This window comes from Eleftheria terrae (assembly GCF_030419005.1).
In the GTDB taxonomy this organism is placed as follows: Bacteria; Pseudomonadota; Gammaproteobacteria; order Burkholderiales; family Burkholderiaceae_C; genus Caldimonas; species Caldimonas terrae.
This window is the reverse complement of record NZ_CP106953.1, coordinates 115344-173014: the sequence shown is the minus strand read 5'-3', so window position 1 is coordinate 173014 and position 57671 is coordinate 115344. Positions and strand designations below refer to the sequence as shown.

Annotated in this window: 46 protein-coding genes and 1 pseudogene (2 of these 47 cut by a window edge); 31 read left to right on the top strand and 16 right to left on the bottom strand. The window is 69.8% G+C overall.

Annotated elements, in window-relative coordinates; translation table 11 throughout:
• The 4 genes from N7L95_RS27670 to N7L95_RS27655 all read left to right on the top strand — a co-directional run.
• On the top strand, positions 1–319 hold the 3' portion of the coding sequence (locus tag N7L95_RS27670; protein WP_301260857.1) for an ArsI/CadI family heavy metal resistance metalloenzyme. The gene continues 155 nt to the left of window position 1, outside the view; the window shows 319 of its 474 coding nt (coding positions 156–474); its start codon lies beyond the left edge, outside the window; its stop codon occupies positions 317–319.
• Positions 320–416: 97 nt separating this feature from the next.
• A complete protein-coding gene (gene arsC, locus N7L95_RS27665; protein ID WP_301260856.1) occupies positions 417–857 on the top strand; it encodes an arsenate reductase (glutaredoxin) in 441 nt (146 codons plus the stop codon).
• Positions 858–1236: 379 nt separating this feature from the next.
• A complete protein-coding gene (locus N7L95_RS27660; protein ID WP_301260855.1) occupies positions 1237–2238 on the top strand; it encodes a tyrosine-type recombinase/integrase in 1002 nt (333 codons plus the stop codon).
• Positions 2239–2458: 220 nt separating this feature from the next.
• Complete coding sequence (locus N7L95_RS27655; RefSeq protein WP_301260854.1) at positions 2459–2758, top strand: cupin domain-containing protein; 300 nt, start codon at positions 2459–2461, stop codon at positions 2756–2758.
• Between the two features lie 21 nt (positions 2759–2779).
• Here the strand turns inward: N7L95_RS27655 and N7L95_RS27650 are convergent, their stop codons facing one another.
• Together N7L95_RS27650 and N7L95_RS27645 are read right to left on the bottom strand one after the other, a co-directional pair.
• On the bottom strand, positions 2780–3571 hold the full coding sequence (locus N7L95_RS27650) for a hypothetical protein (RefSeq protein WP_301260853.1): 792 nt from the start codon (positions 3569–3571) through the stop codon (positions 2780–2782).
• Positions 3572–3687: 116 nt separating this feature from the next.
• Positions 3688–5430, bottom strand: coding sequence for a diguanylate cyclase (locus tag N7L95_RS27645; RefSeq protein ID WP_301260852.1), 1743 nt, complete (start codon positions 5428–5430; stop codon positions 3688–3690).
• 364 nt (positions 5431–5794) lie between these two features.
• Between N7L95_RS27645 and N7L95_RS27640 the strand changes: the two genes are divergently transcribed.
• The 4 genes from N7L95_RS27640 (at position 5795) to N7L95_RS27625 (ending at position 11624) form a co-directional block, all read left to right on the top strand.
• Positions 5795–6469 carry an ECF-type sigma factor gene (locus N7L95_RS27640; protein WP_301260851.1) on the top strand — a complete coding sequence of 225 codons (675 nt, stop codon included), beginning with the start codon at positions 5795–5797 and terminating at the stop codon, positions 6467–6469.
• Positions 6466–8865 carry a serine/threonine-protein kinase gene (locus tag N7L95_RS27635; RefSeq protein WP_301260850.1) on the top strand — a complete coding sequence of 800 codons (2400 nt, stop codon included), beginning with the start codon at positions 6466–6468 and terminating at the stop codon, positions 8863–8865. The genes N7L95_RS27640 and N7L95_RS27635 overlap by 4 nt, the downstream gene beginning before the upstream one ends.
• A gap of 8 nt (positions 8866–8873) precedes the next feature.
• Positions 8874–10580: a serine/threonine-protein kinase gene (locus tag N7L95_RS27630; RefSeq protein WP_301260849.1), complete on the top strand. Its 1707-nt coding sequence runs from the start codon at positions 8874–8876 to the stop codon at positions 10578–10580.
• 150 nt (positions 10581–10730) lie between these two features.
• Positions 10731–11624, top strand: coding sequence for a LuxR family transcriptional regulator (locus tag N7L95_RS27625; RefSeq protein WP_301260848.1), 894 nt, complete (start codon positions 10731–10733; stop codon positions 11622–11624).
• A gap of 58 nt (positions 11625–11682) precedes the next feature.
• On the opposite strand, the gene N7L95_RS27620 is transcribed toward N7L95_RS27625, so the two are convergent.
• Entirely contained in the window at positions 11683–14217 is a 2535-nt protein-coding gene (locus tag N7L95_RS27620; RefSeq protein WP_301260847.1) for a PEP-CTERM sorting domain-containing protein, read from the bottom strand.
• Between the two features lie 711 nt (positions 14218–14928).
• Here N7L95_RS27620 and N7L95_RS27615 point away from each other — a divergent pair.
• Complete coding sequence (locus N7L95_RS27615) at positions 14929–17160, top strand: DUF6351 family protein (protein ID WP_301260846.1); 2232 nt, start codon at positions 14929–14931, stop codon at positions 17158–17160.
• A 620-nt stretch (positions 17161–17780) separates the two neighbouring features.
• Here the strand turns inward: N7L95_RS27615 and N7L95_RS27610 are convergent.
• The 3 genes from N7L95_RS27610 to N7L95_RS27600 all read right to left on the bottom strand — a co-directional run bounded on the left by N7L95_RS27610 (position 17781) and on the right by N7L95_RS27600 (position 22533).
• A complete protein-coding gene (locus N7L95_RS27610) occupies positions 17781–18365 on the bottom strand; it encodes a hypothetical protein (RefSeq protein WP_301260845.1) in 585 nt (194 codons plus the stop codon).
• 109 nt (positions 18366–18474) lie between these two features.
• Positions 18475–19176: a helix-turn-helix domain-containing protein gene (locus tag N7L95_RS27605; protein WP_301260844.1), complete on the bottom strand. Its 702-nt coding sequence runs from the start codon at positions 19174–19176 to the stop codon at positions 18475–18477.
• Between the two features lie 1197 nt (positions 19177–20373).
• Positions 20374–22533, bottom strand: a complete 2160-nt coding sequence (locus N7L95_RS27600; RefSeq protein WP_301260843.1) for a di-heme oxidoreductase family protein — start codon at positions 22531–22533, stop codon at positions 20374–20376.
• A gap of 266 nt (positions 22534–22799) precedes the next feature.
• Between N7L95_RS27600 and N7L95_RS27595 the strand changes: the two genes are divergently transcribed.
• Positions 22800–24302, top strand: a complete 1503-nt coding sequence (locus N7L95_RS27595) for an MFS transporter (protein WP_301260842.1) — start codon at positions 22800–22802, stop codon at positions 24300–24302.
• On the opposite strand, the gene N7L95_RS27590 is transcribed toward N7L95_RS27595, so the two are convergent.
• Entirely contained in the window at positions 24303–24872 is a 570-nt protein-coding gene (locus tag N7L95_RS27590) for a hypothetical protein (protein ID WP_301260841.1), read from the bottom strand.
• Positions 24873–24989: 117 nt separating this feature from the next.
• Complete coding sequence (locus N7L95_RS27585; RefSeq protein ID WP_301260840.1) at positions 24990–26219, bottom strand: MFS transporter; 1230 nt, start codon at positions 26217–26219, stop codon at positions 24990–24992.
• Between the two features lie 490 nt (positions 26220–26709).
• On the opposite strand from N7L95_RS27585, the gene N7L95_RS27580 reads away from it, so the two are divergent.
• The 3 genes from N7L95_RS27580 to N7L95_RS27570 all read left to right on the top strand — a co-directional run bounded on the left by N7L95_RS27580 (position 26710) and on the right by N7L95_RS27570 (position 29838).
• The gene (locus tag N7L95_RS27580) at positions 26710–27510 is read left to right on the top strand and encodes a DNA/RNA non-specific endonuclease (RefSeq protein ID WP_301260839.1); all 801 of its coding nucleotides are present in this window, start codon (positions 26710–26712) and stop codon (positions 27508–27510) included.
• Positions 27511–27691: 181 nt separating this feature from the next.
• The gene (locus N7L95_RS27575) at positions 27692–28138 is read left to right on the top strand and encodes an SRPBCC family protein (protein ID WP_301261183.1); all 447 of its coding nucleotides are present in this window, start codon (positions 27692–27694) and stop codon (positions 28136–28138) included.
• A gap of 407 nt (positions 28139–28545) precedes the next feature.
• Positions 28546–29838: a calcium-binding protein gene (locus N7L95_RS27570; RefSeq protein WP_301260838.1), complete on the top strand. Its 1293-nt coding sequence runs from the start codon at positions 28546–28548 to the stop codon at positions 29836–29838.
• 539 nt (positions 29839–30377) lie between these two features.
• Here N7L95_RS27570 and N7L95_RS27565 read toward each other — a convergent pair.
• From N7L95_RS27565 to N7L95_RS27555, 3 genes are all read right to left on the bottom strand, one after another.
• Complete coding sequence (locus tag N7L95_RS27565) at positions 30378–31526, bottom strand: zinc-binding metallopeptidase family protein (RefSeq protein WP_301260837.1); 1149 nt, start codon at positions 31524–31526, stop codon at positions 30378–30380.
• 36 nt (positions 31527–31562) lie between these two features.
• On the bottom strand, positions 31563–32468 hold the full coding sequence (locus N7L95_RS27560) for a transglutaminase-like domain-containing protein (protein WP_301260836.1): 906 nt from the start codon (positions 32466–32468) through the stop codon (positions 31563–31565).
• A gap of 100 nt (positions 32469–32568) precedes the next feature.
• The gene (locus N7L95_RS27555) at positions 32569–33285 is read right to left on the bottom strand and encodes a Crp/Fnr family transcriptional regulator (protein ID WP_301260835.1); all 717 of its coding nucleotides are present in this window, start codon (positions 33283–33285) and stop codon (positions 32569–32571) included.
• Positions 33286–33850: 565 nt separating this feature from the next.
• Here N7L95_RS27555 and N7L95_RS27550 point away from each other — a divergent pair.
• From N7L95_RS27550 to N7L95_RS27535, 4 genes are all read left to right on the top strand, one after another.
• Entirely contained in the window at positions 33851–34525 is a 675-nt protein-coding gene (locus N7L95_RS27550) for a Crp/Fnr family transcriptional regulator (RefSeq protein WP_301260834.1), read from the top strand.
• Between the two features lie 145 nt (positions 34526–34670).
• Positions 34671–34841 carry a hypothetical protein gene (locus N7L95_RS27545; RefSeq protein ID WP_301260833.1) on the top strand — a complete coding sequence of 57 codons (171 nt, stop codon included), beginning with the start codon at positions 34671–34673 and terminating at the stop codon, positions 34839–34841.
• 56 nt (positions 34842–34897) lie between these two features.
• Positions 34898–35251: a hypothetical protein gene (locus tag N7L95_RS27540; RefSeq protein WP_301260832.1), complete on the top strand. Its 354-nt coding sequence runs from the start codon at positions 34898–34900 to the stop codon at positions 35249–35251.
• Positions 35252–35366: 115 nt separating this feature from the next.
• On the top strand, positions 35367–35861 hold the full coding sequence (locus N7L95_RS27535; RefSeq protein WP_301260831.1) for a hypothetical protein: 495 nt from the start codon (positions 35367–35369) through the stop codon (positions 35859–35861).
• Between the two features lie 9 nt (positions 35862–35870).
• Here the strand turns inward: N7L95_RS27535 and N7L95_RS27530 are convergent, their stop codons facing one another.
• Both N7L95_RS27530 and N7L95_RS27525 read right to left on the bottom strand, forming a co-directional pair.
• Entirely contained in the window at positions 35871–38390 is a 2520-nt protein-coding gene (locus N7L95_RS27530; RefSeq protein WP_301260830.1) for a beta-mannosidase, read from the bottom strand.
• Between the two features lie 6 nt (positions 38391–38396).
• Entirely contained in the window at positions 38397–39503 is a 1107-nt protein-coding gene (locus N7L95_RS27525) for an ABC transporter ATP-binding protein (RefSeq protein WP_301260829.1), read from the bottom strand.
• Positions 39504–39754: 251 nt separating this feature from the next.
• Between N7L95_RS27525 and N7L95_RS27520 the strand changes: the two genes are divergently transcribed.
• The 6 genes from N7L95_RS27520 to N7L95_RS27495 all read left to right on the top strand — a co-directional run bounded on the left by N7L95_RS27520 (position 39755) and on the right by N7L95_RS27495 (position 47272).
• Positions 39755–40972, top strand: a complete 1218-nt coding sequence (locus N7L95_RS27520; protein WP_301260828.1) for an extracellular solute-binding protein — start codon at positions 39755–39757, stop codon at positions 40970–40972.
• Between the two features lie 156 nt (positions 40973–41128).
• Complete coding sequence (locus N7L95_RS27515) at positions 41129–42442, top strand: carbohydrate porin (protein ID WP_301260827.1); 1314 nt, start codon at positions 41129–41131, stop codon at positions 42440–42442.
• Positions 42443–42582: 140 nt separating this feature from the next.
• Positions 42583–43905: a cellulase family glycosylhydrolase gene (locus tag N7L95_RS27510; RefSeq protein WP_301260826.1), complete on the top strand. Its 1323-nt coding sequence runs from the start codon at positions 42583–42585 to the stop codon at positions 43903–43905.
• A 124-nt stretch (positions 43906–44029) separates the two neighbouring features.
• Positions 44030–44992, top strand: coding sequence for a carbohydrate ABC transporter permease (locus N7L95_RS27505; RefSeq protein ID WP_301260825.1), 963 nt, complete (start codon positions 44030–44032; stop codon positions 44990–44992).
• A 38-nt stretch (positions 44993–45030) separates the two neighbouring features.
• Positions 45031–45936, top strand: coding sequence for a carbohydrate ABC transporter permease (locus N7L95_RS27500; protein WP_301260824.1), 906 nt, complete (start codon positions 45031–45033; stop codon positions 45934–45936).
• 97 nt (positions 45937–46033) lie between these two features.
• Positions 46034–47272: an AGE family epimerase/isomerase gene (locus N7L95_RS27495; RefSeq protein WP_301260823.1), complete on the top strand. Its 1239-nt coding sequence runs from the start codon at positions 46034–46036 to the stop codon at positions 47270–47272.
• A gap of 61 nt (positions 47273–47333) precedes the next feature.
• Here N7L95_RS27495 and N7L95_RS27490 read toward each other — a convergent pair whose 3' ends face one another.
• Together N7L95_RS27490 and N7L95_RS27485 are read right to left on the bottom strand one after the other, a co-directional pair.
• Complete coding sequence (locus N7L95_RS27490; RefSeq protein WP_301260822.1) at positions 47334–48323, bottom strand: LacI family DNA-binding transcriptional regulator; 990 nt, start codon at positions 48321–48323, stop codon at positions 47334–47336.
• A gap of 411 nt (positions 48324–48734) precedes the next feature.
• A complete protein-coding gene (locus tag N7L95_RS27485; RefSeq protein ID WP_301260821.1) occupies positions 48735–49217 on the bottom strand; it encodes a RidA family protein in 483 nt (160 codons plus the stop codon).
• Positions 49218–49541: 324 nt separating this feature from the next.
• Between N7L95_RS27485 and N7L95_RS27480 the strand changes: the two genes are divergently transcribed.
• Together N7L95_RS27480 and N7L95_RS27475 are read left to right on the top strand one after the other, a co-directional pair.
• Complete coding sequence (locus N7L95_RS27480) at positions 49542–50705, top strand: tetratricopeptide repeat protein (protein ID WP_301260820.1); 1164 nt, start codon at positions 49542–49544, stop codon at positions 50703–50705.
• 100 nt (positions 50706–50805) lie between these two features.
• Complete coding sequence (locus N7L95_RS27475) at positions 50806–51042, top strand: hypothetical protein (protein ID WP_301260819.1); 237 nt, start codon at positions 50806–50808, stop codon at positions 51040–51042.
• A gap of 1047 nt (positions 51043–52089) precedes the next feature.
• Here the strand turns inward: N7L95_RS27475 and N7L95_RS27470 are convergent.
• Positions 52090–52472, bottom strand: a pseudogene (locus N7L95_RS27470) (transposase domain-containing protein); the annotation flags it as partial.
• 68 nt (positions 52473–52540) lie between these two features.
• Here N7L95_RS27470 and N7L95_RS27465 point away from each other — a divergent pair.
• The 6 genes from N7L95_RS27465 to N7L95_RS27440 all read left to right on the top strand — a co-directional run.
• Positions 52541–52999, top strand: coding sequence for a hypothetical protein (locus N7L95_RS27465; RefSeq protein WP_301260818.1), 459 nt, complete (start codon positions 52541–52543; stop codon positions 52997–52999).
• 799 nt (positions 53000–53798) lie between these two features.
• Entirely contained in the window at positions 53799–54260 is a 462-nt protein-coding gene (locus N7L95_RS27460; protein ID WP_301260817.1) for a MarR family winged helix-turn-helix transcriptional regulator, read from the top strand.
• A 140-nt stretch (positions 54261–54400) separates the two neighbouring features.
• Positions 54401–55438: a thioredoxin family protein gene (locus N7L95_RS27455; RefSeq protein ID WP_363324893.1), complete on the top strand. Its 1038-nt coding sequence runs from the start codon at positions 54401–54403 to the stop codon at positions 55436–55438.
• Entirely contained in the window at positions 55419–56474 is a 1056-nt protein-coding gene (locus tag N7L95_RS27450) for an alpha/beta fold hydrolase (RefSeq protein WP_301260816.1), read from the top strand. Before N7L95_RS27455 ends, N7L95_RS27450 begins: the two co-directional genes overlap by 20 nt.
• A 192-nt stretch (positions 56475–56666) precedes the next feature.
• A complete protein-coding gene (gene imuA / locus N7L95_RS27445) occupies positions 56667–57476 on the top strand; it encodes a translesion DNA synthesis-associated protein ImuA (RefSeq protein ID WP_301260815.1) in 810 nt (269 codons plus the stop codon).
• A gap of 16 nt (positions 57477–57492) precedes the next feature.
• A protein-coding gene (locus N7L95_RS27440; RefSeq protein ID WP_301260814.1) for a DNA polymerase Y subunit UmuC family protein crosses the window boundary here: on the top strand, positions 57493–57671 show its beginning. Its footprint extends 1081 nt past the window's final position; the window shows 179 of its 1260 coding nt (coding positions 1–179); the start codon lies at positions 57493–57495; its stop codon lies beyond the right edge, outside the window.

Below are 57671 nucleotides of genomic sequence, written 5' to 3'. Positions count from 1 at the left end.
GGGCGAGCGCCCGGGCATCGACCACCTGGGCATCCAGGCGGAAGACGCGGCGGAACTCGCCGAGCTCAAGGCCAGGGCCGAAGCGGCCGACCTGGCGTTGCATGACGTCGGCGCCGCGACGTGCTGCTACGCTCGCAGCGAGAAGCACTGGGTGACCGACCCGCAAGGGCTGGCCTGGGAGCACTTCCACACCCTGGGCGACGTGCCGTTGTTCAGCGAGCCCAGGCCGCCTGCCGCTGACGGTTTGCATGCCGCTTGCTGCGTGCCCAAGGCGGCAAGCGCCAGCGTCGACGGGAAGCCTGCGTCATCCTGCTGCTGAGGCGGGCGCATCGAAGTGGCTGCTGTTGCCGCTCGCAGCACGAAGGCACCAGCGCGGCCAACAGCAGCCCGATCGTCATTCCTTGAACCCACCCACCATGCCTGACACCACCGTCACGATCTACCACAACCCCGCCTGCGGCACCTCCCGCAACACCCTCGCCATGATCCGCAACAGCGGCATCGAGCCCCGGGTGGTCGAATACCTGAAGACGCCGCCTGGCCGGGACGAGCTGCGGACGCTGATTCGCGCTACCGGTTTGCCGGTGCGCGAGGTCTTGCGCCGCAAGGGCACACCCTATGAAGAGCTGGGCCTGGACGACCCGAAGTGGAGCGAGGACGAGTTGATCGAGCAGATCCTCGCGCATCCGATCCTGCTGAACCGACCCATTGTGGTCACGCCTCTGGGCACCCGGCTGTGCCGGCCGTCGGAAGCTGTGTTGGACATCCTGCCTTCACCTCAGCAAGGCGCTTTCACAAAGGAAGACGGCGAGCAGGTGATTGACGCGCAGGGCCGACGGATCGACAAGCGCGCTTGAGTTCACCGCCGCGTTCGCACCGAACGCGGCCGCTGTAGCACGCCACGACAGCCGCCGCGGCAGCAAGCGTGGCCTGCCCCGGAGCGCCCCCGCCGTCTCATGCTGTGCAGGCCGAAGCCCCCCACGTCGCAAGCCGGTAGCGCGGCCTGCCCACCCTTGACTTTCGCTTCCGTCGCGTGCTTCACACAGCACCGCCGTGAGGCCCTGCTGTTCTCATCTGAACATTCTGAACTAACGCCATTTCGTTAATTTCGACACCCACGTCCTCGAAGACAAGTGGCAGCGGCTGCCCTAAACTAGCGTAATGGCGTTAGTTCAGAATAGTGGAAGCGATCGCTTCACCCTTGATCTGTTCGGTGATGGTCAGCCCTCGTCGGCCGTGGTCGAGTTCTCACAGGCCTTCGAGGGCTGGTTGCAGGACCTGCGGCTGCGCCACACGCTGCGACGGCATTCGTCTGCCTCGGTCTATGCCGACATGTGGGGCGCCTTCGTCGCTTGGTGCCTGGGGCAGCAGCCGCGTGTCACGCTGGGCGAGCTGACCGTCGCGGACCTCGACCGTTTTGTCGCTTCTCGCACCGGCGCCGGCCAGGCGGGCGCACTGTCACCCGGCCATGTATGGCGGATGCTGCGCTTGATCGACCGGGTGCTGGCCCACCGGGCCCTGCTGGCAGGGACACAGCAGAACACCGCGGCAGCCGAATTGATCGCCTCCCGTCCCGAGGTGCGGCAGGCCAACCTGGCCGAGTCCCCACTGCCCGACTACCTCACGGCAGACGACGCCAGCCGCCTTGTCGTGTTTCTTTCCAGCCTGCGGCCCCGTGGCAGCGGCCCCACCGTCGTCCACAGCTGGCAGGAGCTGCGTAACGGCACATCGGTCGCACTGCAACTCGGCGCCGGGCTGACGCCCGGCGAAGTAAGGGCGCTGACGGTGGACGCACCGGTCGTCGCGGGCGGGCGTCAACCCGGCCTGCCTTGGAAGGTGGTGGTGCCGGGCGACGGCAACCGGCCCCCGCGCGAATCACCGGTCGCTCCCTGGGCCGGACAACTGCTGAAGCACTGGCTGGCGGTACGCGCCCAGGTCGGCTTCGCCGCCGATGCCGCCCCTGCCGTGGACGGCCATCGTCCCTGGCTGTTTCCCGGCACCCGCAAGGGCCGGCAATGGAGCAAGGTGGCCCAGTACGATGCGGCGAAACAGGTGCTGGAGCAGGCCGGCATCCAGTCCAGCGACGGCGGCTCCTTCCGGCTTCGCCACACTTTTGCGCTGCGGCAGCTGCGGCGCGGCAAGGGCGCCGCGGAAGTGGCACGCTGGATGGGCATTGCCGATCCCATGGAGATGGAGCGCTACCAGCGCATCCTCCTGCATCCCGAAGACGTGGCCTGAGGAGCGGCGCTGGGACGCCCGTGCGTCATGCTGGGCTCCCCGCCTGCATTGCCCCGCCCCGGACGGCCGGCGGCGGCGGCGAGAAGTGCCCGGCCCGCCTGGGCAGAATCACCGGCGCTGTCCTCCCCCTCCTCCGAGCCGCCGTGGCGGGGGCGCGGAAAGAACGGCGCTCCCCGCCATTCAACCGCGGCGTACCACCCCGCCCTGCCCTGCCCGCACCATGAGCAAGACTTCGCTGAAAGACCTGGCCCTCGGCCTCGCCGCACCGTGGCGATCCACCATCGTCGGCAAGGCCGGCGGCGCAACCCTCAAGGTGCTGCGCATGGACGATGCGGCCTATTCGGAAGAAGTGCACGACTTCGACGAGGCACTGCTGGTCATCGACGGGCAGCTGCGGCTCGACATCGAGGGACGTTGCGTCGAGGTGGAGGCTGGCGAGCTCTACATCGTGCCCGCCGGGCAGCCGCATGCGGTGGCTCCCGGCAGCCGGGGCACACTCGTGATCATCGACCGCTGCTGAGCGGGCCCTGCCCGGAGCGGCTCAAGCCGCTGCAGGGCCCTGGCGCAGGCGCTCCAACAGCGCGAGCCAGACGTCGAAGGACAGCAGGGCGGTCAGGTGCATCGAGTGGAAGACCTGGCCCTCGACATCCACGATGCGGGTGCGTTCCTTCCAGCTGTGGGTGGTGATCTCGCCAATGCGCTGGATCGGCAAGGCCTTGCCACCGATCCTCAGCTCCGACCGCGTCAGCTCGATCTCGTAGGTGGGGTGCTGCATGTCGCGCGAGGCGAAGAAGCTCTTGGACAGCGCCACCTCGTCCGGCAGGCAGCGGAACTTCACCGTCTCGCCAGCCATCAGCGCCTGGTAGAGCCGCTCGCCCCGCTGCTCCGCATGCGCGGTGCGGAGCTGCCGCGTCAACTCGGCCAGCCGGCTGATGCGCCCACCGGCGAAGGTCCACGACCCCTGCGACGAGGCCCGCCAGCCGATGCCGCCGGCGTAGAAGGTGTAGACATCCTCGATGTCACGATAGAGGTCGCACCGCTCGCCACCGGGGCCCACGGTGCGCACGCCTTGCTCATGCAGGTAGAAGGTCGGCTGCGAGCGCGTCACCAGCCACGCGCCGAGCGCCGTCGCGACGCCAAGCGCCAGGCCGCCGATGCCCACCTGGTACAGCAAGGAGATGTCGCCGCTGAAACGCACATTCGAGCCTTCGCCCGGAATGAGCAGCAGCACCAGCACCCCGGCGCCGGCGAAGAGCGCCGCCAGGCACCACCACGCGAAAAGGAAGGAGCGGCTCTTGCCGTATTTGCCCGTGAGCGGACCGAGTTGACCCATGGAATGACCCCCTGTTTGCATTTTGTCGATGTATCGCGCCGGGCGGGTCCATGCACCATGGTCGCTCGCTCCGGGCTGGCGCCATTCTAGACAAGCCCCGTGTCGCGGCCGCCGCTTCAGGCCGGATCCGGGCCGGTGGGTCCCCGCTCAGGCGGGCCTTCGGCAAAGGGCGCTGGCGGCCCGCCGTCCCTGCCGGCCAGCACCACCCGGCTGCGTCCCTCGCGCTTGGCGCGGTAGAGGGCCTGGTCGGCGCGCTGCAGCAGGGGTTGCGCCTCGGTGGCGTCTTCCGGGCAGCTCGCCACGCCGAATGACGCGCTCACCAGCCCGAGCTGCCCGCCGTCCAGCCACACCTCCATGCTGCGAACCGCCTCCAACAAGGCGTGGGCGCGCTGAGCGGCGTCTTCCTTCTTGCAGTCCGGCAGCAGCAGCACGAACTCTTCCCCGCCGTACCGGCAGGCCACGTCGCTGCCCCTCACCATGCCCTTGAGCCGCTGCGCCAGCGCGCGCAGCACCGCGTCGCCGGCATCGTGGCCATGCCGGTCGTTCACCTGTTTGAAGTGGTCCACATCCAGCACGATGACCGACAGCGGCTGCTGCCGCCGTGCGGCCCGCGAGAACTCGCGCTTCAAGGTCTCGTCGAGGTAGCGGCGGTTGTACAGCCCGGTCAGGGGGTCGATGATGGATTGCTGCCGCAACGCTTCCCGCAGCCCCAGGTTGGACAGGCTGAGCGACACCTGTTCGGCGACCGTCATGGCCAAGGCCGTTTCGCTGACCTCGAACCGGTGCCCGGGCTGCGCGCCCACCAGCGACAACAGGCCCAGCACCTCGCCCTGGGCAATCAGCGGGATGCACAGCATGGTTTCCTCGGCCTCGCCGTCGCGGCTGCGATGATGCAGGCAAGGCAGCGAGCCGGGATCGTCGTTGCGGTGCGGCTGGCCGCGCCGCAGGGCCCAGCAATCATGCGGCTCCAGCGTCGGCGGCGCTTCAACGCAGTCGCCCCAGGTGGCCTGCCGCTCGAGGCGGTCGCGCGAATTCCTGAAGGCATACAGCCGGCCGCAGGATCTCGGCAACAGCCTGGCGCCGTACAGGCCGATCATCTCGAACATCTCCTCGCGTGAGACCGGTGCGTCCAGTGCGCGCGTCATCTGCCCCACCAGCGAGATCTCCGCATTGCGGCGCTGCAACTCCGCCAGGCCATCGCTCAGCTGTTCCTGCGAGGCCCGCAAGGCCTCGTTGGCGAGCCGGCGGTCGCGCAGCGCCCGCGACAGCATCACCATCAGGAACAGGAGCAAGGCCGCGTCCAGCAGCGCCACCACCAACACCGCGTAGGCGTTGACGTCGCTGCTGTGCTGCAGCTCGGCGAGCAGCACCCTGCGGCGCTCGGCCTCGCGCCCCGCCAGCTGGCCCAGCAGGGCGCGAATCTGGTCCATCGACTGCTTGCCGCGGCCGGCCGCGATCACTGGCTGCACCGCGTCGAAGCCACTGCGGCGGCGCAAGGCAATCGCATCGGCCATCAGCCGCAGCTTCAGGTCGATCCACTGCCCCAGCGCCTTGTTCTCGGGCGAAGCGCCCAGCTCGCGGGCGAGCGCGGGCCGCGCCTGCTGCAGGCGCACCAGGCCGCGATGGTAAGGCTCGAGGAAGTCCTCGTTGCCGGTGATCAGGAAGCCGCGCTGGCCGGTCTCGGCATCCTGCATCATCGACAAGACCCCGACGAACAGCTCCTCGCGCTCGTGCGATCGCTCGAGCAACCGTTCGCCTTCACGCGCCACGCGGGCGGTGTGAAAGGGCACGGCGGACGTCATGACCACCACGGCAGCCGCCGTCAGGAAACCCAGCTTGAGCCGCTTCTCCAACTCCATCGACACCTGTCTCCCGGTCTGGACCGACACCCGCCTTGCAAAGCGGGCCGGCCCGATTGCCGCCCAGGCAGGTCCAGCAAGCACTGCTCCCGTAGGCGTCCACCGAGGCTCGGCCGGTTCCCCACGGAGAGGCTCTGGGGTGGGGCGCCCCTGGCGCCGACATCGGTCCGGAAACCGCCATAAAGCTGCCCGCTATACGCACAAGCTTGATTTACAAGGGAAAAAACACCGCCCTCCCCCGCTTGTATCATCGCCCGCCCAAAGACCCGCCGCGGCAGCCGCACACTCACGACATCCAGACGCCGGCACCCGCGGCGCCCATGTGGCGGCGAGCCAGCGCCGCCCACACAGAGGAGACAGACCGATGACCGCCGCCACTGACGCCCCCTTGGCCGGCCTAGCCGCCGGCGCCGCGCCCGGCGCGCCGGGAGCCGTCACCCAGCTGCTGCACAGCTGGGCCAGCGGAGACGGCGCTGCACTGGAGCGCCTGCTGCCGCTCGTCTACGATGAACTGCGCCGCATGGCGCGCCGCCACTTGCGGCACGAGCGGGGCGAACACACGCTGGGCGGTACCGGCCTCGTGCACGAGGCCTACCTGCGCCTGGCCCACGCCGGCCCGACGCAATGGCAGTCGCGGGCGGAGTTCTTCGGATGGGCCTCGACCCTGATGCGCCGCATCCTGGTCGACCATGCGCGGGCCCGGCAGGCCGCCAAGCGCGGCGGTGGCACGCCGCTCTACAGCCTCGAAGCCCTGCAGGACGAGGCTACCGCCACCCCGGCCGCCCTGCGCCTGAGCGCCGCCTATAGCAGCGATGACATCCTGGACCTGCTCGCGCTGGACGACGCACTGCAGCGGCTGGAGGCACTCGATGCCCAGCAGGGCCGGGTGGTGGAGCTGCGCTTCTTCGGCGGCCTGAGCGTGCTGGAAACCGCCGAGGCGCTCGGCATCTCACCGGCCACCGTGAAGCGCGAATGGGCCACCGCCCGGCCGTGGCTGCTGCGCGAGCTGGGCCGGCCGCCGGCATCCGGCAAGGCATGACGGACAGGCCAGCCGCCAGCGCCTGGATCGGCCGCCAGCTGGGCGCCTGGCGCATCGACGCACTGATCGCCGAAGGCGGCATGGGTGTCGTCTACCGAGCCGAGCGGGCCGACGGCCACTACCGGCAGCGCGTCGCCCTCAAGCTGCTGCGCGAGGGGGTCGACCCTGCCCGGGGCGTGGAACGCTTCAGGGCCGAGCGACACATCCTGGCCAGCCTCGACCATCCCCACCTGGCCAAGCTGCTGGACGGCGGCGTCAGCCCCGAGGGCCGGCCCTACCTGGTGATGGAGCTGGTGGAGGGCGAGGCGATCGACCGCTACTGCGACCGCCTGGAATTGCCGCTGCGCCAGCGGCTGGCCCTGTTCCGCACGGTCTGCGAGGTGGTGCACTACGCGCATCGAAAAGAGGTGCTCCACCGCGACCTGAAGGCGACCAACATCCTGGTGACGCACGACGGCATCGTGAAGCTGGTGGACTTCGGCATCGCGGTGCGACTGGCACCGGCCCACGCCGGGACCGCTGTAGCAGACACCGCCACGGCCCAGGCACTGATGACGCCGGAATACGCCAGCCCCGAGCAGCTGCGCGGCGAGCCGCTGACGCCGGCCAGCGACATCTACTCGCTGGGGGTGGTGCTGTTCCGGCTGCTCACCGGCGCCAGCCCGTATCCGGTGGCTGCCGACCAGCCCTACGCGCTGGCGCAGGCCATCTGCGAAGGCCGGCCGCGCCGGCCCAGCGAAGCGGTTGCCGACCGGCCGCGGCAACGCCAGCTGCGCGGCGACCTGGATGCCGTGGTCGGCAAGGCCCTGCGCAAGGAAGCACAGGGCCGCTACGCCTCGGCCGAGGCCCTGGCGGACGACCTGTTCCGCCATCTCGAGGGCTTGCCGGTGCAGGCCCGCCGCGGTGCATGGAGCTACCGGGCGGGCCGCTTCGCGCTGCGCCACCGCCGCGCAGTGGCGGCCGGGCTGCTGGCCAACCTGGCGTTGCTGACCGCGATTGCGCTGGCCGGCTACCAGGTCTACCAGGCCAACCGCGAGCGAGCGCGGGCAGAGCGATATTTCGCGACGGTGCGGCGGCTCGCCGATGTGTTCATCTCGGACATCGATGGCGCCATCAGTCCCCTGCCGGGCTCGACGCCGGCCCGCAAGCTGGTGGTGGAGCAGGCCCTGGGCTACCTGCAGCAGCTCGGCGTCGCTCCGGGCGGCGACCTGTTGCTGCGGGTGGAACTGGCGTCCGGCTACCGCAAGGTCGGTGACATCCAGGGCCGGCCCAACGCCATCAGCCTGGCCGACCCGGGTGGCGCGATGGCCAGCTACCGTCGCGCCGAGGCCTTGTTGCGCGAACTGCCCGGGATCGAGGACCTGCAGGCGCCCGAGCTGCGGGCAGCGCGCCAGGAACTGGCCCAGGTGCTGCTGAGCCGGGGCACGCTGCACATCCTGCTGTCCGAGAACGACCAGGCCGACGTGGCCCTGACCAGCGCGGAGCGCCTGGCCGCCGGGCTGGCCGGCGAGGCGGCGGCGGACGACGTGTCCGCCTCGCTGCTGCTGGGGCAGGTGTACGCCCAGCAATGCCGCAACCGGCTCTACCGCGCCGACCATGCCGGCTACGCCAGGATCGCGCCTCTCGCCACCCGGCTGCTCGAAGGCGTGGCCAGTCGCCGCCCCAACGACCGCGAGGCGGCCGTGGCGCTCGCCTGGCACTACACGGTGCAGGGCGAGTACCTGATGGCGCAGACCGACCGGCTGGCGGCACACGGCCGCGAGGCACTGGCGGTGTTTCGCCATGCACTGACGGTGTCCGAACGGCTGCGCCGCCAGCACCCCGGCAACACCGCCCTGCAGCGGATGGCCGGCCTGGCACGCAACCGGGTCGCCTGGGCGCTGCTGCGCATCGGCGAGGCCCGGGCTGCAGCGGCCGAGTACCGCGAGGCGCTGGCCCGGTTCACGGAACTGTCGGCGCAAGCGCCGCGGGAGGTGCAGTTCCGCTCCGACATGGCGCGCGCCGGCAGCGACCTGGCGCGGGCACTGGTGCAGGCCGGCGAGACCGACACCGCGATCCAGGCGGGCCAGGCGGCGCTGGCGATCTTCGACGCGCTGCCCGCCGGCGCCACGGCCGAAAACTCCTCGCGCTTTCGCCGCGGCGCCGGCTACTACTGGACCGGCCAGGCACTGGCCGCACGGGCGGCCCGGCGCGATGCGGCGCCGGCCGCGGCCCGGCAGGACCTGCAGGCCGCTTGTCGGCACTGGCGCCAGGGGCTGCCCATCCTGCAGGCCATCCATGAGCAGTTCGGGCTGGGCGACCATCCCGATGACCTGCACCCCGACCGGCTGCGCGCCGCCCTGCAGCGCTGCCCGCCCCCCGCCGACCCAGGCGCCGCCGGCGCGGCACAGGAGTGAGGCCGCCGATGGATTCGCAACGCTGGCAACAGATCAAAAGCCTGCTGGCCGACTGCCTGGCCCTGCCGCCTGAAGACCAGGCGCCGGCCGCCCGGCGCCTGAGCAGCGGCGATGCCGAACTGCAGGAGGAACTGCTGTCGCTGCTGGCCGCCGAAGCCGAAGGCGGCCATGCCATCGACACCATGCCGGCGGCCCTGGCGCTCGATGCGCTGGCCGGCCTGGGCAGCCTCCGCTGGACCGGGCGCCGGCTCGGGCCCTATCGGATCGTGGCGCCACTCGGCCAGGGTGGCATGGGCCAGGTCTACCGGGCCGAACGGGTGGACGGCCAATACGAGCAGGCGGTGGCCGTCAAGGTGATGCGGCCGGACCTGCCGCCGCAGGCCTTGCTGGAGCGCTTTCGCGCCGAGCGACAGATCCTGGCCGGGCTGGACCATCCCAACCTCGCCAAGCTGCTGGACGGCGGCGTGAGCGACGACGGCCTGCCGTATTTCGTGATGGAGCTGGTCGAAGGCGAGCCGCTGCTTGCCTATTGCGAGCGGCTGGAGCTGGACATCGAGGCCCGCTTGCGACTCTTCCGCACCATCTGCAAGGTGGTGCACCACGCCCACCAGCGCGGGGTGGTGCACCGCGACCTGAAACCCGACAACCTGTTGGTCACCGGCGCCGGCCAGGTCAAGCTGGTGGACTTCGGCATCGCCAAGCAGCTGGCCACTGCCCCGGGCCCGGCCGCCCCGCGCACCGCCACCGTGCTGCGTGCGCTGACCCCGGAGTACGCCAGCCCGGAGCAGTTGCGCGGTGAACCGGTGACACCGGCCAGCGATGTGTACTCGCTGGGCGTCGTGCTCTATCGATTGCTGGTGTCGGCCAGCCCCTATGGCAGCGCGACTCGCGACCCCTACGCGCTGTCGCAGGCGATTTGCGAGAGCGAGCCGGTGCCGCCCAGCCGGGCCCTGCCCGCCACCGGGCCCCAGGCACGACAGCGGCGCCGCCGCCTCAGCGGCGACCTCGACGCGGTGGTGTTGATGGCGCTGCGCAAGCAGCCGGCCCACCGCTACGCGTCGGCCGAGGCGCTGGCCGACGACTTGTTCCGCCACCTGGAGGGCCTGCCGGTACAAGCGCGCCGCGGCGCCTGGAGCTACCGTGCCGGGCGTTTCGCACTGCGCCATCGCGCCATGCTGGGCGCCGCCGTGCTGGCCAACCTGGCCCTGGCGGCCGGTGCCGTCGTGGCCAGCTACGCCGCCTACGAGGCGCGGCAGCAGCAGCAGCGAGCGGAACGCCATTTCGCCAGCGTGCGGCAACTGGCGCGGGCACTGGTGCGCGAGGTGCATCCGGCCATTGCGCCGCTGCCGGGGTCCGGGCCGGCTCGACGCCTGATCGTGGAGCAGGCGCTCAACTACCTGGGCCAGTTGCAGGCCGAGGCGTCGGACGACCCGACCCTGCAGCTTGAGCTGGCCGCCGGCTACCGCCGTGTCGGCGACCTGCAGGCCGCCGAGCCGCCAGCCTCGCTGCCCGAGCTGCAGGCCGCCCTGGCCAGCTACCGCCGGGGCCTGGCGCTGCTGGCCCCGCTGGTGGACGGGCCCGTGGCGACGCAGGCGCCCGCCCGCCGTGAACAGGCTGCATTGGAGCAACGCCAGGCAGCACTGCTGGCGCGGCTTGCAGGCAGTGCTTCGCCGCTGCCCGACCTGGCAGCGAGCCCGGCGCCCGCGCCTCCCTGACCGTGCCGGCGCGGGCCGGGTGACTGCCGCCTCCGAGGGGCGGCGCAGCCGCGGCCCTTGGATGATTGGTATCGAAGTGCAACTCCGTGAGCCCTGGCCCGCCCCGTTCCCGCTTTACAGGTATCGAGGGGGGAAGCAACAGGAGTTTCGATGGACATCACCCGCTGGCTCGACACCACAGTGCGGGAACGGCCGGACACCCCGGCACCCGCCTCCCTGATCAACCGGCCGCCGCCGACGCTGCCGGTGCTGTTGCACGAAGAAGCACCGGGCAACCGCCTGCCGCCGGGCAGCGTGCCGCACCAGCCCTCGCTGCTGGGGGCCCTGCTCGGGGCGGCCTCTGCGGCGGAACGGCAGCGCATCGTGAGGGCGCAGCTGCGGCTGCTGGGCTTTGAACGGCTGGGCTACGGGCGCCTGATGCAACTGGGCGACTCGCTGACGCCACTGTCGTTTTGCCTGACATATGCAGACCGGCGCTGGGCCGAGCGCTATTTCGCCCAGGCCTACCACGAGATCGACCCGCGCCTGCCACCGGCCCTGCGCTCCAGCCTCCCGGTGGCATGGAGCCTGGACGCGCTCACCGCGCAGGTGAGCGCCGGGCGGCACGGCGTGCGGCAGCGGCGATTCTTCGCCGACCTGGCCGCCACCGGCATGCGCAGCGGCGTGGTGTTTGCACTGCCGGCCACGGCGGGCGGACAGCGCGAGCTGCTGAGCCTGCTGTCGCGCGCGCCGGACACGCGCTGGATGGGCGACGCGCTGATCGGCGAGGTGCTGACCCTCTCGCTGTGCCTGCACGAGGTGTACAGCCGGGAGCAGAGCCGGCCAGCCGCGCCCGAGCAGCCGCCGGCGCCCACGGCGCTGTCTGCGGTGCACCGCCATATCCTGAACTGCATTTCACAGGGCCTGGGCGACAAGGAGATCGCCGCCCGCCTGGGCTGCACCCTGCACAACGTTGACTACCACCTGCGCCAGCTGCGCCGCCGCTTCGGTGTGCGCAACCGGGTGCAGCTGATGCACGCCGCGCAGGAGTTGATGCAGGGCTGAGGCCGCCGGGCCGGCGGCCGGTCCCATCCGGTCGCCGGCCCGGCCCCCCGCCCTGCCGTCAGCCGGCTTGGCCCGGGCCTGGGTTTCGCGCCGCACGACGGCGCAGCCCCCCGGCCAGGACGGCCAGGCCCATGCCCATCAGCAGCCAGCTGCCCGGCTCCGGCACGCCGGACACCACCAGTTCCACATGGTCGGCGCCATAGCGCAGCGCCAGCTGGTAGTGCGCGCTGTCGAGGTTGCTGTCCACTCGCAAGAACTGGCCTCTCACGCCGCCCTCGGCCGTCAGGAAGCGGTAGCTGCCGGTCACCACCGACGCCGGATCGAACTGCGCCCACAACAAGCCTTCCAGCCGGGCCGTTCCCGACACCAGAAGCTGGTCGACATCGCCACCCGTTGCCACGTCCAGCCACAGGCGCCCGGCTCCCAACAGCATCAGCTCGCCCTGCACGCTGCCCCGGCCCACCTCGCCGGAGGCGCCAGCGCTCAGGTCGCCGCCGAGCAGCTCCACCACGGGAGCTTCCACAAGGCCGGCCAACCAGGTCACCGGCCGCGCCGCAGCGGCCGACTCTGCCCACTGGCTGTACCTGGTGGTGCGCAGCGCGCTGCCGGTGCCGATGTCCATCACTCCCAGGTTGTCCAGCTGGTGGATCTGCACGTCGGCCCCGCCCAGCAGGCGCACCGTCCCCGGGTTCAGCAGCGCGCCGCCGAGGGCGTTGTATTCGTTGCCCTGCCACAGGGTCACGATACGGGCCTGCGCGCCATCGAGCACCAGTTCACCGCGGTTGGTGTCGATGAGGGCCGGACGGCGCCCGTCCGGGCCATTGCCCAGGTTCAACGCCAGCGTGCCGTCTCGCGCCACCAGGCGGCCGCCGCTGAGCTCGCCATTGCGGTACTGCACCAGGGGGCCCCACAGCACCAGGCGGCCGCGCTCGACCTCGACGCTGCCAAGATTGTCAAAGCGGCCGGTGAAGGTCAGCGGCCCGGCAGCGACCGAACGGACCGTGCCCGCGTTCGTGAAGGCGGCGCTCACCGTGGTGGCGCCAGCCCCGGTCTTCAGGTAGCGGCCCTCGTTCAGGAAGGAGGACACCGCCACACGGGTGGGGCGCGGCACATCGAATTCGGAATCGCGGGTGCCCTGGCTGTTGCGGTCCTCGAATCGGCCGTCGGGCCCGATGCGGATGCTGCCGCTGCCATAGAGGTCGGCGTTGCCGTCCCAGCCGGCCGCGCCCAGGAAGGTGTAGGCGCTGCGAATCTCCTTGCCCGGGGGCAGGGAGAAGCCGGCCCAGTAGTCGCGCCGGTCGTACAGCTCCGCGCGTCCGCGCACGGTCACTGGCCCGGCCACCTGCAGCACAGCTTCGCCCCACTCCAGCTCGCCCAGGTTCATCTGGCCCTGCACCTGCAGCCGGCTGAACTGCGCACTGGCATACGGCGGGTCGCCATTGTTCAGGGGGTCGCCGACGCTCAGGGCGCCCATCTCGATGTCGCCGTCCACGCGCACGCGGGCGGCCCGCGCCACTTCCAGGCGACCGGTGCCTTGCAGGCGGACGTCCGAGCCGATGCTGGCCCGGCCTTCGGCAAAGCGCAGCACCCCATCGTTGTTCACCGCTCCCCGGTCGAAGCGGGCCTCGAACTCGTTGTAGAACTCGCTGTCGACCAGCTCCACCTGCCCACCCTTGGCGATGTTCCAGGTGCCGGTGCTTGCGAGCAGGCCCCGGTCGTAGCGCACGACGAGCTGGGCGTCGGACAGCACCTCGACCACGCCGTCCTGGGACACGCCGGCACGGAAGGTGTTGAGCCGCATCGTCGCGTCCTTCACCCGCACATGGCCGCTGTTGGACCAGCTGCCTCCCGGCTCCACGCGCTGTTCCCAGGTGCCACCCAGCACATCCAGGCGACCGCGATTGTCGAAGGAGTAGGACCTGGTCGCGACGCTGGTCGTCGCGGCGCCGGTCTTGACGTAGCGGCCCTCGATGCGCAGCGTCGTGCCGTAAGCGCCGAGCGCGTGGGCAGCCGTGCGGGCCGTGTCATGGAAGACACCCTCCGGTCCGATGACCAACTGCGGTGTGGCCAGCACCGATGCGCCGTCGCGCCATTCGGTACGGCCGTTCAACTGCAATGACCCGGCACCCGCCATCACCAGCGACGGCCCGTCCAGCACGGTGCGGCCGGTCACGGTGAGCGCCATGTCGGTGCCTTCGACCGAGGCGCGGTCGCCGATGCTGCCGCCACGCCATCGCAGCCGGCCCAGCTCCAGTGCGGTGCCGTGGCCCACCAGCGTGCCGCCAGTGAGCTCGAGTGCGCCGAGGCGGGAAGCGCCCGCATGCAGGTCCAGTTGTCCGCCCGTCATGCGCAGCGTGCCAGTGCCACGCAGGCCGCGGGCGACAAAGCGGCCGCGACGCAGCATGGTGTCGTGGTCGCCGAGCAATGCCTCGGTGTCGCTGGCAGCGGGCGGGCCGGCAGACCAGTTGGGGGCCAGGTCCCAGTCAGGCCGCCCAGGGCCGGCGCCACCGGTCCACACCGTGTCGACGGCCCACGCCGGCACTGCCGCCGCCAGCGACGGCAAGGCCGCCAGCGCAGCATGGAGGCGCCGCACAACAGGACGTCGGCGCGCAACCGAGGAAGCGGCAGTTGCCGCAGGCCCGGCAGACGGGCGCTTGAGAACAAACACAGCCATGATGAAGTGCTCCCGAGAACAAGCACCGGCGGGATGCCAGGAGCCGCCAGGCTCCGATGCGGGTCACCGACCCGCCGTCGTCCGGTCGCCCGCCGGTGCAGGCCCTCCTGCGGGAGCCTGCGGCCCGAGCCGGCAAGATAGCCCTGTCGCGCCGGGACGCACCTCCCCGGCTCGCGGGGGGCGCGGGCGCCAGCCCGCGGCCGCCCCGGGCATCGAATCGACGACACACCGGCACTTCCCCCCGGCCCTGGGAGACAGGCCACCGGCCGTGACGGCCCCATGCGCCGCAAGCCGGAGCCGCCACGACCCACCCGACCGTCGACACGGAGATGAAGCGGCCTGGCCCGGGCACGGCCCCACCCGGCCATCCGTGTCGGGCAGAGCCCGGCGGCGCAACGCCGATCACTGCCTGGCACGAGCGCCTGAGGCCTCGCGCCTCCGCAGCACTGATAGATCAGTCAGGTTCTGGCTGCATCGCGCGGCTTCGTCCTCCATCCATGCCGGGGCGGATGTACGCTGTGCGGCCGCGACGTGCCGTGCGTGATTCAGGAGCAGGTCTTCGGGGGACGCCCGTCCCCCGCGCGAGTGCCGGCGACACGTCCGTCCTTTTCGTCCTCACACGGAGATCGCATGGACCTCTTCAACCTCCGGAGCCGCGCCAGTCGCAAGGCGGGTGCGCAGCGGCGAACCTCCCTTTGGGCATCGGCCGTGCTGTGCGCCTCGCTGGGCGGCGGCCTTGCCACCACCGCCTGTGCCACCGCGTCAAAGGCCGACGCCGCCCTACTGACCGCCGAGGTGCTGTCCGGCCGGGCCGACATGGTCAGTGGCGGCAGTACCCTCCTCGGCGTGACGCTGCCGGCCGGCGTGCCGGTCGACTCGCTGCGTTTCACGGTGGACGGCGTTCCGGCCAAGGCACAGGTGCTGCGCAGCCGCGACCAGCGGGTGGAGGCGCTGGTCTCCGGGCTGCCGGTCGGCGAGCACCAGGTGCGTGTGGCCAGCACCAACCTGCCCGATACCGTCGCGCAAGTGGTGGTTCGCAACCATCCGCTGTGGGGGCCGATCTTCTCCGGCCCGCATCTGGCGCCATTCGAGTGCCGCACGCGCGAGGCCGGCCTTGGCGCGCCGCTGGACGCCAATTGCTCGGCGGCCACGCGCTACGACTGGTTCTATTTCACCGCTGGCGGCGAACGCAAGCGACTCGCGGCTCCGCTTGGTCCCCGGCCGGCCGACCTGGCCAGCACCACGACGCTCGACGGCCGCAGCGTGCCCTTCATTGTCCGGGTGGAGTCGGGCACCCTCAACCGTGCGATCTACCGCATCGCCGTGCTGGACGACCCCAAGGCCGCCGGCGCCTGGAACCCGGCCGGCTGGAACCAGCGCGTGGTGCTGCGCTTCGGCGAATCGACCGGGGTGCAGTACAACCAGGGCGTCAATTCGGTGGATGATGTCTTCAAGACCACCGACTTCGATCGCCAGAGCATCACCGCGCTGGCGCGCGGCTTTGCCTATGTCGGCGCCACGCTCAACATCAACAAGGTCAACGTCAACGACCCGCTGGCCGCCGAGACGGCCATGATGCTGCGGGAGCACGTGGCCAAGCACTATGGCGTGCCGCGCTGGATGGCCGGGCTCGGCGGCTCGGGCGGTGCCATCCAGCAGTTGCTCATCGCACAGAACTACCCGGGCATCCTGGACGGCTTGATGGCCGACGCCAGCTTTCCGGATGTCTTCAGCACCGCCATGGCGGTGTCCGACTGCCGGCTGCTGCAGCGCTACTTTGCACACTCGCCACCCACCGACGAGGTGCGGCGCGCTGTCGAGGGGCACTTCAAGGACACCTGCCGCAACTGGGATGCCGGCAATGCGGACGCCATCGTCGTCACCAGCGGCGCCGTGCAACCCGCCTGCGGCCTGAGCGACCCGCAGCGCATCTACCACCCCGTGCGCAACCCGCAGGGGGTGCGCTGCTCCATCTATGACGTCAATGCCGCCTCGCTCGGCCGCGACGCCGATACCGGCTTCGTGCGACGCACGCTGGACAATGTGGGGGTGCAGTACGGCCTGACCGGGCTGCGCTCGGGCGCCATCACGGTGGAACAGTTCCTCGACCTCAACGAAAAGATCGGCGGCTACGACCAGGACGGCGAGCCCGCCACGGCCCGCACCGTGTCCGACCTCACCGCGCTGCCGCGGGTGTACGAGCTTGGCCGGGTGGGCACCGGCAGCGGCGGCCTGTCCACCGTCCCCATCTTCCACCTGCGGCCGTATGCCGAGCCGGCCGGCGACATCCATACCGCCTACAACGACATCAAGCTGCGGGAGCAGTTGAAGCGGGCCAACGGCCGCTTCGACAACCAGGTCATCTGGACCCTGCCTCACCCGGCGCTTGGACCGCTGTTGGGGCTCGATCCCGCGCAGCAGCAGGCGCTGGTGGAGCTGGTTCGTCAGCAGGCGGTGGCCCGGCTCGACCTGATGACGGCCTGGCTGGACGCCCTGAGTGCCGACCCGGCCCCCCTGACGCCGGACAAGGTGGCACGGCTCAAGCCCCGGGACGCCGAGGACGCCTGCTGGAGCGCCACCGACCGCGTGCGGCACCGCGAGCCGGCGACCCTTGACGGACCGGGCGTGTGCAACACGCTCTATCCCAAGACACCGTCGCCGCGCATGGTGGCCGGCGCATCGGTGGCCGATGACATCCTGAAATGCCGCCTCAAGCGCATCGACCTGGCCGACTATGCGCCGGCCGTCTTCACGCCGGCCCAGGCGGCCCGGCTGGCCGCGGTGTTTCCGAACGGTGTCTGCGACTGGCGCCAGCCGGGCATCGGGCAGAGCCATGCAACCCGGACGTGGGTGAGGTATTGACGGTAGCGGGGGGCTCTGCCCGGCGCTCGTGACCGAAGACGATCGTGGAGAACACTCGGGCCATCGTGCAGGCCTGCGGGATCGTGACACCGTGGGGCCGACAACGGGGCCCGAACGGCGCAGGTCGCCCCGCGAAGCGGGGGCATGTCGCTGCATCGTCCGGGCCCGGTCTTTCGGTAGCGAGCACTCTCGCCCACCACAAGAACGGCTCGGCTGAGGCCGCCGAGCGCCGGGTTCCAGGCGCACCAGTGCGAGCCACCCGCCCGATCCTGTTCCCCGCATGGGGCACCTCGGCTGGCGGGGAGCGGGGCTCGCCCTCATCGGCGTGGGGCTGGCGTCAGCGCCGGGCCATCGCTCGCAGGCTCGCAACGGCAGCCGTCTTCGGCATGTGAGGCGTGCAGCCGGTGTTTGTCGGCGGCCTCACCTGCTCGGTGAGACCGGGATCGGGATCCGGAGGCACCAGCGGACTCCGCCCCATGGAGGCCCTGGCCACCCACTGGAGCGGCTCGCCAAGCACAAGAGCCGGCCCGCAGAAAATGGGGCATCGCCTGCTCCATCCGCACCCGCTGTGCACCGGGTCTGCACACCGATGAGCCGGGCCGGTGCAAGGCCATCCGCGATCAAGGACGCGCACGCCGTTGCAACAGACATCGCCCTGGACGGCGCACGCGCTTACTCGACGCGTGCATAAGCACATGATCAAATTTCAGAAACGCGTCAGGGGAAGCCCGATGGATGTCGCGCGTTCTGCTGATCTCAACATTCACTCCAGGAGCTGCCATGAAAGCGATGATGACGATGCCGATGACCGATACCCCGGCGATGGGCATGATGATGAGCCCGATGATGTGCCACATGAGCACCGAGATGACGGATGAGGGCCTGAGCTGCACCATGACCCCGACCGACGGCATGTCGATGGGCATGATGCGCGACTGCTGCGACATGCTGAACAACATGATGGCCAAGGGCATGCCCTGCATGATGACCTGCAACGGCATGCCGATGATGATGGTCTGTGGCATGCCGATGATGCCCAAGATGAACTGCGAGATGACCGCCGAGGGCATGCGCTGCACCATGATGGGCGGCGACATGATGCCGATGGAGATGATGTCGCTGTGCAACGACATGATGACCCGCATGATGGCCTGCGGCATGCCGATGACCATGATGTGCGGCTCTGCACCGCTGATGGTCTGCATGCATTGATCCGGGCGGCGGCGGCCTGCCCGCCACCGCAAGGCGACAGCCTGGCCTGGCAACGAACCGCCGGACTGGCGCCGGCCCGTCCAGCCGCCAGGGACGGGCGCCTCACACCTTCACCGTGGCACGCGGATGCAGCGGCTGGGACACCCAGACGGCCACGGTCTCGCCGTCGTCGGCGTTGTGGCACAGCACGCGGTCCTGCCCTTCGAACTGCACCACTTCGCGCCAGGACAGCCGGTGCCCCCATGAGCCAATGAGGATGTCGAGCGCCCCCTTCACCACCATCACGTTGACCAGCGCGCGCCGGTCCTCGGCGGGCAGTTCCGCGGTGGCCCCGCGGGCGAGCCGCAATTCATGCAGGTCGGCATAGCGCGGCCCCTGCTCGACGAACAGCGCCCGCCGATGCCCGGCGCCTGCAGGGAGCGGGACCAGCGCGAGCGGATCCACCGGCAGCACCACCGCAGAAGCGGTCTGCCGAGGCTCCAGGAACCACGAGACCGACACATCGAAAGCGTGGGCGATGAGCCACAAGGTCTTGATGCTCGGCACGCTGCGTCCCAGCTCGATCTGCCCCAGCATGGCCCGCGACACGCTGCTGGCCGATGCCAGCTGATCCAGCGACCAGCGGCGCTGCCGGCGCAGCAGCTTGACGTTGTCACCCACCAGCGCGGCAAGGCCGAGCGGTGAGGGATGGCGGGGGCCCGGCGAGGAGGCACGCGGCGTCTTGCCACCGGAGCGACGGCTTCGGCCTTCTGCGTCTTCCGGCCGCTGCAGCGGCGATGACCTGCCGTGGGGTCCGTCGTCCATGCGTCGATTCAGCGCTGGAGGCCCTGCCGCGCCGGTGCTGTCCACCAGACCGTGTCGTGCGGACCCCGACCGGCCAAATGGCCGCCTGGGCGACTGCCGGGGAGCCAGTGGCAGGCAAGCTGGGTCAGGGCCAGGTAGCGCGCGCGGAGGAGCGCGTGTTCCCGGCGGCGGCGCGCGGTCAAGACGCGCTGCCGCGCAGCGGTGAAGTCGATGATGTGGGCGGTGGAGTTCATGGTGGGCAGCGCGCTGCTGAAGCGCCTCGTTCCGGCTGGCTTGCGCACAACTTAGCGCGATCGTTCCCCACAGGGAAGGACGAATTCCGGATATGCATCCTCACTCGTCCATGGTGCGCCGGCAATGCCGCGCCGGTGGGCCGCTGCCTGCTCCGCCGTGTGACAGGCAAGCGCCGCGAAACCGGCGGGGCAGCGTGCCGCAGTCCGCCATGGCGAATCCGTCCGAGGCCCATGAGGTGGCCATTGCGGCTCACGCGCCCCGCATGCCGGTTCAACGCATTGCTGCCGCTGCGCTGCCGCCTTGGCAACGGCGCCCCTGTGCCCCCAGCCGAGCGCGCGGACCCGGCCGATGCGCCGTTGTCCCCGAACTGCGTGACGGCGCACGCCCCGGCCTTTCTTGCGCCGCTGCTGCTCTATCCGGCAGCTTCCATGTGAAAGAGGCGCCCGCTCATTCTTCGATGGCCTGAAGGACGATTTGCTGATTGCTGCTGTTCAGCAATGGATGTGGCGTCCCCAACCATCAGGGGGCCGTGGCCCATGGGGACAGCGAGCGTCTGCTGTCAGTGAGGCAGACACCGCAGGCCAGGGGCTCGCAGCAAAGCCTTGCGCATCGGGCGGACGCCAGACGCTCGTCGGGAGCGTCCGTCCTTGGCATGCCGCTGGCGTGCCGCGCCCTGCCGGCGCTCGATCCTGCTGTGGTGCCTCGTGCTTTCGGTGGTGGTGCCTGGTGCTTGTACCGCTACTCCTCACGCACCGCAGCCCTGCATCCCGTCTCCCGGGGCGGCCGCCCGGGTCGCCGCGGCGGAGCAGGCCCTTCCGTGGGCTGCGACTCCCTGGCCGCCCACGCCGAGGAGCGCGCCGACTGCCATCAGCCCGCGGCAGCGGCACGCGGACCTTCCCGCCGCGCCGCGGCGACGAGGAGGTGCCCGGCGCTATGCGGCCCCGGCACACCCCGCCGCGGTGCTCAGAGCGAACCGAGGAAGGCCAGCAAGGCGTCCCGCTCGTCCTTCGAGTAGGCCTCGAAGCGCATGCGGGCGCCCTCGGCTTCGCCGCCATGCCAGAGGATGGCTTCCAGCAGGTTGCGGGCACGGCCGTCATGCAGATAGCGCACGTTCTGCTCGCCGTTCTGCACATGGCGCAACAGGCCCAGGCCCCACAGCGGCGGGGTGCGCCACATCGCGCCGCTGGCCTGTCCCTGCGGCAGGCCGTCGGCCAGTCCCGGTCCCATGTCGTGCAGCAGCAGGTCGGTATAGGGGCGAATGACCTGCTCACGCAGTTCGGCCAGCGGGTGGTGCTTGCCGGTGCTCAGCTGCGGCCGGTGGCAAGCGGTGCAGCGGGCCTGCGCGAACAGTGCGCTGCCACGCGTGATGCGGGCCGGATCGACTTCGTGCTCCGGCGGCACGCGGATGCCCTCGGGATAGCCGCTGCGCAGGCTGCGCTGGGCCGGCACGCCAATCAAGGAGAGGTACTGCGACATGCGTTGCACCTCCTGCTCCGACACCGCCACCGGGCCCTGCGGCCGACGGCAATCGGCGCCGCCGCGCTGGCAGTCGCGCGACGGGAACACCGGCGAGGTGACGCCCATGTCCTGCACCAGCGCATCGCCCACTTGCTGGCGCAAGCTGGCCTTGGTCGCCTTCCAGCCGAAGCGGCCAAGCAGGCGCCGGCCGGTCTCGGGATCGCGCACCCACTGCGCGATGCCGCGCACCCCGTCGCCGTCGCGGTCCGCCGGGTCGGCCAGTGCGAGCACGGTGGTTTCGTCCACCGCCTCGAGCAGGCCCAAGCCGATGACCTGCGGTGCCTGCCGCACCGAGTAGGCGGCCGGCCGCGGCCCGCGGAAGTCGTAGACCGGCTTCAGCAACTCCACCTGCTCGCCGCCGCTGAGCGTGCGCCGGGTGCTTTCGAAGGACCTCAGCGTCACTCCATGGTCGGCTGCCGCCGGATCGGCCGCCTGCTGCTGGATGTTCCAGCCGTAGGTCGGGTCTGGCTTCACCTCCCCCCCGGCGCCCACCACGCCGGTGAAGACCGACAAGGTGTCGAGCCGCTCACCGGGCTGCATGGGCGCGCTGCGCCCGTTCGCGGTGTGGCATTCAATGCAGCGGGCCTGGTTGAAGCGCGGGCCCAGCTGGCCCACATGGGCGGTGAAGACCGGGTTGACCTTCGGGTGTTCGGAATGGGTGCCGTCCGCGAACGAGGTATGGAAGAGCCGCCGCCCTTCGACAAAGCGCTGGGTGTTGCCGATGCCGATGTTGTTCGCCATCTGCTGGAACAGGCGGTGCGGTTCCTCGGAATAGTTGTACGAGACGCTCGCTTGCCCGCCGAGCAGGGTGGCTTCGGGCAGCGGCTCGGAATCGAGGTTGGGCGCGATGCCATACCAGGGGCGCAGGCCGACGCCCACCACGTAGAGCTGCTCGAAGGAGTAGTAGCGCTCGCCGCCGCCATCGATGGCCGGGCTCTTCAGGCGCGGCGCCGGGGCCAGTTCGATCTTGTCGCCCACCTTCAGCGGGCTGTGCGGCGAGGTGCGCCAGTTCGAGGTGAACTGCATCCGGCACACGCGCTGGCCGGCGTGGCACAGCGGCTTGCCCTCGGGGTTGTTGAAGCCGTAGTTCAGCGACCAGCCGAAGTCGCGCACCTCGGGGTTGTTGATGTTGCGGAACAGGCTGAAGGTGGTGCCGTCGAAGCTGCCGTCGTTGACATGCAGGATCACTTCGATGCGCTGGCGCCCGGCCGGCACTTCGTCGCGAATCTCGAGGCCAAAGGTGCGGTGCTGGAAGTAGAAGCTGGGAAAGGTCAGGTAGCGGCCCGGCCCGCTGTCCGGCGCGTCCCAGGCTTCGCCCCGTTCGCGGGCGTGGCGCTCGGTCGGCCGGGCTCCCATGAAGGTCACCAGCGTGCCGTCGGCTTCGCGGTATTGCAGGGTCTCCAGCGGCGCGGTGCCGGCCGGATGCAGCGGGGTGTATTCCTGGGTGGCCGCGTTTTCGGTCGGTGTGCCGCCCGATCCGGAGGACCCGCCACCGCCGCAGGCGGCCAGCACCAGCGAACCGGCCACCGCCGCCGCCTGCCACAGCGTCCGGATCCCGGCGCGAGCCCGGGCGTCGCGCTGCATCGATTTCTTGTTCTGCTTCATCGTGTTGTGTGTTGGAGAGGACCGGCTAGCGCGATAACGTTTCGCAACATCCGCACCGCTGCAGGATGAATGCAGGCGCCATGCCACGCAGGGAACGACCAAACGCGTCATCAGGGGCGGTCATCGCACCACTGTCCGGTCCCGGCACGACCTTCCTCGGCAGCGGCGCTGCACCAGCCGCAAGGCAACGACATGGCGCGCAGGGCGGCGGCGCCATCGCGGCAACGCGGGGGGCTGGCCGGCATTCGCCTTGCCACCTCCGCCTCATGCGCCCTACGGCCGACACACCCCTCACCGCGGCGGAAGTCGCTCGGGGCCAGCAGCACCTGGTCCGCGATGCGGCCTGGGGCAGCCTGGCGGGCTCGCTGCATGGCGGGGTCATCCTGGTTGGCTTTGCCCTCGCCCTCGGGGCCCGGCCGGTGCATGTGGGGCTGCTCGCGGCCATTCCGCTGCTGATGCAGGCGGTGCAGCTGCCCGCCATCGTGCTGGTCGAGCGCGTCGGGCAGCGCCGCCGCATCGCGGTATCCACGCTGGCCGCTGCGCGCGCCCTGGTGCTCCTGCTCGCCTTGCTGCCCTTCCTGTCCGATGCGTCGACCCAGCTGGGCCTGCTGATCCTGGCCCATACCGCCATCTCGGCACTCGGCTCCACCTGCGCCTGCTCGCTCAACTCCTGGCTACACCAGCTGCTGCCGCGCGACGGCCTGGGCGCCTTCTTCTCGAGGCGGCTGTTCTGGGGCACGGCCGCCGCCTGCATCGGCACGCTGGCCGGCGGCCTGTTCATCGACCACGCGCCCGTCGAAGACAAGACGTGGGCCTATGCCGCCTGCCTGGCACTCGGCGCGGCCGCCGGCTTCATCAGCTGCAGCTACCTGGCCCGCACGCCGGAGCCCCGCATGCCGCCCGCCTGGGCCCACGGCAGCGTGTGGTCGCGTCTGAAGCTGCCGTTCTCGGACCACAATTTCCGCCACTTCCTGGTGTTCACCGCGGGCTGGAACGCGGCCTCCAGCTTCGCCGCGCCTTTCCTGACGGTGTATTTGATGGAGCAGCTGGGCCTGCCACTCGGCACGGTCACCACCCTGTGGGTGGTCAGCCAGGTGGCGAACGCGCTCACGCTGTATGCCTGGGGCCGGATTTCGGACCGGCTATCCAACAAGGGCATCCTGTCCGTCGCGCTGCCGGCCTGGTTCGCCTGCCTGCTGGCACTGGCCTTCGCCGCCGAGCCAAGCCGGCACGCCTTCACGCTGCCGCTGCTGTACCTGCTGCACATCGTGATGGGGGCTGCCGCGGGCGGCATCGGGCTGGCCAACGGCAACATTGGGCTGAAGCTCGCGCCGCATGGCCAGGCTACGGCCTACCTGGCCGCCATCAGCCTGACCGGGGCGCTGTTCGGCGGCCTGGCGCCGCTGGCCGGGGGCGCCGCCGCACAATGGCTGGAAGACGCCGGCCTCAAGCTCTCGCTGGTGCTCGACTGGAGTGGCAACGGCCTCAACGACTGGGCAGTGATCGCCTTCACCCACTGGGAGTTTCTTTTGGTCGCCTCGGGCCTGGCCGGACTCTATGTCCTGCATCGCCTGTCCAAGGTCAGCGAAGGCGTGGAAGTGAGCGAGCGCGAGGTGGTGCAGCAGTTCGCACTGGAGGCGGTGCGCACGGTGAACCAGCTCTCCAGCGTCGGCGGCATGCTGGGCAGCTTGTTCACCTTCGGTCGCCTGTTCGACCGACGCCTCTACCTGCGTGCCGGCAGCCGGCCCGCCGGGCGCTCGCCGGCCTGATCAAAGGTTCGTAAAGTGCTTGCGCAGCGTGTGCAGCGTGTACTTCACCTCGAGATCAGCCGGATAGACCCGGGCCTCCTCCAGCGTGGCCGCGGGACGGTGGCGGGCCTCGGTCACGCTGCCCTGCCGCTTGAACTCGATGATGGGCCGCGAGTGCGCGTCGATGAAGGTGGCGAAGACGGTCATTTCGCTCGGCTTCTTGCGGGCCAGGTCATACGCTTCGACCACCGTTTCCCCCCGCGCATCCCGCCCGCAGCCAAGGGCCGCGCAGATCTGGGCAGGCTGGTGGTTCTGGTTGAAGCCGACGATCAGCAGGCGACGGATCGGAGCGGCGCCGATCATCTCCTGCATGCGGCCGATGTTGTCCAGCACGTGGCGCGGTGGCGTGTCGCCCGGCGCAAGGTCGGCGGTGAAGTGGCCGCCGACCAGATCGGTGTCCAGCACCGCGATGACGGCGGCGCAGCTCGACATCTGCGGAAATGCCAGACACTGGCCTCGCCCGGCACGGTCCTCGCGAATGACCTGGGCAGTACGTTGAACAGGGGTTGGGGGCATGGTTGCGGCCTGCATGGCAAGAGTGGGGTCCACCCGAAGCCCCGCACGATAGGCAGCCGGGCCCGCTTTGGCTGCCCCTACCCTTAGGGAGGGCGCTCGGCACCCCGTCTGTGTTGCCGAGCGCTCAGTGTTCTACCGCCGCCGGCCGGCGCGCCGGTCCTGCCACAGCGAAGCGCCGAACACCACCATGCCGCCCAAGGCCAGCAGGCTGCCGACCCAGCCGGTCGAAGTCCAGCCCAACCCCGCCGCGACGGCCGCGCCGCCCAGCCAGGCACCCAGGGCATTGGCGATATTGAACGCCGAGTGGTTCAACGCGGCGGCCAGCGTCTGTGCCTCGCCCGCCACGTCCATGAGCCGGATCTGCAGGGCCGGCCCGATGGCCACCACGGTGCCCACCAGGAACACGTTCACCGACGCCGCCAGCGCATGGGGCGCGGTGAACACCACAGCGCCCAGCACCACGGCGCTCCACACGAGCAAGCCGGCGATGGTGCCCATCAGCGACTTGTCGGCCAGCCGTGCGCCGAACAGGTTGCCCAGCACCATGCCGACGCCGAACAGGGCCAGCACCAGCGGCACCGCGTCGACCGGCAGGCCGGCCACCTCGGTGAGCGTCGGCTTGATGTAGCTGAACACCGAGAACATGCCGCCGAAACCGATCGCGCCGATGCCCAGCGTCAGCCAGACCTGTGGCTGCCGGAGCGCTCCCAGCTCACGCAGGGGGCTGGCACCCCGGTCCGCCGGCAGGTTCGGCACGCCCAGTCGGATCAGCCCGCAGGCGAGTGCGGCAATCGCGCCGACGAGGACAAAGGCCGCCCGCCAGCCCAGGTGCTGCCCCAGCCAGGCCGCAATCGGCACGCCAACCAGCGTCGCGCTGGTCAGCCCGCACATGACCAGCCCGACGGCGCTCGCCCGCCGGTCGGGCGGCGCCAGCGACGCCGCCACCAGTGCCGCGACACCGAAGTAGGTGCCATGCGGCAAGCCAGCCACGAAGCGCAGCAGGTTCAGCGAGCCCTCCCCCGGCGCCAGCGCGCTCGCGAGGTTGCCGGCCGCGAACATCGCCATCAAGGCCATCAGCAGCGCCCGCCGGGGCCAGCCGGCGGCCAGCACCGCCAACAGTGGCGCGCCGACCACGACCCCCAGCGCGTACGCGCTGATGACGTGGCCAGCCCGGGGGATGGAGATGTGCAGGTCGCGAGCGACCTCGGGCAGCAAGCCCATGATGACGAACTCGCCGGTGCCGATGGCAAAACCCCCGACGCCCAGCGCCAGGACGGCAGACCAGAAGGCACGGTCGCGATCGGAAGGAGACAGGCCGGTGACGGCGGCCGCGGGCGTCGAGGCGGTAACGATGGAATCCATGTGAGAGCAGGAAGACGACGGCGCCGCCCCGCAGCGAGCGAGGTGAGGGCACCGGAAAGGCTGTGGCAGGCGGGGATTGTGCTGCGGCGCAGCAGAAGCTGCTGGCGGTGGGTCTCTCGGCCGGTGCAGCACCGGCGCGGGGCGCGCCGTGGCACGGGGCGGCCCTGGACCGGCGGCTCGGGCGCAGGGCGGTCGCCCAGCTTGCAGCCAGCACGGCGCCGGGCGGTACCTCCTTGGTTGCGACTGGAGCCGCCCGACGCGCCCGTGCCCGGCCGGACCTGGCAGGGCACGGTGCAGCGCCGGTCGGGCGGACCGTCCCGCGCCATGTCGCCAGCCCGCCTCGGTCCAAGCGCTGTCTCAGTTCGAGGCAAATCCTGAAGCTCCTAACAGGTACTGAGGTAAGCTTCGCGCCCTTTCAACCGAGTGCGCGCACCTGCTTGTCGTGGAGTTCCGATCGTCCCCGGCCACCGCCTGGCCATTTGCTGCCCGCATGGCGCGGGCCCTCCGGCTGCCTCCCCACCCTCTGATCGCTGGCCTGCGTGCTGCGGCGCTGGCAGTGCTGCTGGTGCTGGGCGTGACGCCGCGCACGGCGCAAGCCGGCTTCGAGCAGTGCCGGCGCTTTTTCGTCAGCGGCCACCTGCCCAGTGTGCCGGCCAGCGCGCCGGGGCAACGGCGGGAGCTGTGTTTCGACGGTTTTGCAGTGCTGCACTCCGGTGTGGCAAAGACGCCGCTCTATGCAGTGGAGCGGCTGAGCCGCGCCCAGTTGCTGGACGCGCGCGGCGAGGCGCGCACCGACCGCTTCTATGAAGAAGCCCGCCTGCCCAGGGCGGAGCGGGCCCGGCTCGACGACTACCGCGGGACGCGGCGCAGCGGCCGCAGCAGCGCCGCCTTCGACCGCGGCCACATGGCGCCGGCGGCCGACATGCCGCACGCGCGGGCCATGGCACAAAGCTTCAGCCTGGCCAACATCGCCCCGCAAGCACCGCAGAACAACCGCCGGGCGTGGGCCGGCATCGAGAAGGCCACCCGCAAGTACGTGCTGCGGGCACGCGGCGACGTGTATGTCTTCACCGGCCCGGTGTTCGAGCGCCCGGCCCGCACGCTGGGCCGCGGCCGGGTCTGGGTGCCACGTTACTTCTACAAGCTGGTCTACGACCCGAGCACTCGCCGGGCCTGGGCACACTGGATCGAAAACCGCGACGAGGCCCGGGCCTCGCGGCCCTTGTCCTACGAGGCGCTGGTCCAGCGCACCGGCATCCGCTTCCTGCCGGCCGGGGCCGTCCGCGGCTGAGCGGAGGGCGATGCCCCCCAGGGGCGGCCCGGCAATGCCATGTGCCGCGCCGGGACGCCAGCCCGCGGACGGTCGCCCGGCCCGGCAGCGCAGCGTGCGGCGCCGCCTCGCTTGTCGAATTCCGACCCGGTCGATCGTCGTGGAGTCAGAGGGCCGTCCTCTGCTTCACGTCGTGATCACCATGGAAAACCGCACCGTCCGCCTTCACCGAGTGCTTCGCGCAGCGCCCGAGCGCATCTATCGGGCCTTCCTCGATGCCGACGCCATGGCCAAGTGGCTGCCGCCCTACGGCTTCACCTGCAAGGTCCACCACATGGACGTCCGCATCGGCGGAACGTTCAAGATGTCGTTCAGCAACTTCTCGACCGGTCGCGGCCATTCCTTCGGGGGCGAGTATCGCGAGCTGGTGCCGCACGAGCGCATTCGCTACTCCGACACATTCGACGACCCCAACCTGCCGGGCGAGATGGAAACGACCGTGGTCCTGCGGGCGGTGTCGTGCGGCACCGAGATCAGCATCACCCAGGCAGGCATCCCCGACGCCATTCCGGTGGAGATGTGCTATCTCGGATGGCAGGAGTCGCTGGCCCAATTGGCGACCCTGGTCGAGCCGACGATCCCCGACTGACCGCGACTGCCCCGGCGATGATGATGCAGCCGCGAACAGGCGCCGCGCGCGGGCTTCGGCTTCAGATACCGCGCCGCAGCGCGAGCGCCGGTGCCGGAGGCCCGCCGCAGTTGCATCGATCCTGAGACAACCGCGCCGCCCGTGCGGTCGGGCCGCGCCCGGCAGGCCCGGATGCTGGAAACGCCGGACCGCGGCGCCGCTGGCTGCCCGCCACCCGGCAGCGGATAACCCCGGCCCCTCCTTGGCCAGGGGTCGCATCTGCGGCCCGCCTGGCTCATGCTTGAGTGCGCCCGTTTCAAGGGCGCTGTCTCACTCCTGCAGCAGTACGCCCCTGAGCTGGCCGATGCAGTGCAGGCCTTGCAGTGGGCGCCACCGACCTGATCGGACGACACACTCAAGGAGGACCTATGGCCACCATCGATGGAACCGGCGCGAACGACGCGCTGGTGGACAGCAGCAGTGACCCCGCTTCGACGATCAACGGCAACTGGTCGCTTGGCGACGACCGCATGGAAGGACGCGGCGGCGACGACACCTATTGCGTGAATTCCACTGGCGACCAAGTGGTGGAATCGGCCGGGCAAGGCCAGGACACGGTGCTTTCCCGTGTGCGCAGCTACACCCTGGGCGCCCATGTGGAAGACCTGCGCCTCGACAATGCGCCCTTCGGCCCCGGCGACCGCCCCGAGGCACTCCACGGCACCGGCAACGCGCTCGACAACACCATTCGCGGCAACAGCAACGACAACACGCTGCGCGGGCTGGCCGGCAACGACTGGCTCTACGGCGGCGAAGGCAACGACCGGCTGGAAGGCGGCGATGGCGACGACCACCTGCACGGCGGCACCGACATCGACACCAGCGGGCAGGACACGCTGATCGGCGGCAAGGGCAACGACCTGTTGTTCGGCGGCCCGGGCGACGACCTGCTACTGGGCGGCGACGGCACCGACCGCCTGACGGGCTACGCCGGCCGGGACCGCATGGACGGCGGGCGTGGCGACGACATCTACCTGGACGCCGACAGCGACGACATCGTGAACGAGGCGGCACCGGACGGCGGCCAGGACACGGTGAAGGCCCGTACCAGCTTCACCCTGGGCCAGAACATCGAACACCTCACCCTGAACCAGGCGGCCACCGCACGCGACGGACGAGGCAACGGGCTGGACAACCGGATCGAGGGCAACGAATTCGTCAACCGGCTGTGGGGACTGGACGGCAAGGACACGCTCTGGGGCCATGCCGGTGACGACGTCCTGGACGGCGGCAGCGGCGACGACACCCTGATCGGCCAATGGGGCCGTGACACCCTCACCGGCGGCAGCGGTCACGACCGCTTCGTGCTCGGCGCGGCCGGCCCCGACGAAGGCGACACGCTGACCGACTTCAGCTCCGCCGAAGACACGCTGGTGTTGCCCGACACGCTGGACAGCCGGCTGCCCGGCGCGGCCGGCCAGGGCATCGAGGGGCTGCGCTTCAACGCCGGCGGCGGGCTCTCGGAGCTCTGGCTGTTCCGCGGCGAGGGCCGCTCCGGCCAGGGCGCCGGCGAGTTGAGCGGCATCTATGTCGACCTGGCGAGCGGCCGCCTCTGGTACAACCCGAGCACTGCGACGGGCGGGGACGCCTGGCTGCTGGGCACCGTCTCGCCAGCCGCCGCAGCCGGCCTGCAGGCGACCGACTTCGTCTACGGCATTTGAGCCTGCGGATGGGGATCGGCAGCCGCCGCCGGGCAGCTGGCAGGGGGCAAGCCCTCGCCTGCAAGCGGCCCTCGCTGGCAGCGCCCGTTGCAGGACGCCGGCGGGTGCCTGGCCTTGCATGCCGGCCGCCCGCCGGCCGGCCCCACGCTGCGGTCGGCACCTGAGGGCACCACCGCCGCGGCGGCAGCAGGCGGCCGGCGCAGGCCACCGAGCGCCGCTGCACATGATGTGTCCGCTACCGCACAGACCGCTGCGGCGGCTGTGGCGACGATGCAGGGATGCAGGATCGAGCCGGCTTGCGCGTGTGGTTCAGGTGGGCCGTCCGGGTCGCCGTCGGACGGCCACTGTTGCTGCCTTGGCTTGCCTGGAAGAGGGCAGGCGTGCTGCCAGGCGGGCAGCCGATGACGGCGGCGACCGGGGCCATCGCCAGCGGCGAGCCGCTCGAGTTCCTGGACACCCGGCCGGAATGGAAGGAGCAGGCCTGACCCGCCTGCGACCGGCCCGCTGGCTGCCCAGCAGCGGCCCGCGGCCGCCGCACGCTACCCTGGTGCGCCGTCCCCGCACTGGGAGACGAGGCAGTGGATGAAATGGAGCTTGGCCACGGCGGCACGCGGCAGCACGAATGGATAGAAGTCGTGCAAGCCCATGGCGCTCGACATCTCGTTCATCACGCTGGTGATGCCGATCCAGGCATGCAGGCCCTGTAGAAACGCTGTGCCGCCGGCGGCATGCCGGTCCCAGAGGTCCTCGCTGCCATAGGGCTGGGCCTCGACCTCCGCCTCGTCGGTAGCGAGCCGGAAGCTGACGGCCGTGTCCAGGGTGTCGCGGATGTGCAGGTAGTGGGCGAAGGTTTCCGCCCAGTCCTCCCAAGGGTGCATGCTGGCATAGGCGCTCACGAAATGCCGGTTCCAGTCGGCCGGTGGCCCCCGCTCGTAGTTCGCCTTCAATGCGGCGCCGTAGTCCTGGCGTTCATCGCCGAATGCGGCACGGAAAGGCGCCTGCCAACGCGTGCCGGCCACCAGCCGATCCCAGTAGTAGTGGCCGATTTCATGGCGGAAGTGCCCGAGCAGGGTGCGGTATGGCTCGCCCATGTCCTCGCGGACCCGTTCGCGGAACGGGTCGTCTGCCTCGGCAATGTCGATGGTGATGATGCCGCCACAATGGCCGGTGATCACGCGCGGCTCGCCGGGCCCCGAACTCAGGAAGTCGTACGCCAGCCCGTGATCGCGATCCGGCCCCCGGGGCGACACGTCGAGACCCAGGCCGATCAGCTGCGAGATGAGGCGGCGCTTGGCCTTCTCCATGCGTCGCCACAGCACCAGGTTCGCCTCGCTCGCCAAGGACGGGATGGTGCGGTTCAGGCGGCATGCCACGCACAGGGCGGGCCGCTGCTCGTCGTCGCCGTCTTCGATCAGCCAATTGCAGCCGATGCGCGTGAAGTTGGTGCAGCGCCGGTAGCCCCGCCCCGGCCCCAGCTCGGGTCCCGACACCTGCCAGGTCCCCGGCAGCGATCCAGCCCGCAGGCAACACAGCGTACCGCTGGAAGGCAGATAGCCCAGCGGCGCGCGGCACGCCAGGCACTCGCTGTTGCGGAAGAAGATCGGCCGGCCGCAGCGGCACCGATAGGCGCGCGATACGGCAAGCAAGGCAGAGGCGGCAGGCCGGGGGGCCGATGGACAAAGAGGCATCGGGCTGAGCGAGGAGGGACGGGGCACCGCGGCCCATCAGGCGCGGCGAAGCTCCAGGAGCCGGGCGTCCGACGGCACGCCGCTGTCCGTCGACAAGGCCTGCAGGCTGTGATGCGGGAGGCTCACGCCGGCCGCCGGGTCCTCCACCGCCACGGTGCGGATGACAGGCGCATAAGACACGACGGAGCCGAACATCGTCGCAAAGGCGACGTCGGCGGCGTCGCGCCCGGTGCCAAACCGGACCAGTCCCATGGGCACGGCGGTGCCGGACGGGTCGAAGATGTACCACCGGTGGCCGAGGAACACTTCGACATAGGCATGGAAGTCGGGCGGCCCGAGCGCGAGATCGGCCCCATAGTCGGTACCGGTCGTGAACCGCGCCGGCAGGTTGACCGCCCGGCACAGCGCGATCATCAGGTGGGCAAAATCGCGGCACACGCCCACCTGCTCGATGAGGGTGTCGACCGCCGAGGTATTGCCGTTGGAAGTGTTGGACGTGAAGCTCACCCGGCGCCGCACCCACTCCTGGATGGCCAGGACCCGGGCGTATCCCTGCGGCAGTTGCCCGAACTCGTTCATGGCAAGCCGGAGCAGGCGGTCCGACTGGCAATAGCGGCTGGGATAGATGTAGCCAAGCACGCCCAGCGGAAGGCTGTGGATCGGCACTTCGAACAGCTCGTCCGGCTCCGACCGGTGGTGGAGCAGTTCCACCGTCGCTGCATAGGAGATGTTGAGCTTGCCGGGCTCGCCCTTCAAGCGCATATACCGGTTGCCGGTGGCGGGGTCGGTCTGCACCTGCGGCGTGACCGGCTGGTTCAGGACCAGGCGCTCCGACGAGACCGTCTGGCAATGGGTGTGCGCCGCATGGATGTTGAAGACGAAATCGGCGCCTTGCTCGCCAATGTCATAGCTCAGCTCGACTTCGAGTTGGATGCGGATCATGCGATGTGCCCTTTCAAGGCCGGGAGTTGCGGCGGCGCCGTCCTTGCCTGCAGCGGACGGTCGGCCCGGGGCCCGTTCGCCTGTTGTACCGCGCAGTGCGTCAGCGAGCCATGGGCAGCGACAGCAGGCGCTCGTATTCCTTCTTCACCACGGCATAGCACTCGCACGTCCGCAGCTCCAGCCCGGCCCGGTCGCAAACGGTGATGTGGCCGCGCCGGTACTGGATCAAGCCGGCCCGGCGCAGGTTGGCGGCCGCTTCGGACACGCCTTCGCGCCGCACCCCGAGCATGCTGGCGATGAGCTCCTGTGTGAGGGCGAGTTCCTTGCCTGGTGGCGCCCGGTCCAGGGTCAGGAGCAGCCAGCGGCACAACTGCTGGTCCAGCGAGTGGTGCCGATTGCAGACCGACGTCTGCGTCATCTGGGTGATGAGCGCTTGCGTGTAGCGCAGCAGCAGGTGCAACACCGCCGTGGAACTGCTGAACTCCTGCTGCAGGAAGGCGGCGGGCACGCGAAACGCTTCGCCGGCGTTTCGCACCACCGCCCGGCTCGGTGTCGAGCCCCCGCCCATGAACAGGGAGATGCCGACCAGTCCTTCGTGGCCGACGACGGCGATCTCCGCGGACGCGCCATCCTCGAAGCCATAGAGCAGCGACACGATCGAGGTGGTCGGGAAAAACACCTGCGTCATGGCCACTCCCGACTCGTACAACACCTGGCCAAGCGTCAGGTGCACCGGCTGCACCGCCTGGCTCCAGCGTTCCCACTCGGCCGGCGGCAGCGCCGACAGCAATTGGTTGTCCCTCGGGTTCGGCTGCATGGTGACGGTCGACTCCTGCCGTTCTGTCCACCGGTCGCCATTGCGGCGGCGGGATACCGGCCAGCCGAGTATAGGAGCGTCTCCCGGCCAGGCGACCCCGCCCCCGGAGCCGCCCGGGAGGCGTCAGGGTCTGGCGGCACCCTGAGTCCTGCGGGTGCCGCATTCCTTCTTCGTCTCGGGTCATGCAGGGTCCTTGTGCTGCGGGGTAGGTGCGTGTGGCGGGAGCCGGGCCGGCGGGATGGCCCCGCCCCGGGGCCACCGGCTTCGCGCGCTGCGCGGGCCGACCACATCGATGTCCTTGCAGCATCTTGCGCGCGTTGCGCCTTGCCGTCTGTTCGCTACCGCACGCGGCAGCGCTGGCGGGCCGTCGGCCCTGCTACGGCGGCGCAGGCCGGGCCGCACGGCCGCCCTGCCCGGTCGGCCCGGCAAGAAGCCCCCCAGAAGCGCCCCACCGCACCGACACGGACGAGTCCTTCCTGCACGATGGTTCCTCCGCCAATGCATCGCCGGTCGTGCCATGGCGGCGACGATCGCCAGCCCGCAGGGAGAGAAAGGAGACGCGACCATGCTTGCGCCCGACAGGAACACCTTGATCGAGCAGTTGCCCCGGGATGAACGCCGTCGGCTGCTGACCGCCGCGCAGCAGGTGTCGCTCGAGTTCGGCGACCTCCTCGAACGCTCGGGCGACCCCTACCAGCATGTGCTGTTTCCGACCGGGGCGGTCATCTCGTTGGCAGCTTGCACCGCCGAACGGCCGGGGGTGGAACTGGACATGGTCGGCAACCGCGGCATGCATGGGTCCACGGTGATCCTCGAGCTGGATGTGGCCCCCCTCGACGCCACCGTGAGGCGCAGCGGCACCGCCTGGCAAATGTCGACGGCTGCATTGCGCGAGGCCTTGACCTGCAGCCCCGCACTGCTCGCCGGGCTGCGCCTGCAGTTGCATGCGGGCATCGGCCGCCATGCGCTGGCGGTGGGCTGCGCGCACTTCCATCGCGTGGAACACCGACTGGCAACGCTCCTGCTGAGAACGGCCGACTGCGCCGGGGACGACACCATCGACCTCACCCACCAGTGGTTGTCGCGCATCCTCGGCGCGCGGCGCGTCAGCATCACGCAGGCGGCATGCGCCCTGCAGGCATGCGGCTCCATCAGCTACCACCGCGGCTCGATCGCCGTGCTGAACCGCCGTCTGCTGCGCGCCCACGCCTGCAGTTGCTACAACGCCGGGCTGATGTAGCCCGGGACGCCGGGCCCAGCGGCGCGTAAGGCAGGGCGTCCGCGGCGGCCCGGGCCAAGACCTGCCAGTGAGCGGCAGCGTACAGACGCCAGCCGCATCGTCGGCGAAGCTCCAGATGTCCATTCATCCCGCCTGCGGAGCCCCCATGTCACATCAAAGCGAAATCGCCGCCCTCCAGGAGAGGATCGCCAAGGCGACATCCGACACCGATACATGGCGCTCGACGAGCAACCAGGAGAAGTACATGGAGACCTATTGCCTCGTCGAGGCGCTCGAACGCCAGCTCGAAGCCCTGCGCAGCCAGCGCATGGCCTGAGCCTTGCCGGCCCAGCGCGCCCTGCCCCGCCCTCCGCCCTTCACCGAAAGACCCCCATGCACATTCCCGAAGCCACCAAGCCGGCCCTCTGGGGCGGCGTGATCGGCGCCATGGCCATGGCGCTCCTCGGATTCACCCTGGGCGGCTGGACCACCGCCCGCAGCGCGGAGTCCTTGGCATCGGTGCGGGCGGACAACGCAGTGGTTGCCGCGCTCGCGCCGGTATGCGCCGACAGGTTCCGGCACACCAGCGAGGTGGCGGTCAACACCGCGGCATTGAAGAAGACCGATGCCTGGTCGCAAGGCGTCTTCGTCGAGAAGGGCGGCTGGGCCACGATGCCGGGGAACACCTCGGCCGAGCGTGTCTCCGCCGTGGCCCGCGCCTGCGCGGTCCTGCTGGCGAGTGCCTGAGGTGGATGGGAGCCGGTCGCGAGCGCTGCCGGTCCAACGACGGCGACCCGCCGGCAGCACCCGGCAGCCGCCAACGCCGCCGCCACACGGCCGCTTGCGGCAAAGGAGCATGACCATGGACCCCGCACCAACCCGCCACGGCGTCGCCCCTGCCGGTGAGCGCCCCCTTGCCTCAAGCGTGCCGCAAGACGCGAAGCCGCACCCGCCGTTGCACACCGGTTCTCCCGCGGCGGCGCTGGCGCGCTCCTGGAACGAGCAACAAGACCGCCTGAGGTCGCTGCACCACATCTCCTTCGACGGCCGGGTGTACCACTACCGCGGCTTCCGCTATGAGCGCCTCGACGATGCCATCCGGTATGCGGAGCTCCTGGCTGCGCGCGGCGAACACGCCGCGGCCGGAGAGGCGGACATCCCTGCGCAAGGGGTGCCCGCGCAGGTGGCCGATGCAGTCGCCTGGCCCACCGCTGAAGAGATGGAGCTGATGGGCGCCCTGTCCATCTCCTTTGATCAAGGCGTCTTCCATTTTGGCGAGTACCGCTACGACCGCCTCTCGGACGCGGTCAACTACGCGCGCCTGATCCGTTCGAGGGCGGCGCCGGACTCGCCTTGAAGGCCCCCTTCACAGAGTGCGCGCACGCTGGTCGAGGGACCGCACGCAGATCGCCTGCTCGCACAAGCCCTGCGCTTCGACTTGCACCGTTTCCCCCGGCCGCAGGTCAAGGAAGTTGTCCGAGAACCGGACACCCGGCGCGCTGAGCCACACCCCCTTGGCCGGCAGCGACGCGCTCAGTGTCAGGCAATCGCCTTGTCGCCCCAGCCGCAAGTCGGGATCGGGCAGCCGGTAGAAGCGGTAGGGTTCGCTCCAGGCTGTGTCTCGCGCCACCATCCCTCGGCCCGCCTCCGTCAGCACCAACTCGGCCAGCACGGCCTCCGGCAAGGCGGGCAGCGGCAGCTCGAAGCCCTGCGAGCCGTTCGCCGGTATGGCGCAGGTCTGCTCGATGTCGGCCACCTGCGCGCCATCCAGTCCAAAGATCCGCAGGTGCGCAAGTGCCACCCCGGCGGTGCGCCGGGCCGACAGCACGTTGCATCGCGCCTTGCCGGCCTGCAGGCGCAGCGACACCGCCACCGGCGCCAGGCAGCGCCGCACCGTGTACCAGGCGGGCTTCGGCACGCCGCCCGAATCGATGATGGACCAGCTGATGGCCGGCCAGCAGTCGTTGAGCTGCCAGACCAGCGCGCCGCCCACCGCCCGCGCCCCGTCGCCGATCCAGCGCGAGCGGAAGTCCTGATACGCGTAGCGCAAGGCCTCGGCCTGCACGAACTGGGTGGCATAGACCATGTCGCCCCACTCGGGCCCGACGTTGAGGGTGTCGGCCAGGTACACGGCAAGCCGGCGGTGCCCGTCGGGCGCCTCCGCCGAGCCGGCCTTGTTGTGCGCCGTCAGCGTGCGGCTGAGGGCAAAGCGCTCCGCCGGCGGCACCGCCTGGTCCAGCACCTCCTGCGACGCATGGGCCTGCATGCCGAACTCGCTGATGAAGCGGCCTTGCACGCGGAGGTACTGCTGGTACGGCAGCATCTGCCCGTGCCACACCTCCCAGCTGTGGCGGTCGCCCACCGTCGGGTCGGCGGTGGCCAGCACGCCGGTCGCCGTGGGGCTGTACGGGCTGCCGGGCCAGTAGGGCCGCTGGGGATCCAGCGCCAGGCACACGCGCGGCAGCAGCTCCTCGTAGATCACGCGCGCCTCGAAGCCGGCCTTTCCGGCCTGCGGGCCATACAGGCCGATGGATTCCGCCACCGCGTAGTCCTCGTTGTTGCCGCACCAGATGGCCAGGCTGGGCCGGTGCCGCAATCGCCGCACGGCGGCCTCCGCCTCGGCCTCCACGCTGCGCAGGAACCCGGCATGCGCGGGATAGATGCCACAGGCGAACAGGAAGTCCTGCCACACCAGCACACCGAGTTCGTCACAGGCATCGTAGAAGGCATCGTCCTCGTAGATGCCGCCACCCCAGACGCGCAGCATGTTGAGATGCCCCTGCACTGCCTGCCCGACCCGTTCCCGGTAGCGCGCCGGGCTGATGCGGTTGAGCAGGCTGTCGTCGGGGATCCAGTTGGCACCGCCGCAGAACAGCGGCACACCGTTCACCTCGAAGTGGAAGGAGCGCCCGGCCTCGCCGGCCACCGGCTCCTGCACCAGCCGCAGGCGGCGCAGACCCAGCCGCCGCTCCTCATGCGCCAGCGGGCTGGCCACGCCGGCCGACTCGGCCTCCAGCGTCGTCACCAGCCGGTACAGCGGCTGTGCGCCCAGCCCGGCAGGCCACCACAGCTCGGGCGCCTCCACCACCAGCGTCGCTTGCGTCAGGGCGGCGGCCGGCAGGCGCGCTTCGCCCACCAGGCGGCCGTCCGGTGCGTGCAGCCGGTGGTGGACCACCACCGTGTCGGCCGCCGGCAGCCCGGGCCCGGCCAGCACGGTGCGCACCACCACCTGGGCGCGTCCGCCGGCGTCGTCGATGCTGACCGGGCTGTCGAGCTCCACCACGCGCAGCGCGTAGCTCTCCAGTGCCACCGGCTTCCACGGCCCCGCCGTGAGCAGCACCGGGCCCCAGTCCCAGCCATAGTGGTACTGCGCCTTGCGCACATGCAGCCGGCTGGCATCGCCGTTCCACAGGTGCCGGCGGCCGAACAGCGCCTCCCGTTCGCGGCCGCGGCGCAGCGCCGAATCGAACACGATGGCAATGCGGTTGGCGCCCCGTCGCAGCCACTGGCGCACCGCCACGCGGGCCGGCACGAACATGTTGTCGCTCTCAAGGACGGGCACCCCGTTGAGCCACACCCGCGCGAAGGTGTCCAGGCCCTCGAACACCAGGTCGACCGCCTCGGCCAATCGGTCGGGGTCCAGCTCGAAGTCAAGCCGGTAGCACCAGTCGGTGTCGGCCACCCATTGCACCGAGGTCTCGTTGGTGCCGACAAAGGGGTCGGGAATGCGGCCGGCGGCAATCAGGTCCTGGTAGACGGTGCCCGGCACCTGGGCGGGCATCCAGTCGGCCGCGTCGTCGTCAATGTTGTGCAAGAGGTCGACGGTGGGGTCGACGGCGCGGAAGGACCATCCCTCGTGCAGGGGCAGGCGGTGAAAGGGTTTCACAGTGGTTTACTCGCAATGGCACACGACGGCACGGCCGTCAGCGGCGAACAGGTGGAAGGAAGAAGGTGAAGGCGCAATGCCGACGACGTCGCCGGCCCGTGGAGCAGGCGCCTGGCCGCCACCCAGGCGCACGGTGAGGCGGTGGCCCGCGGCCCCGGCCAGCGTGAGGTGCACGATGTGCTCGCCGCCGTGGTATTCGGCCAGCTCGACCCGCGCCGCGATACCCGCTTCGGGCGCGACCAGGCGCAGGTGCTCCGGCCGCAGGCCGAGCTTGAAGGGCGTTCCGTCCTGCGCTGCCACGCGGCAGTCGGCCGGCAGCACCCAGCGTGCGGCGCCGGGCAGCATCAGGGCGGTGTCCCGGGCGCCACGATGCAGGGTCGCGTCGACCAGGTTCATGCTCGGCGAGCCGATGAAGGTGGCGACGAAGGCGTTCGCCGGGCGCTCGTAGAGCTCGCGCGGCGTGCCGATTTGCTCGATGCGGCCTTCGTTGAACACGGCGATGCGGTCGGCCAGCGTCATGGCCTCCACCTGGTCATGCGTCACATAGACCATGGTGGTGCGCAGTTCCCGGTGCAGCCGGGCGATCTCTTCGCGCATCTGCACCCGAAGGGCGGCATCGAGGTTCGACAACGGTTCATCGAACAGAAAGACCTGGGGCTGCCGCACCAGGCAGCGCCCGATGGCCACCCGCTGGCGCTGGCCACCCGACAGCGCCGCCGGCTTGCGATCCAGCAATGGCTGCAACTGCAAGGTGGCCGCCACCCGGTGGATGGTCTGCTCGATCTCGCCGCGTGCTGTGCCGGCAAGGCGCAAGGCGAAGCCCAGGTTCTCCCGCACCGACATGTGCGGGTACAGCGCATAGCTCTGGAACACCATGGCCACGCCCCGCTGCGCGGCCGGCACCTCGTTGACCACCCGGCCACCAATGAGCACCTCTCCGGACGACACCTCCTCCAGCCCCGCGATCATTCGCAAGGTGGTCGACTTGCCGCAACCCGACGGCCCGACGAACACCACCAACTCGCCATCGGCAACCTCGAGGTCGATGCCCCGTATCACGCGAGGCCCCGAGGGATAGCTCTTCTCTAGATGTCTGACCTGCAGCGCAGCCACTGTCTCGCTCCGTTGTTGTGAAGGCACCGGCTGCCATTGCCGGCGAACTAAACAATACTAAACGACGCAGACGTTTCGCGGCAAGAACGACTTTGCACACAGCTTCTCGCTTTCCCTAACCTCTAAGCAAACACATGAAAAGGCGCTTGACTGGGGGGCCGGGCGGCCCCTACGCTATCGCGGTTGGTTTAGTAAACATTCAGACAGCGGCGCACGAAGCGCACAGCGAAGACCTGAGAGGAGACCGTCCGGTGAAGACAAAAGCAATGCTGGCAGCGGTGGCTGCCGTGGCCGCCATGGCACAGGCGCAGGCCACCCGGCTGACCATCTGGTTGGTGGGCGACGACAAGGGGCCCCAGATCCTGCAACCGGCCGTGGAGGCGTTCAAGCGCCGTCACGCCGGCGTCGAGGTGGAGGTGCGCGCCATCCCCTGGAGTGACGCGATGACGAAGTACTCGGCCGCGCTCGCCAGCAAGAAGGGGCCGGACATCCTGACGGGCGGGCTCTCCTACGGCATGGAGCTGGGCACCAAGGGCGGGCTGCTGGATCTGGCGAAGAAGGCCCCCGACCTGGTCAAGACGGTCCAGCAAAGCGGCCACCCCGGCATCGTCCGCGCCACCGCCACGGCGCCGGCGGTGTTCGCGCTACCCTACGACCTCACCGTGCAGCTGCAGTTCTACCGGACCGACAAGGTCGCCCGGCCACCTTCCACCTGGGACGAGCTGAGGGACGAGGTGCAGCGGCAGCAGGCGGCCGGCAACCGGGGCTACGCCCAGCAGTGGGGCAACATGGGGTGGGTGGGCTTCTTCCCCTACCTGAAGCAGGCCGGCGGCGCGCTCTACGACGCGGCATGCACGCGCTCGGTGGTGGACAGCCCGGAGGCCGTCCAGGCACTGCAGTACTACGCCTCGCTCTACACCCGCTTCAAGCTGCCGACCGACACCTGGCCCGATGTGGAAAGTGGCCTCGAGAACGGCACCCATCCGGTCGTGCAATCGGGCAGCTGGATGTTTGCCAGCCTCGATGTGTCGCGCAAGAAGATCGCAGGCAAGTGGGCCGCCAGCAAATTGCCGGCGGGGCCCAGCGGGCGTTCCACCGCCCTGGTGGGCGGCACCGTCATCGGCGTGACCACCATTTCGCCTCAGCCGGACCTCGCGGTCGATTTCGTGCGCACCATCTACGACAGCGAGACGACGCGCCAGATGATGACCGCGGCCGCCAAGCGCGGCTTCCTCTGGCTGCCAGGCGGCCGGCACGACCTCATTGCCAGCGCCGACCTGCCGCCGGAGCGCAAGAAGCCGCTGCTGGAGCAGCTGGCCGATGCGGAGGGCCCGCCCACCTGCAAGGGCTGGGAGCGCAGCGACGACACCCTCACCCGCGCCGTGCAGCAAGTGGTATTGAGCGGTGCCGACCCCAAGGCCGCACTGGGCGAAGCCGCCCAGCGCTTGACGCGCGAGCTGGCGAGATAGCGCGCCAGATCCGGACCCGCGCCGCCGCCGCCCGCGCCGCGGCGTGACACCCAAGACCGCCCTGCATGCAGCCTCACCCGAGGCGGCTGGGGCAGCTCTGCCCGCGCGGCTTGCGGGCAACCGACGACAAAACGCATCCAACAAGGAGACAACCGCATGAGATGCCATGCCCCCCCGGGCACCCTTGCCCTGGCCCTGGTCTCAATGGCCTGTGGCGGATGGGCCGCCGAGGCTGCAGCCTTCGGCCTGGCCCTGAACGGCTACATCCGCAGCGGCGTGCTGATCACCGACGATGGCACCCGTGGCAAGGACGTTGGCCTGATGACGCAACTCGGCAAGTTCCGCCTCGGCAACGAGCAGAACACCAAGATCGAGTTGCTGCCCAAGCTGAGCGGCAGCACCCCCGACGGCGTCATTGCCCGCTTCCGCGCCAACCTGACCCATGAGACCCAATGCACCGCCGACTGGAACTGCAGCGACGCCGACGGCCACGACCTGCAGGTGCGCGAGGGCTATGCCGAGATCGAGAACCTGCCGTTCGCGCCGGGCGTCGTCTTCTGGGCGGGCAAGCGCTACAGCAGCTCCAACACCTCCAGCCACCAGTATGACTGGGAGTACATCCAGTACAACGGCACCGGAGGCGGCTTCGACCGCCTGGACCTGGGCCTGGCCAAGATGGACCTCGGCCTCTATGCCTTCACGCCCAGCAGCGAAAGCTCGTTGAAGCCGGCCGATCCGGACGCCAAGGGGCACCCCGACAACTATTCCCTCAACCTGTGGCTGAAATCGATCGGCGGCTCCGGACTCGACCTGGAGCTGGTGGCCCACCACATGAAGCGCAGCGAGTCGCGTCCGGGCGCGGCGGACAGCGGCCATGGCGTGACGGCGCTGTACCGTCTGCCGGGCTTCTACGGCATCAGCCCGGGCGGCTATTCACGCATCGCCCTGCAATACGGCAAGGGCCTCGCGGCCGGCAACAGCCTGGGCAAGAATGGCTGGGGCTGGGCCAACCTGGACCGGACGCAGTCATGGCGGCTGGTGTTCGACGCGCTGTACACGGCCGGCCCGCTCGACATTGCCACCTTTGCCTTCTATCAGAAGGACCGTCAGTTCCGTGACTGGAGCAGCGCCGACACCGGCTGGGGCCGCTCGATGCATGCGCTCGGCGTGCGTCCGCAACACCGCCTGATGAAGTACCTGACGATGCAATACGAGCTGGGCTGGGAGCACTACGACGAGAGCGACGGGGCAACAGCCGGCCGCAACGACATGAAGGGCGACCTGTACAAGGCCACCATCGCTCCCACGCTGACCTTCGGCGAGGGCTTCTGGGCGCGACCGCAGCTGCGCGCCTTCGCCACCTATGCGAAATGGGACCGCGGCGTGTCGGCCCGCCTGCACGATGCCTACACCCGCCGAGGCAACCGGCACACCGTCAACTGCGGGGTGCAGGCCGAGGTGTGGTTCTAGGCCGCGGCCCGGCGCCACCGCCGGCGGGGCACATGCACCGTCGGGCGGTTCATCACCGGGGGCACCGCATGCCGGCCGACGTGGCGGCCGGACACACCATGCCGCCCCCCGTGCAACGCCACGGTTCGAGGAGAGATTCGATGAGAAAGCTGTTGACCGCTTGCGGCCTGGCCCTGGCACTCGCCGCGCCCGGCATGAGCAGCCAGGCACAGACCTTCACCGTGGCGGGCTCCGACCTGCGCGATGCCAATGGCCAGTCATTCGTGATCCGCGGCATCAACGTGCCGCTGGCCTGGTACTACCAGGACGTCTACAACAACATCGGCGCGATTCGCGCCAACACCGGGGCCAACACGCTGCGGCTGGTCTGGACCGCCGGCGCCGGCTCGGACGAGGCATGGCAGGCGGCGCTGCGCCGCACGGTGGAGCACAAGATGATCCCCATGCTGGAACTGCATGACGCCACCGGCAGCAACGACCCCGCCCGGCTCCAGCAAGCCGCCAACTGGTGGGCCTCAAAGGCCGACCACCTGAAGCGGCCCGAGGTCGCGCGCCATGTGCTCATCAACATCGCCAACGAATGGAGCGACTGGTACATGGCCAGCCCCGACCATGCGCCGGACGTTGCCGTGTGGTTCGAGGCGTACAAGAACGCCATCACCACCATCCGCAATGCCGGGATCCGCTCGACCCTGGTGATCGACGGCGCCGGCTACGGCCAAGACATCCAGCACAGCCTGAAGGCCTACGGACGCGCCCTGATGCAGCACGACCCGCAGCACAACCTGTTGTTCAGCGTGCACCTCTACTGCGAATGGACCAACGCAGCGGCCATCGAGCAGGGGCTGCGGTCGGTCAAGGAGGCCGGGCTGCCGATCCTGGTCGGCGAGTTCGGCAACGACCATCCGCCCTGCGGTGCCCTGCCCTACCGGGACGTGATGCGCATCTCGCAGCAACACGGCCTCGGCTACCTGGCCTGGTCCTGGAAAGGCAATACCCCGGGCCAGCTCGACCAGCTCGACATGAGCCGCGACTGGGCCGGCACCTCGCTCACCGGCTGGGGCCATGACGTGGTGCACGACGCCAATGGACTGCGGGCCACCGCGCGCACGGCGTCGGTCTTCGGCGGCAGCTGCGGCGGACAGGCGCCGAACGGCTACCCCTATTGCTGCGACGGCAGCAGCACCGACCCCGACGGTGACGGCTGGGGCTGGGAGAACAACCGCTCCTGCGTCGTGGGCTGCGGCGCCAGTGCGCCGAACGGCCATCCCTACTGCTGCAACGGGTCAAGCACCGACCCTGACGGCGACGGCTGGGGCTGGGAGAACAACCGCTCCTGCGTCGTACCCGGCGGCCGGGCCAGCCATGCAGCATCCTCACTGGCGCCGGCCCTGGCCGACGCCGCACCGGCCGCGGGGGCGATGACCGCCATGGCCGGCGCAGGGCCCGCTCTGCAGCCCTGACCGGCTGCACAGGGTGGGGGTGGCACACGACGCGCGGTTCCCCCCCACAGTACCGACAGGTGCCAGGCCGCTGTCGCGCAGGGTCCACCCCCAGCCCGACAGCGGCCGAACCGGAATGTCTTGCATGAACACCGTCCACCCAGACCATCCCCTGCCGTTGCCTGCCAGCCCCTTGCGGCCGGTGCCGGCGCACCGCCTGCGGCGCGCGCTGCGCCGGCACGGCGGCAACGTCCTCCTCATCACGCCTTTCCTCGCCCTGTTCGGCCTGTTCGGCATCTGGCCGGTGCTGCGCAGCGCCTACCTCAGCTTCACCGACTACCACGCCACCGACGCGGGACGCTGGATCGGGCTCGGCAACTACATCGAGCTGTTCCAGGACGATCGCTTCTACCGCGCGCTGGCCAACACGACGCTGTACATGGTGATGGTGTCCATCATCTCGGTGCTGCTGGGCCTGGCGCTGGCGGTGGCCTGGGGCTCGCAACGGCGCTCGCACCGCTGGCTGCGGGTGGCGTTCTTCCTGCCGTCGGTGGCCGGCGGGGTGGGTGTGATCTCGGTCTGGAAGTACCTGGCCAACTCCGAGCCCTACGGGCTCTTCAACACCGTGCGCGCCGTGCTCGGCTTGGAGCCGGTGCGCTTCCTCGGCGACCCGGCGTGGTCGCTGCCGCTGCTGACGATGATCGCGGTGTGGTCCGCGATGGGCTACAACATGGTCATCTTCGTGGCCGGCATGCGCAGCATTCCGGCCGATTTGCACGAAGCCGCTGCGCTGGATGGCGCCACGCCAGCCGAGCGCTTCCTGCACATCACGCTGCCGCTGTTGCGACCCACCCTGGTCTATTCGCTGATCACCGGGATGATCACCTCCTTCCAGGTGTTCTACGAGCCCTACATCCTGTTCGGCACGGTGGGCGCCGTCGGCGGTCCGCTGGATTCGGCACTGATGCTGGTGAGCTACCTGTTCGACCACGGGTACAACCAGCTCAACCTGGGCTACGCCTGCGCGGTGGCCTGGGTGCTGACCACCATCCTCTTCCTGCTGACCCTGGTGAACCTGCGGCTCGGCCGCACCCATGACAGCCATTGAGCCCAGCCCGCGAGCGTCCATTTCAAGAGAGAGCGAGCATGCACCTCCTGCCCAATGAAACATCCTCCCGCTGGTGGACGCTGGCGCGTCTGCCGCTGCTGGCCCTGGTGGTCAGCGTGCTGCTGCCCTACTACTGGATGGCCATCGGCGCGTTCAAGACGGTCCCGGAACTCGTGCAGCAACCGCCCACCTTCATCGTGGAGCGGCCGACCTTGCAGAACTTCCACGACCGGGGCTACACGCCGGCCGAGCCGCGGGACGGCCACTGGGCCGGCATCCTGCAGCACACCGAGGACCAGAGTGGCTTCCTGCGCTTCTACCTGAACAGCCTGGGCGTCACGCTCTTCGTCACCGCGGTGAGCCTGTTGGCGGCCTCGCTGGTGGCCTTCGTGCTGGTCAAGCGCCCGTTCCCCGGCAGCCGCCTGCTGTTCAACCTGCTACTGGCCAGCATGATGGTGCCGTGGGAGGTGACCATCATCCCGAACTTCATCACCGTCACCGACCTGGGCTGGATCAGCACCTACCAGGCCTTGCTGGTCCCGGGCCTGGCCAAGGCCTTCGTGGTCTTCTATTTCCGCCAGATCATGCTGTCGCTCTCGAACGACCTGATCGACGCGGCGACGATGGACGGCGCCGGCACCCTGCGCATCTGGTGGAGCATCGTGCTGCCCATCACACGGCCGTCGCTGGCCGCCATCGGTATCCCGGTGGCGATCGCGGAGTGGAACAACTTCCTGTGGCCCTTGCTGGTCGTCAACGAATCCTCCCACATGACGCTGCCCCTGATGCTGGGCAAGCTGGCCGGCAACCTCACCTTCGACCCGCAGTCGGCCGGCGTGCTGATGGCCGGTTCGCTGCTCGTCTCCCTGCCGGCGATCGTGGCGTTCCTCGCCTTCCAGCGCCAATTCATCGACGGACTCACCGCCGGCGCCTCCAAGGGGTGAGGCCGCTCACCCAGCCCTTCGCGCCGGCCCGCTTGGCCGGCCTGCAGCGAGGCGGACCGGCCCGCCTTCGCGTCGCCTTCTTCACGACGAGATCGACATGACCGACATTTCCGACCCGCAGGCCGCAGGCGTCCTGCTGCGCGGCCAGGACGACACCGCCTGGCATGCGCGCCTGCACCGTGAACTGCAGGACTGCATCCTGCCGTACTGGGCAGGGCCGATGCGCGACCCGCGCGGCGGCTTCTTTGGCGGCCGGGATACCGAGGGCCGCCTGCGCGACGACCTGCCGCGCACCGCGGTGCTCGGGGCACGGGTGCTGTGGACCTTTGCCACGGCGGCCCGCGCCGGCGGCCAGGCCGCCTGGCTCGACACGGCGGCCCATGCCTGGCGGTGGCTGCGCACCGTGTTGTGGGACGAGCGACACGAGGGCGTGTACTGGAGCGTCGACGCCGACGGGCGCGCCCTGCAGGACCACAAGCACAGCTATGCACAGGCGTTCGCCATCTACGCCTCGGCCGCCTACGCCCGGCTGGGGCAGCCCGATGCGCTGGCCCTGGCGCGCCGCCTGTTCACGCGGCTGGAAGCGGCACGCGACATCGAGTACGGCGGCTACTACGAAGGCTGCCGCCGCGACTGGCAGCCGGCCCCCGGATTGCGCCTGTCCGAGCGTGAGCCCGACGCCTGCAAGACGACCAACACCTTGCTGCACCTGCTCGAAGCCTTCACCGAGCTGCAGCAGGTGGCCGCAGAGCCGGCCGTCGCCGACCGGCTGGGCGAGCTGGTCGATCTGTTCCTGGCGCGCCTCTGGCGCCCCGAACAGCGCGCCTTCGGCATGTTCTTCGAGCGCGACTGGAGACCGATCGGCGACCGCGTGTCCTATGGCCATGACATCGAAGCTGCCTGGCTGCTGCACCGTGCGGCCCAGGTGCTGGGCGACCCGGCACGGCGGGCCCGGGTGCGCGAACTGGTGCCGCAGGTGGCGAGCGCCGTGCTCGAGCGCGGCGTGGCGCCGGACGGCTCACTCTGGACCGAGGGCACGACCGGGGCAGCCGACGACCGCACGCGGCAGTGGTGGTGCCAGGCAGAGGCGATGGTCGGCTTCCACGACGCCTGGTCGCTCAGCGGGCACCTGCGTTTCGCACAGGCCGCACGCGGCTGCTGGGACTACATCACCGCCCACTTCACCGACCCCCGCGGCGGCGACTGGTTCAAGCAGCTGGACGAGCAGGGGCGCCCCGTTGCCGGCCACCTGAAGGCCGGCCCCTGGGAATGCCCCTATCACCACGCCCGCGCCTGTCTGGAGATGATGCAGCGGCTGGCGCCAGCGGCCGAGTGAGCGCCCGAAGCGGCGCGGTGCGCCAACCGACCACGGCAGGCCGCCCCTGGCCTGGGCCGCGTCATCTCCGGCGCCGGGAGCTGTCACGCACCAGCAGCTCCACCGGCCGCAGGTCTTCCCCGGGGGCCAGGTGGCCGCGAATCAGGTGCAGCGCCGCCAGCCGCCCGAGCTCCTCCTTGTCCACCCGCACGGTGGTGAGCGACGGGCGAAAGCGTGCCGCGGCGGCAATGTCGTCATAGCCGGCGAAGGCGATGTCCTGCGGGATGCGCACGCCCTCGGCGAGGCAGTGCTGCATCGCGGTGAGGGCAGTGGCGTCGTTGTAGGCCAGCACACCGTCCGGGCGCTGCGGGAGTGCCAGCAGCTGCTGCATGGCGTTGACCGCAGCGTCTTCATAGGGCAGCGACGGGTCGAGGCTCACCTCCAGTTCAGGATCGGCCAGGCGGCCGGCATCGAACAGGGCCTTGCGGTAGCCCTTGTAGCGCAAGGCGATCGAGTGGTGGGCCAGCGGACCGCTGATCATCGCAATGCGCTGGCAGCCCTGCTCGATCAGATGCCGGGCCGCCAGCCAGGCGCCCAGCAGGTTGTCGTCATTGACGCAGAAGGCGCCGGCGGCATGGTGGTCCACCAGCACCAGTGGCAGGTCGGTCGCACGGATCTGCTCCAGCATTGCCGTCTCGAAGAACCCCGCCGACAACAGCGCGTCCGGCTCATGGCGCCGAACCAGCTCGGCGATCGGGTCGTCGGGCCCGAGCGACAACAGGCTGAGCGACACCGCCTCCTCGCGGCAGGCGTCTTCCGCGCCCTGCAACACGCGGGAATAGAACGGGTTGTCGCTCAGCTTGGCATGCGAACGGTTGATGAGAAACAGCAGCCGGCGCCGGCTCGGGCGCAGCTTGGCCAGATCGTAGCCCTCGCGTTCTGCCACCTTGAGCACCTCGGCACGGGTTTGCTCGGACAGCCCCGGCTGGTTCTTCAGCGCGCGCGAGACGGTGCCGACAGACACCCCCGCCGCGGCCGCGATGTCGCGCAGTGTGACGCTTCTTGTAGTCATGTGGCGTGGGGCATCCTGGACCTCTCCTGCACCGGTGGAGAAGCACCGGAACTGAAACAGAACGCGAGGTTTAGTAAACCGGGCCGCAGTATACGGCCGACCCACGGCGCGGCCGGGCGGAAGCGCCGATGCCGTGAGGGCTGGTGCGGCGGCGGCTGAAGGTTGCGCTGCTCGGCGCCCCTGCAGGCTCGCAGGGCGGCGGATCTAATGCAACGCAGGGCAGGCCTAGCCTGGCTGGAGGAAGGTGGATAGGTTGCTGAAGAAGCGGGCCCAGCCGAGCGCCCGGCATGGCCGCCGACGCCGGTCCGACGGCATGCCGGGGGCTGCACATGCACATGCACACGCACATGCAAATGCAGAGGCAGACGGCATCGGGTCATCCCGGCGCGCCGCGCGTATCGAGCGAGTCGCTCAGTCGCCCCCGCCGCCGCCCTGGTCCCCTGCCACTCCCGATGCAGGCAGGACCGCCGTCGCTTCGACCTCGAACAACATGCCGTCCAGTGCCAGCCGGGGTACCGGAATCAGCGTGCAGGCGGGTGCCGGCCGGCTGCCCCAGGCCGCCCGCAATCGATCGGTGAGGATGCGCAGGCGGGATTCGCTGTGGTCCACCACCAGCACCGTGAGCTTGGCGACGTCGGCCAGGGTCGCGTCAGCCGCCGCGAGGGCCAGCGTCAGGTTGCGCAAGGCCTGTTCGACCTGCAGGCCGAAATCGTCGGCCAGCTCACCTGCCTCGTTTTCGCCGCCCTGCCCGGCGATGTACACCAGGCGGGACGGCGCGTCGGCAATCACCACATGGGTGTAGCCATTCGGCCGCGGGTCGTAGAGACCCGGCGGGTTGATGAAGGCCAGCGATGCGGCCGGCCGCAGGGCGTTGGAAGACGAGAAGATCGACATGGGGGTCCTGAGTCGTGGTGGAGAAGCCGTGCACAGCATGCCGCCTCAACCGCGGTTGAGGTCAAGTGCCGCGATGGCCGCGGGCGGCCCTTCAGCCCGTGAGACGACCCGCGCCCCGGGCGGCACGGCGCAGCACTCACTGCGCGAGCGGCGAGCGCCATGCCAGCAGCTGGCAGCGGCGTCGCTGCCACCGCCGGGCCGCAGCGGCTCTGGCGACGGCTCCGGCACGGGCCGGTGTTCACCCGCCTTCTTGAAACCGCCCGTCAGGCGCATACTCGCCACAGAACGCGCCACGGCGGTCGCCGTGGCCCACAGGAGTTGTCCGTGCGCCTGCTCGCCGTCCTGTTGCTCTGCACGCTGCTGTCGGGCTGCAACCATTCTCCGGAGGTCGCGCAGCCGCGGCCGCCCCAGCTGTTCCAGGACGACCACTTCGTGGCGCCGCCGCAGCCGGTATCGCGTGCGGAAGTGTTTGCGTTGAGCGAACCGATGCAACGCTACCTCGACACCGAGATTGCCGCCCAGCTGCGCGACAAGGGCCGCCTGAAAGGCCTGTTGGCGGCGCTCTACCGGCAGGGCCAGCTCAAGCTGGAGTACGACAGCTCCGTCACCAAGAATGCCGCCGAGGCGTTTGTCAGCCGCTCCGGCAACTGCCTGTCGCTGGTCATCATGACGGCGGCCTTCGCCAAGGCGCTGGAGTTGCCGGTGGAGTTCCAGAGTGCGCTGATCGACGAGAGCTGGAGCCGCAGTGGCGGGCTCTACCTGCTGAGCGGCCATGTCAACGTCACGCTCGGGCGACGGCTGATGGACGCGCGCAGCCGGCGCGACGCCGGCCAGTCGGTGACGGTGGACTTCCTGCCGCCCGAGGACGTGCGGGGACTCCGCACGCGCGTCGTCAGCGAGGACACCATCGTGGCGATGTACATGAACAACCGCGCCGCCGAGACCCTGGTGCAGGGCCGCACCGACGAAGCCTACTGGTGGGCACGCGAGGCCGTCGTGCAAGACCCCGGGTTCACCGGTGCCTACAACACACTGGGCGTGGTCTATTTGCGGCGCGGGCTCGCAGGGCCGGCCGAACGGGCCTGGCGTGAAGTGCTGCGGCGCGATGCCAACAACACCCGCGCCCTGGCCAACCTCGCGCAGCTGCTGGCGCAGCAGGGCCGGCCCGCGGAGGCGCTGCCCCTGCAACGCCGGCTCTCGACGCTGGAAGCCGCGCCGCCCTACCGCTACTTCGAGCTGGGCATGGCCGCGCTCAGGACAGGGGACGCGGAAGCCGCCCGTGCCTGGTTCGAGAAGGAAGTGGCACGCGATCCCTACCAGGCGGAGTTCCACTTCTGGCTGGGGGTGGCGCAGCTCAGGCTCGGCCGGGCCGAAGTGGCACGCCGCCAGCTCGAGCTGGCACTGGAAAGCAGCACCACCGCGGACGAGCGAGGCCGCTATGCGGCAAAGCTGGCCCGCCTGAGAGCAGACGGTCGACCGGTACGCTAAGGGCGCCCCGGCCCCGCAAGCCCGTGCAACGACCGTCATGCACAGCGGTGATGGCCGGTGGCATGCCACGGCGAGACCGTGCAACGATGAAGGACTGTCCATGCCGGACCTGGCGACGGAACTGAGACACCTGGCCGATGCGGATCGTCAGATCGCGGAGGCGGAAGCCCATCTCGCCACGGTGGAGCAGCAGCATGCCAAGCTGGCGAGCCTCGGCGGGGCACTCGAGGACAGCGAACGGTTGCTCGCCACCATGCGGGACGCCTTGGCCGCGTTCAGGGAACAGCGCCGGCTCATCGAGTTGACGATCGACGATATCCGCAACGGTCGGATCTAGAACCGGTCACGCCGCCCGGGGCGGCTTCGAGCGCGGGGCGCTGGCAAGGCGGAGTACAGGCCGGCTTGCTGCAGCTGCCAGGCCAGGCCGAGCCACTCCTCTCTTGCGGGGATGGGCATGCTCAAGGCCCGAGCTACACATGCGGACCCAGGCCATCGGCACCCCGGCCGCCGTCAGGGGCCGCTGCGAGGATGCACCCAGCGAGGGGTTGTTGAACGCCGCTTGGCCGCCTGGCTGTCGCTGGTGCATCGGGCGCCACCACGGGCTTGCCTACCGAGGCCACCCGGTACTCCAGCGGCACTGCCCGCTGCGCCCTTGTGCGTGCCGCCGGCCCCTCCGCGGTCTGCCGGCCCTGCCTCTCCAAAGCCTCATGCGGCGGTCATCCCGCGGCAGTGCACTCGTGAAGTTCTTGTGAACCGTCGGCGTGGCGAGGAGTTGGGCCTTACCGCGCCGTCGACACCTTGGACGATTGACGTGGCCTCACCTCGATGACAGCCTTGTATTCGGTCGGTGCAACCGGCCTGCTGTGCATCGGCCGGGGCTCCAAGGACAGCAAACGGATTTCGTATCTGCCGGCTCTGGCGGCGTGCCTCCAGCTCTGCTCGCCACTGCTCCATGGCAGCACCACCACTTGAGGGCGGATGTTCTCCCCCGTCAGCCAGAAGAAGGCTCTTGCTTCGCCGGCCACAGCGCACTGAACGTCCGAAGGGCAGCGGGTATCGTGATAGCCAACAAAGGCCAGCTGGAAGGTGCCTGGAGCCGGTGGTGCAGCTTCTTGGAAGCCCATGGAGAGTTCCCGGGGCTCGCCAACGACTGACGAGGGCTGGGCGAACGTCAAGCACGGAAGGAGCGCGGCGGCGAGAACGCTCAGGAGGGCAGAGCTTGCGATTTTCATGAGGCCGGTGGTCAATGGGAAGGCCAGCAGCCTAACGTGCTCCGGCGGTTCACACCATCCCTCTGTCATGCGCCCGTGCTGCGAGTGAACCGCCCTGCGATCCGTGGAGGCGGGTCGGTCAAAGTGCTCAGGCCATCCCGGCCGATCGATCCGGCGAGTTGGCGGTGGTCGTTTGCCTCGGCTTGGGCCGGCGGAATGTAGCCCAGCGGCGCCATCAAACGGTGATGGCTGAACCCAGCTCGCCGATGGAGCCTGGCAAGCTCGATGGCCTTGCGTGGCTTCCAGCTGCGCCGGTGCATCACCCCGGCCTTGTACAGCCCGTTGATGGTCCCGGCCAGGGCGTTGCCGTAGCTGTGGCCCTGCCTGGCAACCGAGGACTCGATGCCTGCCTCGGCGAGCCGCTCGGTGTAGCAGATGCTGACGTCGTTCCCGCCCTATCCGAGTGACAGATCGGCCCCTACCGGACCTCGGGCTGGCAGGCGTACAACGCCTGCTCCAGCGCCTCGAGAACGAAGTCAGTGCGTCCAGCGTCGCTGCCCGGGGCAGTACTTGGACCAAGCGACTGCCACCGCCTACGACTACTTCCGAACGTGCAAGCCGCACATGCACACCGCGCGCTCACGCAGCCCGGGCGAGAACTTGTTCGGCTTCTGTATGCTGCTCGACATCCAGGATTTTGAGAACGTCCACATGTATCAGGTGCTCTACCGCGTCATCGCGAAGATCACGCGCGATGCGGGTCGCAGCGACTATTGGCTGTCTCCTGCGGCCACCGGGATCGCGAACGAACACCGCTTCGGGGACGGACGCATGTCGAGAGTCGGCGTCCGCTTCCCTCGCGGAAGCGACAGCATCAGAATCGGCGCCGGCACTTCGTGCGACGTTCTTGCCATCATCACCCGATGGGATGACGAGGAGCCCGTGCGGGAGGGTGACACATGGGAGATCGCCATGCATGGCCGAGTGGAAGCCCACGGCCAAGTGATCAGCGTCGAGGAAGTGGCAATGTCCATTGACAGCTATCCCACGGGCGACAACTGGCGCGACTTCATGGGAGTCTGAGCGGGTCGGCACACAGGTCATGGTCAAGGTACGGTTCCTGGCTTGCTTTTGCCTGCATCTCCAAGAACAAGGTGAGTCGTCGCGCTGGAGATCCTGAAGGTGGTGCCATTCCTCGCCCCGCCGAATCGGTCGAGTTTGTTCAGGCAGGACGATCGCGACTGCCTGCAAGGCGATGCTGCCGGACGGAACCGTTGTTTGAGACCTTCCAGCAGCTCGGCTCCGTCCTCTGAAAGCCATCCGATGCGGGACGTCAGGAACGACCGCTCGGGGTCCTGGGCGCAGCGCCGCCGCTCGCGCGAGCAGGCCGGCTGAACCGGCTCGTGCTACCCGGGGCGGCCGGCAGGCCCGGTGGCGCGGGACACCTGCCTCGCCATCGCGGTGGAGCAGACGCCATCGGGTCCCACCGCGCCAGTGTCTGGACGCCACTCTTGGAACGTCGCGTCACTGACGGCTGATCCCGCGGCATACCCCCTCGACGCACGTCCCTGCTCAGCCTGCTTCAGCGCGAACGCGATCTGCTCCCCGGTGAACTTGCCCGCTCCCATCGCCCACGCTCCAGGCACATCCTCGGGCCTCCATCAAGCCGGGTTGCCCGTGGGCAAAGAGGTCGGATGCCGGGAACAGCGCCATGTCGCCCTTCTTCAGGCCACCGTCGGCGCCTGCAGCACTTCGGACCTTGCCAGCCACCACGGCTATGGCTCGCTCGGCCGTTGCACCGGCCGGCAGTACCGAGCGTTCGCTTAAATCGCGCGCGATACAATTTGCGGCATCAAGGATGCATGACATTGGGGATCGAAGCATGGGCCTGAGTTCATCGAACGCCGACGACGCAGCGCTGTCGGACTTTCTCTGCTTCTCCATCTACTCGGCCAACCTCGCATACGGCAGGGCGTACCGGCCCATCCTTGAGCAGCTGGGGCTCACCTATACGCAGTACATCACGCTGATTTGCCTTCACGAGCAGGACAACCAAAGCGTCAGCGAACTGGGCACGAAGCTCTTCCTCGAGTCCAACACACTGACCCCCATCCTGAAGAAGCTCGAGGCCATGGGCTACGTGCGTCGCCAGCGCAGCACCACCGACGAACGCGTGGTGGTCGTCGGCCTCACCGACAAAGGAAGGCGGCTGCGTGAACAGGCCCGCGGCAAGAACCTCGTGGCCGCCACCGGGCTCGGCGCCAAGGAGTTCCGCAGCTTGCAGAAGGCGGTGAGCCGACTGCGCGACAGCCTGCTGGAGTCCATGCAACGCCCGATCGACTGAAGCGGTGCCGCCACACTGCTGCGGCGGCGCTCATGTCAGTCGCGTGCGATTGACCTGCACGCGATTGACAACCGAGCCGATGCGTCTAGACCACATCGCATGCGATTAAATCGAATTCGATAAACAAGCGTAAGGCGAGCATGAAGAAGCGACTGTTCCACCTGGCTTGCATCGCGGCGGCAGCCAGTCTCTGCCTGCCTGGCGTGGTCACCTCCGCCCCGGCCACAATGCCGCCGCTCGACGGCGCGACGGGCTGGATCAACTCGGCTCCGCTGACGCCGCAAGCCCTGAACGGCAAGGTGGTGCTGGTGGATTTCTGGACCTACTCATGCATCAACTGCCTGCGCACGCTGCCGTATGTGCGGGCATGGGCGCGCAAGTACCAAGCAGCGGGCCTTGTCGTGGTGGGCGTGCACACGCCGGAGTTCGAGTTCGAGCAGCAGCCGGGCAACGTGCTGCGCGCGGTGCGGGACCTGGACATCGGCTACCCGGTGGCGCTGGACAGCCACTACACGATCTGGCGTGCCTTCGGCAACCGCGCATGGCCGGCGCTGTACTTTGTCGATGCGCAGGGGCGCATCCGCCATTCCCAATACGGCGAAGGCCGCTACGCAGACGCCGAGCGGCTGATCCAGCAGCTGCTCCGCGAGGCCGGCCGCGGCGACTTGACGGCCACGGGGCTGGTGGCTCCGGTGGGCAAGGGCACCCAGGCAGCGGCCAACCCCGAGCAGGCCGAATCCGACGAGACCTACATCGGCTCCGCCCGCGCGAGCGGCTTCGTGTCCACGCACGGCGGCTTGCGCCCGGGCGACCAGGTGTATGCCGGAGCACCGAGCCTCCATGCCAACCAGTGGACGCTGTCTGGCGCATGGCGGGTCGGCGAGGAATACGCCTTGGGGCGGCAGCCGGGCGGACGCATCGCCTACCGTTTCCGTGCCCGTGACCTGCACCTGGTGATGGCCAGCGACAGCGGCCATCCGATCCGTTTCCGCGTGCGCATCGACGGCCGCGCGCCAGGCGCCGACCATGGCACGGACACCAATGCCGACGGTCGCGGCATCGTCGATGCACAGCGCCTGTACCAACTCGTGCGCCAGGCCGCCTCGGCCGGCGAGAGAACCTTCGAGATCGAGTTTCTCGATGCAGGCGTGCGCGTGTATGCCTTCACCTTTGGCTAGACAAGAGAGGAGCTTCAAGATGGAACCCATAGATGCCGGGCGCCGGCGCCTGTTCGGTGCGGCGGCCGTTGCCGGGCTGGCGATGCCGTTCGGCTTGCTCGCCCCACAGGCCCGCGCGCAGGCCGCTGCATCCCGCAGCAGCTTCGCGGCACTGAAACAGGTGAACGCCGGCGTGCTGAATGTGGGCTATGCCGAAGACGGCCCTGCGGACGGTCCGGTCGTGATCTGCCTGCACGGCTGGCCGTATGACATCCATACCTACGTGGACGTCGCCCCCCTGCTCGCACAGGCCGGATATCGTGTGATCGTGCCCTACCTGCGCGGCTACGGCAGCACCCGCTTTCTTTCGCACGACACGCCGCGCAATGGACAGCAAGCGGCGCTCGCGGTGGACGTGATCTCACTCATGGACGCGCTGGGCATCGAGCGGGCCGTCATGGCCGGCTGCGACTGGGGCGCGCGCACGGCCTGCATCCTGGGAGCACTCTGGCCGGAGCGCTGCAAGGCGCTGGTCTCGGTGAGCGGCTACCTGGTCGCCAATCCCAAAACAGCGTTGCAGCCCCTGCCGCCACAGGCTGAATTGCAGTGGTGGTACCAGTACTACCTGGCCACCGAACGCGGACGCCTGGGCTACGAGAAGAACACCCGCGCCTTCGCCAAGCTGATCTGGCAGCAGGCCTCGCCACAATGGCACTTCAGCGACGCCACCTTCGAATGTTCCGCACGCGCGCTCGACAACCCGGATCACGTCGCGATCGCGGTCCACAACTATCGCTGGCGGCTTGCCTTGGCGCCCGGCGAAGCCCGGTACGACGGCATCGAGGCCAGGCTCACCGCTGCACCGGCGATTACGGTGCCGACCATCACGCTGGAAGGCGACGCGAACGGCGCCCCCCACCCTGACCCGGCCTCGTATGCGAAACGTTTCATCGGCCGGTACGAGCACCGGCAGCTGTCCGGCGGTGTCGGCCACAACCTGCCGCAGGAAGCACCGCAAGCGTTCGCCCAGGCGGTGATCGACATCGCCAAGGCCTAGCTCGCCCCGCTTTGGCAGCCCCCTCTCACCTGCCTACCTTACTGAAGATGTGAAGTGCCGCCTGCAGCCGCACGGCGGCCCGTCCGTTGGGGAACAACCGTGTGCGGTTCTTCTCGTGTCGAGTGCGTAAGCATCCGCCTGACTCGACAAGAACCAGGCGGTGAGATACTGTATATATAAACAGGTTCTCGCATGTCTGCTGCTGCTTCCTCTCTCCCTCGTCTGCCTGCCGATCGGTGCGCCGAGACCGTTCTGGAGTCACTGGATCCAGCGATTGAGTCTTCACTGTGGCGCGGTACTGAGCTGTCGCGCGGCGTGCAACTCACAGTAAGCACCGGCTTCAATGGCTTGGATGATGAGTTGCCGGGCAGTGGATGGCCCCTGGGCGCGGTGACCGAAATCCTGCAAGCTCAGGACGGCCTCGCGGAATGGCGACTCCTCGGGCCGGCACTGCGTCGGCTGGCGACGTCGCAGCGCCCGCTGTGGCTGGTGGGCGCTCCTCATGCGCCCTACTGCCCTGGCCTGCGCCTGGCCGGGCTCCCAGAGAGCCACCTGGTCCGTGTGCGGGCCGACACGCCGGCCGAGCGACTGTGGGCCACCGAGCAGGCCGTCAAGGCCGATGGCCTCGGCGCGGTGCTCGCCTGGCTGCCTCAGGTGCGGCCCGCCCAGATCCGCCGCCTGCAGAGCTGTGCCGCTCAGGCCGAGATGCCGGTCTTTCTGATGCGGCCAATGCTCGCACTGCGCGATGCTTCCGCCGCACCGCTGCGGCTGGTGGTCTCGCTCGGCACGGCGTGGACGCTGCGGGTGCGGATCGCCAAGCGCCGCGGCCCTGTTCATGAAGGCGAGTTGACGCTCGCCGCCGTTTCGCCTCAGCTGGCCCGCCTCGCTGCAGCTCGCCTGCAGCCGGGGGGCCGTCGTTCTCTGGAGAGCCACCATGCTGTACTGGGTGGCACTGACACTTCCCCCGTTCCTGTCGTCCCCGAGCCCGCGAACGCCTTCTGAGACCGGCGCCGGGGCCGTGGCCTCGCAGCAGCGGGCCATCGGCTGGTGGGCCTTGCAGTTCACCCCACGCGTTGCGCTGCTCGACGAAGCGGTGCTGCTGGAGGCCGCCGCCAGCCGGCGCTTGTTCGGTGGCGAGGACCGCTTGTGGGAGCGCCTGCAGCAGACGGCGCTGGCCCTGGGCTGCACGGCGGTGGC

What these genes read in the sequence shown, in the direction of transcription:
- N7L95_RS27570 (WP_301260838.1), top strand. Translation starts at nt 28,546, where the DNA reads ATGGCCACCATCGATGGAACCGGCGCGAACGACGCGCTGGTGGACAGC.
- N7L95_RS27535 (WP_301260831.1), top strand. Translation starts at nt 35,367, where the DNA reads ATGGACCCCGCACCAACCCGCCACGGCGTCGCCCCTGCCGGTGAGCGC.
- N7L95_RS27460 (WP_301260817.1), top strand. Translation starts at nt 53,799, where the DNA reads ATGGGCCTGAGTTCATCGAACGCCGACGACGCAGCGCTGTCGGACTTT.
- N7L95_RS27645 (WP_301260852.1), bottom strand. Translation starts at nt 5,430, where the DNA reads ATGGAGTTGGAGAAGCGGCTCAAGCTGGGTTTCCTGACGGCGGCTGCC.
- N7L95_RS27580 (WP_301260839.1), top strand. Translation starts at nt 26,710, where the DNA reads ATGGCGCGGGCCCTCCGGCTGCCTCCCCACCCTCTGATCGCTGGCCTG.
- N7L95_RS27650 (WP_301260853.1), bottom strand. Translation starts at nt 3,571, where the DNA reads ATGGGTCAACTCGGTCCGCTCACGGGCAAATACGGCAAGAGCCGCTCC.
- N7L95_RS27455 (WP_363324893.1), top strand. Translation starts at nt 54,401, where the DNA reads ATGAAGAAGCGACTGTTCCACCTGGCTTGCATCGCGGCGGCAGCCAGT.
- N7L95_RS27450 (WP_301260816.1), top strand. Translation starts at nt 55,419, where the DNA reads ATGCCTTCACCTTTGGCTAGACAAGAGAGGAGCTTCAAGATGGAACCC.
- N7L95_RS27540 (WP_301260832.1), top strand. Translation starts at nt 34,898, where the DNA reads ATGCACATTCCCGAAGCCACCAAGCCGGCCCTCTGGGGCGGCGTGATC.
- N7L95_RS27485 (WP_301260821.1), bottom strand. Translation starts at nt 49,217, where the DNA reads ATGTCGATCTTCTCGTCTTCCAACGCCCTGCGGCCGGCCGCATCGCTG.
- N7L95_RS27475 (WP_301260819.1), top strand. Translation starts at nt 50,806, where the DNA reads ATGCCGGACCTGGCGACGGAACTGAGACACCTGGCCGATGCGGATCGT.
- N7L95_RS27655 (WP_301260854.1), top strand. Translation starts at nt 2,459, where the DNA reads ATGAGCAAGACTTCGCTGAAAGACCTGGCCCTCGGCCTCGCCGCACCG.
- N7L95_RS27495 (WP_301260823.1), top strand. Translation starts at nt 46,034, where the DNA reads ATGACCGACATTTCCGACCCGCAGGCCGCAGGCGTCCTGCTGCGCGGC.
- N7L95_RS27615 (WP_301260846.1), top strand. Translation starts at nt 14,929, where the DNA reads ATGGACCTCTTCAACCTCCGGAGCCGCGCCAGTCGCAAGGCGGGTGCG.
- N7L95_RS27560 (WP_301260836.1), bottom strand. Translation starts at nt 32,468, where the DNA reads ATGATCCGCATCCAACTCGAAGTCGAGCTGAGCTATGACATTGGCGAG.
- N7L95_RS27585 (WP_301260840.1), bottom strand. Translation starts at nt 26,219, where the DNA reads ATGGATTCCATCGTTACCGCCTCGACGCCCGCGGCCGCCGTCACCGGC.
- N7L95_RS27590 (WP_301260841.1), bottom strand. Translation starts at nt 24,872, where the DNA reads ATGCAGGCCGCAACCATGCCCCCAACCCCTGTTCAACGTACTGCCCAG.
- N7L95_RS27465 (WP_301260818.1), top strand. Translation starts at nt 52,541, where the DNA reads ATGCACACCGCGCGCTCACGCAGCCCGGGCGAGAACTTGTTCGGCTTC.
- N7L95_RS27600 (WP_301260843.1), bottom strand. Translation starts at nt 22,533, where the DNA reads ATGAAGCAGAACAAGAAATCGATGCAGCGCGACGCCCGGGCTCGCGCC.
- arsC (WP_301260856.1), top strand. Translation starts at nt 417, where the DNA reads ATGCCTGACACCACCGTCACGATCTACCACAACCCCGCCTGCGGCACC.
- N7L95_RS27505 (WP_301260825.1), top strand. Translation starts at nt 44,030, where the DNA reads ATGAACACCGTCCACCCAGACCATCCCCTGCCGTTGCCTGCCAGCCCC.
- N7L95_RS27625 (WP_301260848.1), top strand. Translation starts at nt 10,731, where the DNA reads ATGGACATCACCCGCTGGCTCGACACCACAGTGCGGGAACGGCCGGAC.
- N7L95_RS27545 (WP_301260833.1), top strand. Translation starts at nt 34,671, where the DNA reads ATGTCACATCAAAGCGAAATCGCCGCCCTCCAGGAGAGGATCGCCAAG.
- N7L95_RS27605 (WP_301260844.1), bottom strand. Translation starts at nt 19,176, where the DNA reads ATGGACGACGGACCCCACGGCAGGTCATCGCCGCTGCAGCGGCCGGAA.
- N7L95_RS27630 (WP_301260849.1), top strand. Translation starts at nt 8,874, where the DNA reads ATGGATTCGCAACGCTGGCAACAGATCAAAAGCCTGCTGGCCGACTGC.
- N7L95_RS27635 (WP_301260850.1), top strand. Translation starts at nt 6,466, where the DNA reads ATGACGGACAGGCCAGCCGCCAGCGCCTGGATCGGCCGCCAGCTGGGC.
- N7L95_RS27610 (WP_301260845.1), bottom strand. Translation starts at nt 18,365, where the DNA reads ATGCAGACCATCAGCGGTGCAGAGCCGCACATCATGGTCATCGGCATG.
- N7L95_RS27565 (WP_301260837.1), bottom strand. Translation starts at nt 31,526, where the DNA reads ATGCCTCTTTGTCCATCGGCCCCCCGGCCTGCCGCCTCTGCCTTGCTT.
- N7L95_RS27640 (WP_301260851.1), top strand. Translation starts at nt 5,795, where the DNA reads ATGACCGCCGCCACTGACGCCCCCTTGGCCGGCCTAGCCGCCGGCGCC.
- N7L95_RS27550 (WP_301260834.1), top strand. Translation starts at nt 33,851, where the DNA reads ATGCTTGCGCCCGACAGGAACACCTTGATCGAGCAGTTGCCCCGGGAT.
- N7L95_RS27490 (WP_301260822.1), bottom strand. Translation starts at nt 48,323, where the DNA reads ATGACTACAAGAAGCGTCACACTGCGCGACATCGCGGCCGCGGCGGGG.
- N7L95_RS27595 (WP_301260842.1), top strand. Translation starts at nt 22,800, where the DNA reads ATGCGCCCTACGGCCGACACACCCCTCACCGCGGCGGAAGTCGCTCGG.
- N7L95_RS27500 (WP_301260824.1), top strand. Translation starts at nt 45,031, where the DNA reads ATGCACCTCCTGCCCAATGAAACATCCTCCCGCTGGTGGACGCTGGCG.
- N7L95_RS27575 (WP_301261183.1), top strand. Translation starts at nt 27,692, where the DNA reads ATGGAAAACCGCACCGTCCGCCTTCACCGAGTGCTTCGCGCAGCGCCC.
- N7L95_RS27510 (WP_301260826.1), top strand. Translation starts at nt 42,583, where the DNA reads ATGAGAAAGCTGTTGACCGCTTGCGGCCTGGCCCTGGCACTCGCCGCG.
- N7L95_RS27515 (WP_301260827.1), top strand. Translation starts at nt 41,129, where the DNA reads ATGAGATGCCATGCCCCCCCGGGCACCCTTGCCCTGGCCCTGGTCTCA.
- imuA (WP_301260815.1), top strand. Translation starts at nt 56,667, where the DNA reads ATGTCTGCTGCTGCTTCCTCTCTCCCTCGTCTGCCTGCCGATCGGTGC.
- N7L95_RS27555 (WP_301260835.1), bottom strand. Translation starts at nt 33,285, where the DNA reads ATGCAGCCGAACCCGAGGGACAACCAATTGCTGTCGGCGCTGCCGCCG.